61 protein-coding genes and 1 tRNA gene (1 of these 62 only partly in view) are annotated in these 54,638 nt (G+C 34.8%); 36 read left to right on the top strand and 26 right to left on the bottom strand.

Going from position 1 to position 54,638, the window contains the following annotated elements:
* The first annotated feature begins 192 nt into the window (after nt 1–192).
* The gene (locus tag GOQ17_RS06495) at nt 193–519 is read left to right on the top strand and encodes an LPXTG cell wall anchor domain-containing protein (protein ID WP_159636443.1); all 327 of its coding nucleotides are present in this window, start codon (nt 193–195) and stop codon (nt 517–519) included.
* 52 nt (nt 520–571) lie between these two features.
* Here the strand turns inward: GOQ17_RS06495 and GOQ17_RS06490 are convergent, their stop codons facing one another.
* The 6 genes from GOQ17_RS06490 to GOQ17_RS06465 all read right to left on the bottom strand — a co-directional run bounded on the left by GOQ17_RS06490 (nt 572) and on the right by GOQ17_RS06465 (nt 4,606).
* On the bottom strand, nt 572–1,396 hold the full coding sequence (locus GOQ17_RS06490) for a hypothetical protein (RefSeq protein ID WP_159636441.1): 825 nt from the start codon (nt 1,394–1,396) through the stop codon (nt 572–574).
* A 1-nt stretch (nt 1,397) separates the two neighbouring features.
* On the bottom strand, nt 1,398–1,775 hold the full coding sequence (locus GOQ17_RS06485; RefSeq protein ID WP_159636440.1) for a GntR family transcriptional regulator: 378 nt from the start codon (nt 1,773–1,775) through the stop codon (nt 1,398–1,400).
* 1 nt (nt 1,776) lies between these two features.
* Nucleotides 1,777–2,583 carry a hypothetical protein gene (locus GOQ17_RS06480; RefSeq protein WP_159636438.1) on the bottom strand — a complete coding sequence of 269 codons (807 nt, stop codon included), beginning with the start codon at nt 2,581–2,583 and terminating at the stop codon, nt 1,777–1,779.
* A gap of 9 nt (nt 2,584–2,592) precedes the next feature.
* Nucleotides 2,593–3,417, bottom strand: coding sequence for an ABC transporter ATP-binding protein (locus GOQ17_RS06475; RefSeq protein WP_159636436.1), 825 nt, complete (start codon nt 3,415–3,417; stop codon nt 2,593–2,595).
* A 140-nt stretch (nt 3,418–3,557) separates the two neighbouring features.
* Nucleotides 3,558–3,713 (bottom strand): type II toxin-antitoxin system antitoxin, encoded by a 156-nt coding sequence (locus GOQ17_RS06470; protein ID WP_149915459.1) that lies wholly within the window; start codon nt 3,711–3,713, stop codon nt 3,558–3,560.
* A gap of 26 nt (nt 3,714–3,739) precedes the next feature.
* Nucleotides 3,740–4,606, bottom strand: a complete 867-nt coding sequence (locus tag GOQ17_RS06465) for an SPFH domain-containing protein (RefSeq protein ID WP_159636434.1) — start codon at nt 4,604–4,606, stop codon at nt 3,740–3,742.
* Between the two features lie 130 nt (nt 4,607–4,736).
* Here GOQ17_RS06465 and GOQ17_RS06460 point away from each other — a divergent pair, with 130 nt between their 5' ends.
* The gene (locus tag GOQ17_RS06460; protein WP_159636432.1) at nt 4,737–5,888 is read left to right on the top strand and encodes a serine hydrolase domain-containing protein; all 1,152 of its coding nucleotides are present in this window, start codon (nt 4,737–4,739) and stop codon (nt 5,886–5,888) included.
* Nucleotides 5,889–5,893: 5 nt separating this feature from the next.
* Here the strand turns inward: GOQ17_RS06460 and GOQ17_RS06455 are convergent, their stop codons facing one another.
* The gene (locus tag GOQ17_RS06455; RefSeq protein ID WP_159636430.1) at nt 5,894–6,190 is read right to left on the bottom strand and encodes a hypothetical protein; all 297 of its coding nucleotides are present in this window, start codon (nt 6,188–6,190) and stop codon (nt 5,894–5,896) included.
* Between the two features lie 96 nt (nt 6,191–6,286).
* On the opposite strand from GOQ17_RS06455, the gene GOQ17_RS06450 reads away from it, so the two are divergent.
* The 3 genes from GOQ17_RS06450 to GOQ17_RS06440 are packed head-to-tail and all read left to right on the top strand — an operon-like array spanning nt 6,287 to nt 9,110.
* Nucleotides 6,287–6,946 (top strand): HAD family hydrolase, encoded by a 660-nt coding sequence (locus GOQ17_RS06450; RefSeq protein ID WP_159636428.1) that lies wholly within the window; start codon nt 6,287–6,289, stop codon nt 6,944–6,946.
* A gap of 1 nt (nt 6,947) precedes the next feature.
* Nucleotides 6,948–7,712, top strand: a complete 765-nt coding sequence (locus GOQ17_RS06445; RefSeq protein ID WP_159636426.1) for a sulfite exporter TauE/SafE family protein — start codon at nt 6,948–6,950, stop codon at nt 7,710–7,712.
* 27 nt (nt 7,713–7,739) lie between these two features.
* Nucleotides 7,740–9,110, top strand: a complete 1,371-nt coding sequence (locus tag GOQ17_RS06440) for an exonuclease domain-containing protein (protein WP_159636424.1) — start codon at nt 7,740–7,742, stop codon at nt 9,108–9,110.
* Here the strand turns inward: GOQ17_RS06440 and GOQ17_RS06435 are convergent.
* On the bottom strand, nt 9,084–9,692 hold the full coding sequence (locus GOQ17_RS06435) for a TraX family protein (RefSeq protein ID WP_159636422.1): 609 nt from the start codon (nt 9,690–9,692) through the stop codon (nt 9,084–9,086). The two genes, GOQ17_RS06440 and GOQ17_RS06435, sit on opposite strands and share 27 nt — an antisense overlap.
* A gap of 221 nt (nt 9,693–9,913) precedes the next feature.
* Between GOQ17_RS06435 and GOQ17_RS06430 the strand changes: the two genes are divergently transcribed.
* On the top strand, nt 9,914–10,711 hold the full coding sequence (locus GOQ17_RS06430; RefSeq protein WP_201288561.1) for a metallophosphoesterase: 798 nt from the start codon (nt 9,914–9,916) through the stop codon (nt 10,709–10,711).
* Between the two features lie 35 nt (nt 10,712–10,746).
* Here the strand turns inward: GOQ17_RS06430 and GOQ17_RS06425 are convergent, their stop codons facing one another.
* Nucleotides 10,747–12,246: an acyl-CoA dehydrogenase family protein gene (locus GOQ17_RS06425; protein WP_159636420.1), complete on the bottom strand. Its 1,500-nt coding sequence runs from the start codon at nt 12,244–12,246 to the stop codon at nt 10,747–10,749.
* Nucleotides 12,247–12,391: 145 nt separating this feature from the next.
* A complete protein-coding gene (locus tag GOQ17_RS06420) occupies nt 12,392–13,261 on the bottom strand; it encodes a helix-turn-helix domain-containing protein (RefSeq protein WP_159636418.1) in 870 nt (289 codons plus the stop codon).
* A gap of 162 nt (nt 13,262–13,423) precedes the next feature.
* On the opposite strand from GOQ17_RS06420, the gene GOQ17_RS06415 reads away from it, so the two are divergent.
* A complete protein-coding gene (locus GOQ17_RS06415; RefSeq protein WP_159636416.1) occupies nt 13,424–15,055 on the top strand; it encodes an ABC-F family ATP-binding cassette domain-containing protein in 1,632 nt (543 codons plus the stop codon).
* Between the two features lie 226 nt (nt 15,056–15,281).
* Here the strand turns inward: GOQ17_RS06415 and GOQ17_RS06410 are convergent, their stop codons facing one another.
* Entirely contained in the window at nt 15,282–16,001 is a 720-nt protein-coding gene (locus GOQ17_RS06410) for a class I SAM-dependent methyltransferase (protein WP_159636414.1), read from the bottom strand.
* A 146-nt stretch (nt 16,002–16,147) separates the two neighbouring features.
* Here GOQ17_RS06410 and GOQ17_RS06405 point away from each other — a divergent pair, with 146 nt between their 5' ends.
* Both GOQ17_RS06405 and GOQ17_RS06400 read left to right on the top strand, forming a co-directional pair.
* On the top strand, nt 16,148–17,386 hold the full coding sequence (locus GOQ17_RS06405; protein WP_159636412.1) for a PQQ-dependent sugar dehydrogenase: 1,239 nt from the start codon (nt 16,148–16,150) through the stop codon (nt 17,384–17,386).
* A 150-nt stretch (nt 17,387–17,536) separates the two neighbouring features.
* Nucleotides 17,537–18,778, top strand: coding sequence for a PQQ-dependent sugar dehydrogenase (locus GOQ17_RS06400; RefSeq protein WP_159636410.1), 1,242 nt, complete (start codon nt 17,537–17,539; stop codon nt 18,776–18,778).
* A 29-nt stretch (nt 18,779–18,807) separates the two neighbouring features.
* Here GOQ17_RS06400 and ispE read toward each other — a convergent pair whose 3' ends face one another.
* On the bottom strand, nt 18,808–19,614 hold the full coding sequence (gene ispE, locus GOQ17_RS06395) for a 4-(cytidine 5'-diphospho)-2-C-methyl-D-erythritol kinase (protein WP_159636408.1): 807 nt from the start codon (nt 19,612–19,614) through the stop codon (nt 18,808–18,810).
* 160 nt (nt 19,615–19,774) lie between these two features.
* Here ispE and GOQ17_RS06390 point away from each other — a divergent pair.
* Nucleotides 19,775–19,862: transfer RNA gene (locus tag GOQ17_RS06390), tRNA-Ser, on the top strand.
* A gap of 43 nt (nt 19,863–19,905) precedes the next feature.
* Here GOQ17_RS06390 and GOQ17_RS06385 read toward each other — a convergent pair.
* Together GOQ17_RS06385 and GOQ17_RS06380 are read right to left on the bottom strand one after the other, a co-directional pair.
* The gene (locus tag GOQ17_RS06385; protein WP_159636406.1) at nt 19,906–21,087 is read right to left on the bottom strand and encodes an N-acetylmuramoyl-L-alanine amidase; all 1,182 of its coding nucleotides are present in this window, start codon (nt 21,085–21,087) and stop codon (nt 19,906–19,908) included.
* A 221-nt stretch (nt 21,088–21,308) separates the two neighbouring features.
* Complete coding sequence (locus GOQ17_RS06380; protein WP_159636404.1) at nt 21,309–21,995, bottom strand: phosphoribosylaminoimidazolesuccinocarboxamide synthase; 687 nt, start codon at nt 21,993–21,995, stop codon at nt 21,309–21,311.
* 194 nt (nt 21,996–22,189) lie between these two features.
* On the opposite strand from GOQ17_RS06380, the gene GOQ17_RS06375 reads away from it, so the two are divergent.
* The gene (locus tag GOQ17_RS06375) at nt 22,190–22,483 is read left to right on the top strand and encodes a hypothetical protein (RefSeq protein WP_201288559.1); all 294 of its coding nucleotides are present in this window, start codon (nt 22,190–22,192) and stop codon (nt 22,481–22,483) included.
* A 123-nt stretch (nt 22,484–22,606) separates the two neighbouring features.
* A complete protein-coding gene (locus GOQ17_RS06370; protein ID WP_159636402.1) occupies nt 22,607–22,792 on the top strand; it encodes a hypothetical protein in 186 nt (61 codons plus the stop codon).
* A gap of 146 nt (nt 22,793–22,938) precedes the next feature.
* On the opposite strand, the gene GOQ17_RS06365 is transcribed toward GOQ17_RS06370, so the two are convergent.
* Nucleotides 22,939–24,321, bottom strand: a complete 1,383-nt coding sequence (locus GOQ17_RS06365) for a sulfatase (protein WP_236537080.1) — start codon at nt 24,319–24,321, stop codon at nt 22,939–22,941.
* 215 nt (nt 24,322–24,536) lie between these two features.
* Here GOQ17_RS06365 and GOQ17_RS06360 point away from each other — a divergent pair, with 215 nt between their 5' ends.
* On the top strand, nt 24,537–25,709 hold the full coding sequence (locus tag GOQ17_RS06360; protein ID WP_159636398.1) for a BaiN/RdsA family NAD(P)/FAD-dependent oxidoreductase: 1,173 nt from the start codon (nt 24,537–24,539) through the stop codon (nt 25,707–25,709).
* A 5-nt stretch (nt 25,710–25,714) separates the two neighbouring features.
* Complete coding sequence (locus GOQ17_RS06355; protein ID WP_159636396.1) at nt 25,715–25,912, top strand: hypothetical protein; 198 nt, start codon at nt 25,715–25,717, stop codon at nt 25,910–25,912.
* Here the strand turns inward: GOQ17_RS06355 and GOQ17_RS06350 are convergent.
* Nucleotides 25,909–26,289 carry a hypothetical protein gene (locus GOQ17_RS06350; RefSeq protein WP_159636394.1) on the bottom strand — a complete coding sequence of 127 codons (381 nt, stop codon included), beginning with the start codon at nt 26,287–26,289 and terminating at the stop codon, nt 25,909–25,911. The two genes, GOQ17_RS06355 and GOQ17_RS06350, sit on opposite strands and share 4 nt — an antisense overlap.
* A 68-nt stretch (nt 26,290–26,357) precedes the next feature.
* Nucleotides 26,358–26,762, bottom strand: coding sequence for a GlcG/HbpS family heme-binding protein (locus GOQ17_RS06345; RefSeq protein WP_159636392.1), 405 nt, complete (start codon nt 26,760–26,762; stop codon nt 26,358–26,360).
* A gap of 3 nt (nt 26,763–26,765) precedes the next feature.
* On the opposite strand from GOQ17_RS06345, the gene GOQ17_RS06340 reads away from it, so the two are divergent.
* Nucleotides 26,766–27,413, top strand: coding sequence for a helix-turn-helix domain-containing protein (locus GOQ17_RS06340; protein WP_159636390.1), 648 nt, complete (start codon nt 26,766–26,768; stop codon nt 27,411–27,413).
* 30 nt (nt 27,414–27,443) lie between these two features.
* Here the strand turns inward: GOQ17_RS06340 and GOQ17_RS06335 are convergent, their stop codons facing one another.
* Genes GOQ17_RS06335 through GOQ17_RS06325 form a run of 3 tightly spaced genes read right to left on the bottom strand, consistent with a single transcriptional unit; the run spans nt 27,444 to nt 29,265 of the window.
* On the bottom strand, nt 27,444–28,586 hold the full coding sequence (locus tag GOQ17_RS06335; protein WP_159636388.1) for a glutathionylspermidine synthase family protein: 1,143 nt from the start codon (nt 28,584–28,586) through the stop codon (nt 27,444–27,446).
* The gene (locus GOQ17_RS06330) at nt 28,586–28,966 is read right to left on the bottom strand and encodes a hypothetical protein (RefSeq protein WP_159636386.1); all 381 of its coding nucleotides are present in this window, start codon (nt 28,964–28,966) and stop codon (nt 28,586–28,588) included. Before GOQ17_RS06330 ends, GOQ17_RS06335 begins: the two co-directional genes overlap by 1 nt.
* Nucleotides 28,967–28,968: 2 nt before the next feature.
* Nucleotides 28,969–29,265 (bottom strand): hypothetical protein, encoded by a 297-nt coding sequence (locus tag GOQ17_RS06325; RefSeq protein ID WP_159636384.1) that lies wholly within the window; start codon nt 29,263–29,265, stop codon nt 28,969–28,971.
* A gap of 168 nt (nt 29,266–29,433) precedes the next feature.
* On the opposite strand from GOQ17_RS06325, the gene GOQ17_RS06320 reads away from it, so the two are divergent.
* Nucleotides 29,434–29,652 (top strand): hypothetical protein, encoded by a 219-nt coding sequence (locus GOQ17_RS06320; RefSeq protein WP_159636382.1) that lies wholly within the window; start codon nt 29,434–29,436, stop codon nt 29,650–29,652.
* A gap of 486 nt (nt 29,653–30,138) precedes the next feature.
* Here the strand turns inward: GOQ17_RS06320 and GOQ17_RS06315 are convergent, their stop codons facing one another.
* The 4 genes from GOQ17_RS06315 to GOQ17_RS06300 all read right to left on the bottom strand — a co-directional run bounded on the left by GOQ17_RS06315 (nt 30,139) and on the right by GOQ17_RS06300 (nt 32,652).
* On the bottom strand, nt 30,139–30,315 hold the full coding sequence (locus tag GOQ17_RS06315) for a hypothetical protein (protein WP_159636380.1): 177 nt from the start codon (nt 30,313–30,315) through the stop codon (nt 30,139–30,141).
* A 160-nt stretch (nt 30,316–30,475) separates the two neighbouring features.
* Entirely contained in the window at nt 30,476–30,964 is a 489-nt protein-coding gene (locus GOQ17_RS06310) for a hypothetical protein (protein WP_159636378.1), read from the bottom strand.
* 86 nt (nt 30,965–31,050) lie between these two features.
* Nucleotides 31,051–31,998 carry a polysaccharide deacetylase family protein gene (locus GOQ17_RS06305; protein WP_159636376.1) on the bottom strand — a complete coding sequence of 316 codons (948 nt, stop codon included), beginning with the start codon at nt 31,996–31,998 and terminating at the stop codon, nt 31,051–31,053.
* Nucleotides 31,999–32,181: 183 nt separating this feature from the next.
* On the bottom strand, nt 32,182–32,652 hold the full coding sequence (locus GOQ17_RS06300; RefSeq protein ID WP_159636374.1) for a hypothetical protein: 471 nt from the start codon (nt 32,650–32,652) through the stop codon (nt 32,182–32,184).
* Between the two features lie 297 nt (nt 32,653–32,949).
* On the opposite strand from GOQ17_RS06300, the gene ychF reads away from it, so the two are divergent.
* From ychF to GOQ17_RS06265, 7 genes are all read left to right on the top strand, one after another.
* On the top strand, nt 32,950–34,050 hold the full coding sequence (gene ychF, locus GOQ17_RS06295; RefSeq protein ID WP_159636372.1) for a redox-regulated ATPase YchF: 1,101 nt from the start codon (nt 32,950–32,952) through the stop codon (nt 34,048–34,050).
* A 123-nt stretch (nt 34,051–34,173) separates the two neighbouring features.
* On the top strand, nt 34,174–34,749 hold the full coding sequence (locus GOQ17_RS06290; RefSeq protein WP_159636370.1) for an NADPH-dependent FMN reductase: 576 nt from the start codon (nt 34,174–34,176) through the stop codon (nt 34,747–34,749).
* A gap of 41 nt (nt 34,750–34,790) precedes the next feature.
* The gene (locus tag GOQ17_RS06285) at nt 34,791–35,369 is read left to right on the top strand and encodes a DJ-1/PfpI family protein (RefSeq protein ID WP_159636368.1); all 579 of its coding nucleotides are present in this window, start codon (nt 34,791–34,793) and stop codon (nt 35,367–35,369) included.
* 8 nt (nt 35,370–35,377) lie between these two features.
* Nucleotides 35,378–35,752: a hypothetical protein gene (locus GOQ17_RS06280; RefSeq protein ID WP_159636366.1), complete on the top strand. Its 375-nt coding sequence runs from the start codon at nt 35,378–35,380 to the stop codon at nt 35,750–35,752.
* A gap of 65 nt (nt 35,753–35,817) precedes the next feature.
* Nucleotides 35,818–37,881, top strand: a complete 2,064-nt coding sequence (gene ppk1, locus GOQ17_RS06275) for a polyphosphate kinase 1 (RefSeq protein WP_159636364.1) — start codon at nt 35,818–35,820, stop codon at nt 37,879–37,881.
* 36 nt (nt 37,882–37,917) lie between these two features.
* Nucleotides 37,918–38,979, top strand: coding sequence for a PA0069 family radical SAM protein (locus tag GOQ17_RS06270; RefSeq protein WP_159636362.1), 1,062 nt, complete (start codon nt 37,918–37,920; stop codon nt 38,977–38,979).
* A gap of 130 nt (nt 38,980–39,109) precedes the next feature.
* A complete protein-coding gene (locus GOQ17_RS06265) occupies nt 39,110–39,487 on the top strand; it encodes a hypothetical protein (protein ID WP_159636360.1) in 378 nt (125 codons plus the stop codon).
* Between the two features lie 56 nt (nt 39,488–39,543).
* Here the strand turns inward: GOQ17_RS06265 and GOQ17_RS06260 are convergent, their stop codons facing one another.
* Complete coding sequence (locus tag GOQ17_RS06260; protein ID WP_159636358.1) at nt 39,544–40,911, bottom strand: NfeD family protein; 1,368 nt, start codon at nt 40,909–40,911, stop codon at nt 39,544–39,546.
* 4 nt (nt 40,912–40,915) lie between these two features.
* Here GOQ17_RS06260 and GOQ17_RS06255 point away from each other — a divergent pair, with 4 nt between their 5' ends.
* The 4 genes from GOQ17_RS06255 to GOQ17_RS06240 all read left to right on the top strand — a co-directional run bounded on the left by GOQ17_RS06255 (nt 40,916) and on the right by GOQ17_RS06240 (nt 44,040).
* Nucleotides 40,916–41,668, top strand: a complete 753-nt coding sequence (locus GOQ17_RS06255) for a hypothetical protein (RefSeq protein WP_159636356.1) — start codon at nt 40,916–40,918, stop codon at nt 41,666–41,668.
* A gap of 9 nt (nt 41,669–41,677) precedes the next feature.
* Complete coding sequence (locus GOQ17_RS06250) at nt 41,678–42,622, top strand: septal ring lytic transglycosylase RlpA family protein (protein ID WP_159636354.1); 945 nt, start codon at nt 41,678–41,680, stop codon at nt 42,620–42,622.
* 23 nt (nt 42,623–42,645) lie between these two features.
* Nucleotides 42,646–43,281, top strand: a complete 636-nt coding sequence (locus tag GOQ17_RS06245) for a uridine kinase family protein (RefSeq protein ID WP_159636352.1) — start codon at nt 42,646–42,648, stop codon at nt 43,279–43,281.
* A gap of 342 nt (nt 43,282–43,623) precedes the next feature.
* Entirely contained in the window at nt 43,624–44,040 is a 417-nt protein-coding gene (locus tag GOQ17_RS06240; protein WP_159636350.1) for a hypothetical protein, read from the top strand.
* Between the two features lie 228 nt (nt 44,041–44,268).
* On the opposite strand, the gene GOQ17_RS06235 is transcribed toward GOQ17_RS06240, so the two are convergent.
* Nucleotides 44,269–45,492, bottom strand: coding sequence for an MFS transporter (locus tag GOQ17_RS06235; protein WP_159636348.1), 1,224 nt, complete (start codon nt 45,490–45,492; stop codon nt 44,269–44,271).
* 105 nt (nt 45,493–45,597) lie between these two features.
* Between GOQ17_RS06235 and GOQ17_RS06230 the strand changes: the two genes are divergently transcribed.
* From GOQ17_RS06230 to GOQ17_RS06190, 9 genes are all read left to right on the top strand, one after another.
* Complete coding sequence (locus GOQ17_RS06230; protein ID WP_159636346.1) at nt 45,598–46,110, top strand: YiiD C-terminal domain-containing protein; 513 nt, start codon at nt 45,598–45,600, stop codon at nt 46,108–46,110.
* An 11-nt stretch (nt 46,111–46,121) separates the two neighbouring features.
* Nucleotides 46,122–46,550 carry a transposase gene (locus GOQ17_RS06225; RefSeq protein ID WP_159636344.1) on the top strand — a complete coding sequence of 143 codons (429 nt, stop codon included), beginning with the start codon at nt 46,122–46,124 and terminating at the stop codon, nt 46,548–46,550.
* A 6-nt stretch (nt 46,551–46,556) separates the two neighbouring features.
* Nucleotides 46,557–47,192 (top strand): SCO family protein, encoded by a 636-nt coding sequence (locus GOQ17_RS06220; protein WP_159636342.1) that lies wholly within the window; start codon nt 46,557–46,559, stop codon nt 47,190–47,192.
* A gap of 1 nt (nt 47,193) precedes the next feature.
* Nucleotides 47,194–47,634, top strand: a complete 441-nt coding sequence (locus GOQ17_RS06215) for a c-type cytochrome (protein ID WP_159636340.1) — start codon at nt 47,194–47,196, stop codon at nt 47,632–47,634.
* Between the two features lie 36 nt (nt 47,635–47,670).
* On the top strand, nt 47,671–48,618 hold the full coding sequence (locus tag GOQ17_RS06210; RefSeq protein WP_159636338.1) for an SRPBCC family protein: 948 nt from the start codon (nt 47,671–47,673) through the stop codon (nt 48,616–48,618).
* 237 nt (nt 48,619–48,855) lie between these two features.
* Nucleotides 48,856–49,443, top strand: coding sequence for a TetR/AcrR family transcriptional regulator (locus GOQ17_RS06205; RefSeq protein ID WP_159636336.1), 588 nt, complete (start codon nt 48,856–48,858; stop codon nt 49,441–49,443).
* Between the two features lie 2 nt (nt 49,444–49,445).
* A complete protein-coding gene (locus GOQ17_RS06200; RefSeq protein WP_159636334.1) occupies nt 49,446–50,771 on the top strand; it encodes a TolC family protein in 1,326 nt (441 codons plus the stop codon).
* Nucleotides 50,772–50,799: 28 nt separating this feature from the next.
* Nucleotides 50,800–51,927, top strand: a complete 1,128-nt coding sequence (locus GOQ17_RS06195) for an efflux RND transporter periplasmic adaptor subunit (protein ID WP_159636332.1) — start codon at nt 50,800–50,802, stop codon at nt 51,925–51,927.
* Nucleotides 51,928–51,956: 29 nt separating this feature from the next.
* Nucleotides 51,957–54,638 carry the 5' portion of an efflux RND transporter permease subunit gene (locus tag GOQ17_RS06190; protein ID WP_159636330.1) on the top strand. Its footprint extends 489 nt past the window's final position, so only the first 2,682 of its 3,171 coding nucleotides appear in the window; it begins with the start codon at nt 51,957–51,959; its stop codon lies beyond the right edge, outside the window.

Here is a 54,638-nt window from a genome sequence, read left to right as displayed (position 1 = left end):
TCACTTGAACTTTTGTTGGATATCCCATATCTAGTTGTTTAACTAGATGTTAAGTTATAAAAAAAATGCGATAAATCAAAAATCACCGCATTTTTTTAAAATATCTAGTAAACAGCCAAAGTCAAGAAAGGAGATAACCCATGGTTATCTCCTTTTTTATTATGTTTGTGTTTCAATAAATAGAATTTGACTATGAAACCAAAAACTATAATTACCGCTTTACTTTTAGCTTTAGTAGCTATAATCCTTTTTAATAATAAGGAAGAAAGCTCTTTTTGGTTATTTGGTGATATTCGTACTTCCAAATTATTAATATTAGGCATATTTTTTATTCTTGGTGTTATCACAGGAGGTATACTATTTAGACGTAAAAAGAAACATCCAACAGAATACGGCATTAACAATCCGGTTTACCAACCTCCTACCGCTGAGCAAGAAGAAGATAATTATATAGATTCGCCATACAAGCCTAATGATGGCTTGTCAGATGAAGACAGAGAATTCTTGAGAAGGGATTAAAACAATAAAGGCATCAATGAATGATGCCTTTATTGTTTTGAAGATTTTAATTTTACTTGATTAAATTCTTTAGCAGAAATACAGGAAAATTTGTAGATGTACTATCAGAAAGATTTCCTTCTATTTTGTCTACAGAAATTTTAGTTGGCAGACTAATAGTTGATTTACCTTGTGTAACAACGGATAAACTAGAGATTGTCGTAGGACCATTTGGCTCTTCAATAGCGAATTTGGAGTTCTCTGCCTGAACGGCTAAACCTTTAATCGAGGATGGCTGAAGTTTTATCGCTGAATTAGTCAATTTTAGATTTAAGTTTTCCAATTTCCCAATTTTTAGCGTATTATCAATAGACGAATTCGTTAAACTCAGATCCAAAGATTTTAAACTTTCATTATCTATATTATAAGATCCCCATGAGGCATTTAGAATGTCCAATTTTAATGAATCTTCTGATGTAACCAACTCATCTAGATTTAAATTTGACAAAGTCACATTCTCAAAATGAGGGGCATAAAGGTAAACATGCAGATATTGAAATGACTTTGTTTTAAAATTTAATATTAGTCCTTCATTATCGGCTGAAACTTCCACTTCATTTAACTCCGAATTACTTTTGTATGCAAATGTAGCATCTTTAATTAAATGCAAATAAAGACCTCTGCTGTGTTCACTCTTTATTGAAATACTTCTGTAAGTATTTAATTTAGCGCCCTTCAAATATTTGCTTTCTGAATTAAAGTTTTTAGCCTCGTTTTCTATGCTTTTCCAATACTCTGCTTGATCCACACCACCAATATTAGCTACAACGACAATACTCAAAATAAGTGTAAATAAGCTTACGCCAACCCCTATTAATAATTTATTACTTAATTTCATTTTAGTACGATTTATAATTTTCATTAATAAAATCATCATATCTCTCTTTCAATTCCTCTAATGAAATATCCAGAAGATAGATATTTTTGAAAACTTGAGGAAGATCTTCTTTCACGAAGACTTCTTTCTTATACTTTTTTATTTGTGAAAAAGAATCTGATGTCACAAAAAAACCAACGCCACGCTTATTCGAAATAACACCTTGCTGCTGCAAGAAATCATATGTACGCATGACTGTATTTGGATTCACCGCTATATCAATAGCCAACTCACGCACAGACGGTAATTTCGAATCTATTGGCCATGTACCTAGCAGAATATTCTCACATATATGATCTACTATTTGCAAATAGATTGCTTTATTCTGGTTAAAATCCATATTAAGCCTCCTTTTCTTTCAATCGAACATATATGATTGTCCACAAAATAATCGTTATAGTCCAACCCAGCGTAGCAAATAAAAATCTAATCAAATCTTTATGGTCTATATTGTTATTATTATCCAACTGCATATGTCCTAAAAAGAATAACCTATAAATACTATAAATTAGCAAAAAACAAAGTCCACCATATACCGCAACAGATACTATTGTTTTGATAAAGTGCTTGTTCTTAAAATAGATTGAGCCCAACAAAAAAAGCGCATTAATAGTAAACGGTAGAAATACAAAATATTGCACTGGATCTATATATATCACCTTGTGTAAGAAATTTAAGTTATCACGTACTATTTCTTTGCCATTTTCCATGTGAGATGTCGTACTTGTCGTAAATGAACGCACGTAATTCATAAACCCGAAATCTACAATATGAAATAGAAATAAATATGTTATAAATCCTAAGCCTGTTGTGTAGAATATGCCTGCAAGAAATTTTTCTAATTTAGAAGCCGGAAGTAATATCTCCGCTATAGCCGCATTGGATTTGCCGTAATTTTTAAAATAAGAACTAGCGGTTAAAGAAATATAAAGAAGTCCAAGAATAATAAATAGGGGAATTCTGAACCTAAAATCATTGTTATACATAACAATATCACCTTCCTTGAAAACTTTGTAAAGTTCATTCCCATAGAAATAAAGAATTATAGCCAGCAAAACACCAACAATAAGGAAATACTCTTTTTTATAAGATTGCCATTGTCTACCAATGAGCAATTTAAAACGATTAAAATCAAATGTATTATTCATATTCTGCGGTTAAAATTGGTTGGTAATTTTTTCATTTTCTACGGTGACAGCATTGAACAGCAATTCAAGATCAATTTTCGAATCTTCAAAATCAGCATTAGTTGAAATAACACTGTATGCTCCAATTCCTTGTTCAGCATACAGTACATCTTGACTCAATTCCGTAACTTTTTTAAAGTGCAGATGATCTGCAATTGTTTGAATGGATTCATTCAATACAATACGATGTTGATCTAAAATAATAACAGAATCAATCAAATTGTCCAAATCACGTACTTGGTGCGTAGAAATTACAATCACACATTCTTCGTTCATGACGGCTGCAAGAACCTTTCTGAATTGTGCTTTGGACGGAATATCCAATCCATTAGTCGGTTCATCCATGATGACCACTTTGGTGTTCGTCGCAAGACCAAACGAAATCAGGAACTTCTTCTTCTGTCCATAACTCATATTTCCTAAATTTTGATTCTTAGGAATCTGAAATTCAGCAAAGAGTTTTTGAAAATAACCCTCATCAAAATTAGGATAAAAACGAGAATTTGATTTTAAGTAACTTTTTACCGATACATTAGGTAAATACAAATCCTCTGGTATAAAGCAAATCTCTTGCAATAAAGAAGGTTTTCGCTGTTGCACATCCTGTCCAAGAATTAAAATCTCGCCTGAATTGGGATATACTAACCCAATCATATTCTTCAAAAGCGTCGATTTTCCTGCCCCATTCTTACCGAGGAGTCCATAGATATGCCCTGTATCCAAATCTAGATTCAAATCTGAAAAGATTGGTTTGTTTTTGGTATAACTAAAATTTAAGTTTTTAATTTCTATCATACTAGTGTACTATTTAAATAATACACTAATATAAATCGAAAAATTTATATTCCAACTATTTTTGAAAATAAATTTTTGTTTTATGTAATTTGAATCCCTTCCAAAAACGAAAAGAGAGATTCGAAAATCTCTCTTACTAACTATTCCTTATTCTTTTTACGCTTGCTCTTCACCAGAGCCTCGTGTAGTAAAAATTCAATTTGACCATTGACACTACGAAATTCATCCTGCGCCCACTTTTCAAGTAGCTTGAATGTATCCTCATCTATCCGCACCACAAAACTTTTTTTCTTCATATCAAATCACTTTGATGCCCCTATTATTAATACAAGGAACCTGTATTTACAATTGGTTGTGCTGCTTTTTCGCCGCATAGTACCACCATTAGATTACTTACCATGGCTGCTTTGCGCTCATCGTCCAGCTCTACAATATTTTCCGCAGACAATTTCTTCAATGCCATATCCACCATACCTACAGCACCGTCGACGATCTTTGCACGTGCTGCAACGATTGCCGCTGCTTGTTGTCTTTGTAACATTGCACCCGCAATTTCAGCTGCATAAGCCAAATGACTTATTCTAGCCTCTTCAACGATAATACCTGCTTTTGACAGACGCTCTGTCAATTCACTTTCCAATATATGATTCACTTCTTCTCCCCCATTACGCAAGGTAATTTCTGCCGTATCATCCTCCAAATCATCATAAGCAAAACTCACTGCAAGATGACGAACCGCAGCTTCGGATTGTGCGCGCACATAATCAAAGATACGTTCTACATCGTACGCAGCTTTATACGTATCGCCTATTTTCCACACGATTACTGCACCGATTTCAATAGGATTACCCATTTTATCATTAACCTTTAACGTTTGTCCTTGTAAGTTTTCCGAACGCAAAGACATTTTTGTCGCTGTATACAATGGATTCACAAAAAACAATCCATTCTCCTTAATCGTGCCAACATAACTACCAAAGAAATTCAATACACGTGAATGATTCGGATGCACAATCAAAATTCCTTTAAAAATAAAAACTGAGGCTAAAAAAACTAGAATACCGAGGAATATAAATCCTGGTCGATCGTTTAAAACAGATAAATATACAATGTAACCAGACATTAATAACAAGACAATTCCAATTCCGATTGCAGAATATCCTGAGGTAGGCTTAATAACTTTTTCCATAATTTATAAGTGTTAAAAATTTGATATCATTTTGATATCATAAATATATCAAAATAAAATTCAATTTCAAAAAAATTGAATCTCATTATTTTAAAACATTCTGTATCTTTATTTTTTATAAACCGAATATATGATACTCAACATATTCAAATGGCTAATCGGTAGTCTTATTGTGCTGATAACAGTTGTTTCTTTAGGTCTATTATTTACAGGAAATGGCTATATTCTCAAGGCTGTACGTACAGTTTACTTGACAGGACATACTTCTGCATTTTTGGAGGATTATAAATATTTTGAGAACAGAAAGATCGAAAAAGGTACTCCTCAACCTTGGCCACAATCCGTAGATTATAATAAAAGCAGTTCTACACCTGTATTAGATTCTATCCACCTTGCTAATAAAAGCATAGCATATTTGATAATAAAGAATGACAGTATCTGGTTTGAAAAATATTACGATGGTTTTAATGAAAAATCATTGACGAACTCATTTTCTATGGCCAAAAGCATTACTGCTGCCCTATTAGGCAAAGCCTTAGAACTAGGCTATATAATTAGTTTGGATGAAAAAGTAAAAACCTATCTACCCGAATTACAAGGCGAATACGCAGATGAATTAACTATCCGTGATTTAGCCACGATGCGATCTGGACTGGAGTGGGATGAAAAATACTATTCCCCTTTTTCAATTACAACTAAAGCATATTTTTACAAAGATATCAGCAAAGCGATGTTGGAATTGCCAATAAAGGACAAACCAAATCAAAAATTTAAATATCAAAGCGGTGACACGCAATTACTAGGAATGGTATTGGCTAAAGCCCTTCCTGTTTCGCTATCAGAATTTTTGTCCGAACATTTTTGGAAGCCAATGGGCGCTGAAAATGATGCACTTTGGCAATTCTCCCCTCAGGATGGGGTTGAAAAAACATATTGTTGTATAGCAAGTAATGCACGCGATTTCGCACGTTTTGGAAAATTGTATACCCAAAATGGACGTTGGGGTGATAAACAGCTTCTAGATTCTTCTTACGTGCAAAATTCAATAACGCCAGCTACTCCTGATTCACAGAATTATGGTTACAGTTGGTGGCTGAATGAATATAAGGGCAAAAAAGTATTCTATATGGATGGTCATTTAGGGCAATTTGTTATTTCAATTCCAGCTGATAATATTTTAATCGTTCGATTAGGTCATTTGCATGATAAGAAGAACAAACAAGATCCTCAAGGGGCTTTTTACCAATATATTGAGCAAGCTTATAAAATGATGGGTTATTAATTAAACTATTTTTCGACTTCTATTCTGCGTTGCAATACTAGTCTATAGGTTCCTTTGGTTTTATTAATAACAGAATCATAATTCAACTGAACTTTATCACCTACATTGTATTTTCCATTACGGATATCGCTGTATTTGACTTTCTTTTCAAAACCTTCGACATAGAATCCGCGAAGATGTCTTTTACCACCTCGTTTTATTTCGGTAATAGTAAATTCACCTTGCTTGGTGTGTGTTTCATACACATCATTGTCACAGGCTAAAAAAAGTATGACTATAATTATTGGTAGAAAGTTTTTCATCGGCATTGCCAAAAATAATAATTATGTGTGATTTTAATCAAATAACTTAAATACAATTATGATGCTATAGCCTTAATTTATAGCTATATTTGCCCCATGAATCAATATGCCGTATTATTTGATATGGATGGTGTAATCTGCCACACCAATCCGCATCACGCTAAAGCATTCGAAGCTTTTTTTGACAAATACCAAATTCCATACACAGAGCAAGAGTTTGAAGATCATATGTATGGAAAACACAACAGTCACATCATGACTTACTTTTTCAAAAGACCTGTACATGGTGAAGAATTATTAAAATTTGAAAACGAAAAAGAGGAATTGTTTCGTGATTCGTATAAAGATAAAGTGGAAACAATTCCGTATTACAAGAATTTTTTAGCCGATTTAAAGGCGAATAAAATTTATACTGCTGTATGTACTGCTGCACCACGAGCAAATATGGATTTGATTATTGATCGATTAAATATTAGAAAAGATATGCAGTTAACAATGAGTAGTGAAGATGTTAAATTGCATAAGCCTCATCCAGAAGTATATCTGAATGCAGCAGAACGCCTTGGAATCGCACCAAGCAACTGCCTAGTATTTGAAGATTCATTTTCGGGCATTACAGCAGGACTTAATGCAGGAATGAAAGTCGTAGCCGTTTTGAGTTCGCATACAAAGGAGCAATTACCAAAGTGCAATTTTTATATTAGCGATTATTCAGAGATTAGTGCTGCAAAAGTTCTTGAAATATTAAAAGATTAATATGCAAGAGGCAATGCAATTGATTTCAAGTCCTTATGGTTGGGCGTTGTATTTTACGTGCGCCATGTTGATTGGTATTTCCAAAACGGGAATTCAAAACATTGGAACATTAGCTGTGCCTCTTTTTGCTTTACTCTTCGGGGCAAAATATTCCACAGGAATTGTGCTAATTCTGCTTTGTTTTGCAGATTTGGTGGCTGTAATTTATTATCGAAAGGCATTTCTGTGGCATGAAGTCAAAAAATTATTACCGCTAGCTTTCTTTGGGCTTTTCATAGGGTTATTGTTGGGAAATTACATCGACGATAAGACTTTTAAAATCTGTATTGGAATCTGCATAATAATTGGCGTTTTCATCATGCTTTGGATGGAAAAATCATCTTTAGAAAAGCAGAAGCTATTGACTAACAAGAAATGGTATTCGCCGCTATTTGGATTTATATTGGGTTTTTCTACGATGATTGGCAATGCAGCAGGCCCTGCCCTTTCTGTGTATATGCTTTCAAAGCGTTTGGATAAAATTGCTTTTGCCGCCACTTCAGCCTGGTTTATTTTCATATTGAATCTGAGTAAGATTCCACTTCAAGTATTTGTATGGCACAATATAACCTGGGAAGGAATTTTTTTAAATTTTATGGCTCTGCCCTTTATTCTATTGGGTGGATTTATAGGTATTAAAATTATTAAAGTTTTACCCGAAAAGATTTTTCGAAACATCATAATTGCTTTAGTAATCATTGCTTCAATCCTATTGATAGTTCTCTAATCAAAAACTTGTTTGTACTTTTGTCGTATGGAATATGCGATTGTGGATATTGAGACGACTGGTTCGTATGCAGCAGGTAATAAAATTACAGAGATAGCAATCGTCATTCACAATGGAACGCATATTTTAGAGAAATTCCAATCCTTAATAAACCCAAATACTTCAATTCCTTTTCATATACAAGCCTTAACTGGTATCACTAATGAAATGGTAGAAGATGCGCCAACATTTAAAGATATTGCATCTACTGTTCACAATTTATTACACAAGAGAGTCTTTGTTGCGCACAATGTGAATTTTGATTATTCCTTTATCGTCGAAGAACTAAAAAATGCAGGATTTTCATGGCGCGCTCCAAAATTGTGTACAGTTCGATTGTCCAGAAAAATCATTCCAAATCAATCATCTTATAGTTTAGGTAAGCTTTGTCAAAATATTGGTATTCAGATTCATGACAGACACCGCGCTATGGGAGACGCTGAAGCTACCGTCACCTTGTTCGAAAAATTAGTGCAGGAGGATAAAGAAAATATCATCGAAAGTACGTTAAAGAAAACAAAGGAACATCGCTTACCAACACATATTAATGAAGATGATTTTCTTCGATTACCCGAAACCACAGGTGTGTATTTATTCCAAAATGCATCTGGTAAAATTATTTATGTAGGCAAAGCTATCAATTTAAGAAAGAGAGTTTTAAGTCATTTTACCGGAACTAACGGAACCCAGAAAAGACAAGCTTTTATCAATGAAATACATCACATTGATTTTTTGGAAACTGGCACTGAATTGATGTCTTTATTGACTGAGTGCAAATTAATAAAACAACATTGGCCAACGCACAATCGTGCTTTAAAGAAATATGAACCCAAATTTTCACTAATTCAATACACTGACCAAAATGACTATATTCGGTTAGTTGTATCACCATACGACAAACATGCTAATGCTGTACAACATTTTGAGCGTCCGTACGAAGCTAACCAGTTATTGTTGCATTTGATGGAGGAATTTGATTTGAATAATAAGCTCTGTTATTTCTACAGTGTAAATAATGAGCCTAAACCAAAATTAGATTACAGTATACTTCCTTCCCCGACTGACCACAATCAAAAAGTCGAAATAGCTTTAGAAAAAGTTAAAATGGAATCGCAATCTTTTTTGGTGATTGACCAAGGTAGACATTTAGATGAAAAATCATACATTCTCTTTAAAAACAATAATTTGTATGCTTTTGGATATTTTGATACAGACCAACAGGTTATGGATTACGATGATGTTATCAAAGAAGATGATAAATGCATTAGCAATTATTACATGAACTCATTAGTATTACAATACATTGAACGATTTCCAAGCATAGTCAAAAGATTAGTTCAAAAAGTATTTCTTGACTAACCAAAACAAAAATAGATGTGCAGGATAAAAAACGTAATAGAGTAAACCAGTATTCTTTCCCTTTTTACCATTGTACAAATAGATAGGAATTAGTCCCATAATTGCAGCAGATTGCGTGGAAATTCTAGCCATAAAAAACATGTTCAAAATTCCTACTGTCAAATATTGCTTAAAACGATGAGACCTATATACATAAAAGCATACAACTTGTAATACACCTAAGTAATAATAATCAAAATGAAACAAATTAGCGGCTGTAACCAATGCTACTACCAGTAATACTTTTACATCAGAAGCAACCTTTTTTGATTCTATAATAAGCAAGGATGTTAACCCTGCGGATAAAGTAAAAAATATATTTTGTCTATTTGGCTCAAACCAAGCATCCCCAAATGCTAAATCATAAGGAATTTCAGAAAGGAATGCAAACAACAATAATCTACTAAAATACTTTCTAGAATCTTTGGTATGAATAAATCCTTCAACTAACAAAAAAGCGTAAAGAATAAATGCCATACGCCCAACAACCTTCAATAAATAGAGATCAGGATAAAGTACACGAGCAAAATGATCTAAAATCATAGTGATCAATGCAATTAATTTAAGTTGATATGCATTGAGGGAAAAGATTTTAGATGGTTTGAGCATTTTAGTTTTTATAAATTTAGGTTCGCAATTTTCAACTCATTATTATAAATTTAACAAAATTTACAATTTTACCTACTCAATATAAATTTAAATTGAAGCTAATCCGAATTATTCCAAGAGTATTATTTATTATACTTTTTTTATCATTTATTTTCGTGATTTACATCTGGCGCATCGAACCACGATGGGTGGAATGGAATTACATTGATATGCCAACTAAAAACCTTCCTATTTCTCTACAAAATAAAACTTTAGTTCAAGTTTCTGATATTCATATTGGAGAGACTGTCAGTGAAGATTATATTATAAAACAGTTTACCAAAATAGATAAAATAAATCCAGACATCATTGCGTATACAGGTGATTTCATCAGTCCTATAAATGATAATCAAGCACCATTTGATCAACTTGAAGAAGCCATTAAACATGTTGCTAAAGGGAAATTAGCTACTTTAGCTATATTAGGAAATCACGATTATGGCAGCGTATTCCAAAATCCAGGTAGAGCAGATTCCCTTGTGCATATTTTAGAAAAGTATGGTATTACCGTTTTACGAAATGAAAACTTAAATGTACATGGTTTGAATATTATAGGGATAGATGATTATTGGAGAGGAAATTTTAGGCCCAAAAAAGCAATGAGCCATTATGATAAAACTTTGGCAAACTTAGTCTTGGTACATAATCCCGATGTGTGTGATTTAGATGTATGGAGAGATTATGATGGTTGGATATTGTCAGGTCATACACACGGCGGTCAGGTACGATTTCCCTTCCGTAAAGCCAGTATAATTCCCGTAGAAAATAAGAATTACGACAAAGGGCTAAAACGCCTTTCCGATGGGCGGACTTTATATATAAATAAAGGCCTTGGTCATTCCATCAGAATAAGATTTAATGTAAGACCCGAAATAACTGTCTTCACCTTAAAAAAAGAAAGGGTAGAAAATTAAATTTTCTACCCTTTTTATAATATAATGGAATATTATTAAGCGAAGTTTGACCAATCTGAATTATCCTGATATTCAAAGATCGGATTAGATGTATTAGCAGACATATATTGTCCCACAAACATAGCAATGTCTGATGCCATATGTTGGCGAGTCAATTCTACTAATTGCGAGTTATAACCATTCATATTCAGCACAAATTGAAAACTAATCACACGAGCAATCATGCGACCCAATGTCACAGCATCACGTTGACTAACGGCAGAATCAATTGTAAAGTTAAGTTGATTTGCAAAGTAATGAATACTTTCGCTAGCATTTGGATGATTTGCCAAGAAATTAACTAAACTAGTTTCTTTTGACTTACGCATTTGTTTCAAAATTGCATCTGCAATCTGACCATATAACATTTCGTTCGAACCTTCGAAAATTTGGAAAGGTCTACTATCTATCACTGCTCTACCCGCAAAATGGTCTAAACGATAACCATTCGCACCAGCCAATTGCAATGCAATTTGCGCCGACTCTTGCATCAAATCCGTAATCAGGGCTTTTAATGTGTTTGCTTCAACTGCAGATGAAGCTAGATCCTTGTCAATCCCACTATTTGATGAACTATAGTGACACATTCCAGAACAAATAGTATATGCAGCTTGAATACGAGATAATTGATATTTTACAGCGTCCAAATTAGCTAAAGGAGCACCTCCGACTATTCTATTTTGACAATGTTCTAGCGATTCATCCATCAGTCTCTTTATGAAGCCTAATCCCATTCCTGGAAATTGCAAACGACTGCGATGCAACATATCAAGCATCAACTTTAATCCTGTACTTTCAGGTTGCAATTTTTGATCTTCAGGTACGGTAATATCAATTTGATTGATTCCATAAGGAATAGCAAACAAACCAAAATTATTGTAACGCTCGACCATTGGAATATGTTGATCTGAAATATTATCATCTGTCACGAAGAAATCAATATCACGAACTAAATCACCATTTGCATTCGCTTTACGAGCTGTCACCAACCAAAAGTCGGCCGCTCCACTCAACCCTTGCCAATGCTTTTCTCCATTGATTTTATAACCACCTTCTGTCTCTTGGTAAGATGTTTTCATGTTCAATGCGTCACTACCATACAACTTTTCGGTAATCATCAATCCCCCCATAGCTTTATCTTCTAAGAATTTTTTGAAGATTCGCTCTTGAACAGAATATTGTCCATATTTAGCCAATGGTTCTAGAAACAACGCAATGTTAATCCCAAACATTAAGGACAAGGATAATGATTCATAGGAAGCAGCAGAAAGTACACCAAGACATTCTTTGACATTCACTCCACGACCACCATGCAGCTCTGGAATAGCCACTGCTAGTGGATTTTTTGCCATTATTTTTGCTTTAAAATCCGCTGGCAAATCACGGTTTAAACTGATTTTGTTGAAATCGTACTCGTTTCTAAATAATTCACGTAAATGTTTTGCGAAGTCATCGATGTATGTCTTGAAATCTACATGTCCAATAGTTTGACTCATATCCTTATGGTATTAATTTATTATATTTTAATAAGTAACAACTAATATATCACTAGCTGAAGTTACTTTCGTAAAGTTAGTGGGAAAACGTTCTGAAAAATATGGAAAACAGGACCAATAATAGGACAAATCGTGCATAAGCAATTTAGCTTGCGCTATTGCGGTATTCAGTTGGTGTGATACCGACAAGTTTTTTGAAAAGACGAGTGAAATAAGAGGGATCTTCGAAATCTAACTCATAAGCTATAGTCGCAATTGGTTTATTGGTCTCTAATAACAATAATTGACTATGCATAATAGCTACTTCTAGAATCACTTGTTTTGCAGATTTTTTAAAGACCGCTGATACACAGCGATTAAGATAATTCGTGGAAACAGCTAATTTATCAGCATAATAACTCACGGATTTCTCTTTGAAAAAATCAAGAAATACAAGTTGTTTAAAGGAAATTGCAACTTCTTGGTTGCGTAGTAAAGTTTTGTTCGAATCGGAAAGCTTTATAATTTTTAAGACTATCGTCTTGAAGATACTTTCATAATAGGATTTATAAGGATTTTCGTCATAAATCTCTTTGTACAACAAATGAAAAAGCTGTTTCAAATCATCGTTATCCTGGTCTTGGAGATTTAATAAGGGTGCAATATTAAAGATATTTAAGGTTTCTTGATCACGGAGAATCGAAGTCATCGCTTGTTCTTTAATAAGCACACAATATCCTTCAGCATTTTTATCCACTTCATCTATTGCAGAAGTATGTCCATAATTCGCAATCATAACTGCAGGAGCTTTAACCATAAACTTAGTTGACTCAATTTGGTGTTGAAACTGCCCCTTGGTAAGATGAATGATTACATTGTAACCAAATAAAATGGGTGGAATTGGCGTACGTAAATAAGGCGCAATATCTTTTAGTGCAAATATTTTGATTGGAGTCTGAATATACTTCAAATGCTGTAAACTACCTTCCATAAACTTGGAAACAAACTCATCAGCATATATTTTATTCGTATTCATTCAACCAAAATCTTTAATTATTCTAAAATATCTCAAATAATAGTCATCTCAAAATAAAGTGTGCTAAAATTGATTAAAAATGACCAATATCACCTGTGACAAATAATATTTGACACACTTTAACTGTATAGATATTAAGGAATAAAACCTTATCTTTGCGCCATGATTAATGTATCCAATCTATCCCTTCGTTTTGGCAAACGTGTGCTATTCGAAGATGTTAATTTAAAATTCACTTCTGGAAATTGTTACGGTATTATCGGTGCAAATGGTGCTGGTAAATCTACCTTTCTAAAAATTATATCGGGTGAAATTGACCCAAGTACAGGTTCGGTAGTTTTCACACCTGGCGAACGTATGTCAGTATTGAAACAAAACCACTACGAATTCGATGAATATACGGTTATCGAAACGGTAATGATGGGTAATCAAGAACTGTACAAAATCATGAAAGAAAAAGATGAAATCTACATGAAAGAAGATTTCTCGGATGCTGATGGTGAACGTGCAGGAGAATTAGAAAGCTTATTTGCTGAAATGGACGGCTGGAATGCGGAAAGCAATGCCGCTACCCTTTTGAGCAACTTAGGTATCAAGGAAGAACAACATTACAAACAACTGAAAGAATTAGACGGTAACGAAAAAGTACGTGTGTTATTAGCGCAAGCGCTTTTTGGCAAACCGGACATTTTGATTCTCGATGAGCCTACCAACGATTTGGACATCAATACTATCGCTTGGTTAGAGGATTTCTTAGCATCTTACGAAGCTATCGTCTTGGTTGTTTCCCATGACCGTCACTTTTTAGATCATGTGTGTACACATATTGTGGACATTGATTTTGGTAAGATGACAATTTATACTGGTAATTATTCATTCTGGTATGAGTCATCTCAATTGGCATTGAAACAACGTGCTGACCAAAACAAGAAAATGGAAGATAAGGTGAAAGAGTTGCAAGAATTTATTCGTCGTTTCTCAGCAAATGCTTCCAAATCAAAACAAGCAACTTCTCGTAAGAAAGCTTTGGATAAAATCAATATTGATGAAATCAAGCCTTCGAACCGTAAATATCCTGCTATCATGTTCAATACTTATGATAGAGAACCAGGTGACCAAATCCTACATGTAGAAGGATTGAGCAAAACAGTGAATGGTGAAACTTATTTCAAAGACATCACATTCATGATGAACAAAGGTGATAAAATAGCTGTACTAAGTCAAAACAACTTGGTAACAACAGCATTTTATGAAATCCTTACTGGTCGTGATAAAGATTTCACAGGTGATTTCAAATGGGGTATTACCATTACTCCTACTGATATGCCTATGGACAATGCAGAATACTTTGAAGGTAACAACGAGAACTTGGTAGATTGGTTGCGTAATTATACCACGAAACCTGATGCTGATGAACAATTTATACGTGGATTTTTAGGTAAAATGTTATTCTCTGGTGAAGAGGTAATGAAAAAAGTATCGGTATTATCAGGAGGTGAGAAAATGCGTTGTATGTTCTCCAAAATGATGTTACAAGGTGCTAACTTCTTAATCTTCGACGAACCAACCAACCACTTAGACTTAGAATCTATTACAGCGTTGAATAATGGCATGAAGGATTTCAAAGGCTCGATGCTATTCACTTCTCGTGACCACGAATTGACAGAAACTGTAGCCAACCGTATTATCGAATTGACTCCAAACGGTATCATCGACAAGTTGATGACTTACGACGAATACATCAATTCTGACGTTGTAAAAGCACAACGCGAAGAAATGTACAAAGTGAAATAAGGCTTTATTTTTAGTATATGCAAGAATCCCCAATTGGCTTAGCTAGTTGGGGATTTTTTATATTATCATCAATATTAACTTTTATAGATTGCTTCGTTCCTCGCAATGACGAGAATAATTATGGGTTTGCTATATCGACCGTGCGATACAATAATAATCAATTATCCATTTTCAATTGCTAAAAGATTCTTCCTGTCGTCAGAATGACAAAAAAGGAAAATCAATCCTACTCCTTAAACCCTACAAAACTTGCAAAGCACAAATTCTTATGTAGAATATCGACTTTCGTAAAACCAACTTTACGTAATAAGTCTAGTTGAAACATCAGACTGCGCGGAGAATCTTCTTTATCGATATAATCCAATACATGGTCACGATATGCCGTATCATTCAATGAAATCAAATAGTCTCCATAACGAACAGAATAAATAAATTCTTGCAGTGCACCCGAATCTTGCGTTATCAAATCGAAAATCCAGATACTCCCACCCTTTTTAAGTTTACTGTACAACATTGTGAAAGTTGATTCCCAATCCGAATCATCACGCAGATGATGCAATACTGCCGTAGCAATTATCACATCAAAAGATTCATCCGCTACTGGTAAAGTTCTAAAATCACCTTTAATCATTTGACATGAACCTCCTTTATTAATAGCCTCTACTCTTTCTTTAGCTTTATCTAGCATCGGTTGACTCAAGTCAGACAAAGTTATATGCAAAGGCGATTTGCGTTGTAATAAACTGACATCATAATTGCCAGCACCACAGCCGATATCTAATACATACTTAACATTCGGATGCAACCGTACAATAGCTTCCGTGACCAATTCCATATTGTATTTGGCATCCAAAGTCGTCAATTGCCCTGTATCCAAGTTAGCAAAACGTTCTACATCATTATCAAAGCGCTGTTCTATTTCTCTCAAAGATGATTTTTGGCTCATGTGTGATATTTTTACACTACAATGTACTCAATATATCTTTACGATTTATTCAAAAATTTAGCAGAACTTTTCAAGATTTCAACTGTTTATGATAAAGAGTATTACTATAAATTTAATATCTTAGCCTACAAAACGCAACATACATTATGAACAAACTTTTTTATACCGCAATATTTGCATCTACTATTATTGCCTCATCATGTACCAATGACAATAATACCAAAGGCGATGGTACGGCGCAACAAACGGACACACTTCCTCCAGTAGAGACTGGTAAGGCTAACACAAACTATAAACCAGCATTCGAAGGTCAAACACGTATAAATGGTGTTAAGACTACTACTCCTTACGAAAGCAGAGTCATTACCAATAAACTCAAATCACCATGGGGTATTGCAGTTCTTCCTGATGGAAGGTTTTTGATTACCGAAAAAGAAGGTGTATTTCGCCTAGTGACAAATGATGGAACAGTAAGTGAAGCTATCACAGGTTTACCGAAAGTAGATCCTAATGGCCAAGGTGGTTTATTAGGTATAACATTGGATCCAGATTACGCAAGTAACAAGACAATATATTGGACATATTCGGAACCTGTATCAGGTGGCAATCATACTGCCGTGGCTAAAGGTCGCTTGGCTGATGACGAAAAATCAGTTGTAGATGTGCGCGTGATCTATCGTACCACACCTACATACGATGGTAAATTACACTACGGTGGTCGTCTGATCTTTGACAAAACTGGACATTTGATTGTTACTAGTGGTGAGCGTTCGGATCTGGCGACTCGTCCATTGGCACAAGATTTAAAATCGACATTAGGTAAATTGATACGCATCACCAAAGAGGGACAGCCTGCTGCTGACAATCCTTTTGCTGGTAAAGCCGATGCTTTACCAGAAATTTACTCCTACGGACACCGTAATCCACAAGGGATCGCATTTCATCCAGAGACAGGTGATCTATGGGAGTCTGAATTTGGACCACGTGGAGGTGATGAGTTAAATCGTGTGGAAGCAGGTAAGAACTACGGATGGCCAACAATCACCTACGGAATCGAATATGGTGGTGCAGAGATTGGAAATCCACCAATCCAAGCTCAAGATGGTTTAGAACAGCCTGTTTATTATTGGGATCCTGTTTTATCACCTGCTGGAATGACTTTTTATACCGCTGATGCTATTCCAGAATGGAAGAACAATCTTTTCATAGGTGGATTGAGCAGTACGCACATTGCCCGCCTTGTCATTAAGGACAATAAAGTAGTGGGCGAAGAGCGTTTGTTAGCAAAAGAAGGTGAGCGCTTCCGCGATGTAGTACAAGGTAAAAATGGTGAATTACTTGCTGTCACAGACGGTGGTAAATTATACAGCATTGGAAAGAAATAAGCGTACAGCGTAAAATATTCTTTACAATAAACAGAAAAGTCTTCTAAACTGCAGTATTAGAAGACTTTTCTAGTTTTAAAACCAGAGTTCATTCAGAAACAACTTTTTATATGTTCTCTTTTTAATAAATTTGAATAAACAACTTAATTTATGAAAAACCTAATACTAACAGCCGGTGTAGCGACTACACTTTTATTGTCTTCATCAATACTACCACAACATACATCTTATATTCATATTCCACTTTTTCAAAAGGACACGGTAGCTCCTGTCGAAAAGAATAAAGCAAACACAAACTATAAGCCTGCCTTTGCTGGTCAAACGAGAATTGGAGGTCTTAAAACAAAAGCTGGTTATGACTTTAAGGTTGTAACTAATAAATTAAAATCTCCTTGGGGAATTGCGGTATTACCTGACGGTAAATTACTAATAACCGAAAAAGAAGGCACTATGCGTATCGTAAATGCAGCGGGCAATATCAGCGAAGCTATCGCGGGATTGCCAAAAGTTGAGGCTCGTGCGCAGGGTGGTCTATTAGGCTTGGTTCTCGATCCTCAATTTGGATCAAATAGAACAGTCTATTGGGCTTTTACTGAGCCTACTACGAATGGCAACCATACCGCTATCGCAAAAGGCTCACTATCAAAGGATGAAAAAACAATGCAAAATGCTAAGGTGATCTATCGTTCCACCAATACACATCGAGGTGCATTGCATTATGGCGGAAGAATGGTTTTCGACAAGTCTGGCAATTTATTAGTAACTATTGGCGAGCGTTCAGATCAAGTTACAAGGGTCTTGGCACAGGATCTCAAGAGTTCATTAGGAAAGATTATCCGTATTACTAAAGAAGGAAAACCAGCCTCCAATAATCCTTTTGTAAGCAACAAAAATGCTTTGCCAGAAATCTATTCGTACGGACACCGTAATCCACAAGGCATTGCCTTCCATCCTACTAACGGGACATTGTGGGCGGCTGAATTTGGTCCTAGAGGCGGCGATGAATTAAACCTTATTCAAGCTGGTAAAAATTACGGATGGCCTATTATTACTTACGGTATCGAATACTCAGGAAAACAGATTGGAGAACCCACTATACAAGCTAAAAAAGGTATGGAGCAACCCATTTACTATTGGGATCCAGTATTGTCTCCATCTGGTATGACATTTTATTCCGGTAAAGGTATTAGTGAATGGAAAAATAATTTGTTTATCGCAGGACTAAGTAGTACACATATAGCGCGTTTAGTAATTAGTAACAATAAAGTTGTGGGCGAAGAAAGACTTTTGTCGCGTGAAGCTGAGCGTTTCCGCGATGTAATTGAGGGCAAAAATGGTGAGCTATACACCATTACAGATGCCGGAAAATTATATAAAATTACAAAGAAGTAGCCTTTGCTACTTCTTTGTATTTATTACTATTATAGATCTACAGGGTAATAAACCTTTCCTAAGTGCGCTAGATCATCAAGATAGATTTCTTCTTCGAATATACCATATACGGATGATCCCGATCCAGACATAGAAGCGTAAAGAGCACCCTTCTCATACAATTTATTTTTTAGTTCTTGTATCAACGGATATTTTTCGAATATCCCCAATTCAAAATCATTTGTGATATAGTATTTCCACTCTTGTATCGGAAGTTGAATGGCTCTGCGCATGTCTACTTTTGGAATTCGGGGTGTTATGTTACTATAGGCTTCTGCTGTTGAAATATGTATTTCTGGTTTAATAACAACTATATAATATGTTGACAAATCTAAATCCACTGAGCTAAATTCTGTTCCTATTCCTTCCGCAAATACAGGTTTGTTTGAAATAAAAAAAGAACAATCAGCTCCCAATTTGCTAGCATATTGTTGTAGTTGTTCTTCTGTCAAACCTAGATTGTTAAGTTCATTAAGTGCTTTTAATACAAAAGCAGCATCCGATGAACCCCCACCTAGTCCGGCACCTATTGGGATATTCTTTAATAATTTAATGGAAATAGGTCTGATAGTATAATCGTTTTGTAAGATTTGGTAAGCTTTTGTACATAAGTTTACACCATCTTGCGGAATATCTATTCCTAATGCTTCAAAAGAGTACGAATCGGAATCACCAAATTCTAATACATCGTACATTTTTACAGGATAAAAAATGGTTTCAATATTATGGTAACCGTCTGAACGTTTTTCAGTGATGGATAATCCAATATTTATTTTAGCATTTGCGAACGAAATCATAGTACAAAATAACTAAATAAAGATAAAGTTAGAAAAGATTTTAGTCATGTTTTCCCTGCTCAAATTGCTAAATAAAATTAATTGACCTCATTTTCAATACTTAAAGCTACAAGGGTCAAATAAGTTTTGTAGATCTAGTTAGAATTTCTACTTTTGTGGCGGAGAGCTGGCAGAGTGGTCGAATGCGGCGGTCTTGAAAACCGTTAACTGTAACAGGTTCGGGGGTTCGAATCCCTCGCTCTCCGCCAAAAAGCTTCATCAATTGGTGAAGCTTTTTTCGTTTCTAGTTTTTCACTGAACTTCCTTTAGCCATTTAACAATTCCTCTATAAATTTTATCTGCTGTTTGCTTATGAAATTTATGATCCAATATTCTCTTCTCATCTTCAGGATTACTTAAAAAAGCAATTTCCACTAAACTATTGGGATACTCAGTAGGTGAGTTTAGCAAGAAATTAAAGTTTCCGATCAATCCAAATTCATTTAAACCCAAATCCAACATCTCATCCAAAATATACTTCGAGACCTGTCTGCTACCCAAATGATGGTAATATGTACTTACTCCTTTTACCTCTTGTCGAGATGAAGCATTGAAATGCAAACTAATGAGTATATCAGGTTTTATTTCTCTAAGTTTAAGAACTCGATCTGTCGTAGCAATATCAATATCTTCTGTGCGTGTCAAATACACATTTTTAACACCTTTCTTTAGTAATAGCTTTTGCAATTCTTTTGCAAATAACAAGTTATAGGTTTTCTCTTCGGTGCCATTTGGGCTGACCGCACCTTTTGAAGTACCTCCATGCCCCGCATCTATAGCAATAAATAGATTTTTAATTCCAGACTTTGTTGGAGCATGTTTCACAGAAATCCGTAAAGAATTATTGCTGTAATTAACACTATATCCCCAATTTTGATCACCTTCCAAATCAATATGAATACGGAATACATCCTTCTCCAATTGTTCGCGATATACATTTTTAACTATTTTAGCATTTTTTAATTGTGTAATCCATGTCGTGTTAGAAGTAGCGCCAAACACATCGACTAAAATTTTATTTGGCTCTGCCAATTGAAAACTTCGATAAGGAAGGCGTTCAGGAAGACTTACAGATAATATATCGTACCCATCTTTACCAGAAAGATGCCATGATCCACTTAAATAATTTGCAGTATATATACTATCCTCAATTTTCTTACTACGACTTACAAAACGTTTTGGAATATAGGCCTCCCAATTTTGTGACAACTTAATCTTATATCTATTTTCAACAGAATCCAAAACTAATATTCGTATAGCTGTATCGACGAAAGTCATTTTATCAGCACCTAATCGAACCATACCATCGCTATACTCTAAATAGGGCAAATCTCCTGTAGTTCTTCCAACCCACGGTGTTTGTGCATTTAAATTAGTATTAAAAACACAAGTAAATAGCAGTAAGTTAAAAATAGATAAAATAGAGGTTTTCATAGGTTTTTATAGTTTGTATATAGAGAATTGATTTTCTTGAAAAAACAAAGGATAAAACCATGGTTTTACAAGAAATACTACGCAATATCACTTACAATAAGTAGGCTGTAAATATATAATAATTATTCTGAAGAATAAATCCTTGTTAGATATCAATGACACATAAAAATAGTCCTAAGATTAGAATCATAGGACTATTGATCAAAAATTATATTAACATATTACGCGCCCAAAAAGTCTTTTTCCAAAGCCAAGGGTTCGATGTATGTTCCGTTTTTATAAACACGCATATTGCCGCCAGAAATCTCATCAATTAAGATAATTTCATTCGATACGGCATCACGACCAAATTCTAATTTAATATCGTATAATTCCAATCCTTTAGTAGCTAATTCTGCTTTAATTATATCGCAGATTTGTTGTGTCAATCCTTTCAATGTCGCATACTCATCTTGAGTCAATATACCTAGCATTTCCAAAGCATCAGCCGAAATCGTTGGATCACCACGCTCATCATCTTTAATAGTCACTTCTACAAAGCGATCAAGCGCTTGACCAGATTCGCAGTACGAACCATATCTTCTTAAAAAACTACCCACAGCTTTATAGCGACAAATAACTTCCAATCCTTTCCCGAACACATTCGCACGTTTAACGACCATCTCTACCGCATCAATATCAGCCGATACAAAATGAGTTGGTATGCCTAAAGAATTTAATTTCTCATAAAAGTATTTTGTCATTTTCAAACCCGACTTACCAGCTCCCTCAATAGTCAATCCAACAGTATTAGCACCTGGGTCGAAAACCCCATTCTCACCTGTAACATCATCCTTAAACTTTAATAACACTTGGTGATTATCCAAGCTGTAGACATCCTTTGTTTTTCCTTTGTAGATTAATTGCATTATCTGAGTGTTTAAAAGCGATAAATCGCCAATTCCTTAATTACCTAAAACACAAATATAATTCTCCCCTTTCTCAAATCCTAAATTGAATATGTGTAAATGTTAAATTTTATTTAAAATGAAAAGATTTAAAAATTAATCATTTACTTTGTACATCAAAGTACTTTTATAAAACATAATTAAACACAAAAGTTATGACAATGATTATAAACAAACGAAGGGCTATAACCCTTTCAGTAATTGGATTAATTCTATTACTACCTGTAGTTGGCATGCAGTTTTCAAACGAAGTTAATTGGACCAGTTCAGATTTTGTTGTCGCAGGAATTTTACTAGCTATAATGGGATTTAGTATTGAACTTGTATATTATTTCATTAAAAATAGATCACAAAGACTAATTTTCTTGGCTGTTATACTAATTTTCGGATTTTTGATTTGGGCGGAAATGGCTGTGGGAATCTTTGGCTCACCAATCGCAGGGAATTGAAATTCTCAAAGCTTAAAAATACTCCTCCTCTAACTTGAAGTATGGAGGAGTATATTTTATGTAAAGAATATCAGAACTTTTCCTTTCATTTCTTGTTCACATCATACATAAAATTGATCTATCATGAAGACTAAAAATGAACACCTTAAAAGTAATAAAGACGCAAAAGATCCATACAAAAACGAAGAGTTCGACAAAAATAAAGAAGATAATACAAAAGTTGAAAATGATACGGGCAAACGTCCTGAAAATGACCAAAGTCCCTTACCACCTAATCCTAATAAAGTAGATAATCATGAGGATAACTAACACACTACTTTATATTTTTAAAAGTCTATTAGTTATCGCTTAAGTTATAAACAAATAGTCTATTTGATCCTATTCTTTAATCAATATTCTGTTTTTAATTGATTAAAGAATAGAAGTAGTCCCATGCATGTCTTTTGTCTGCTATATCAATTCTTATTTTTTATAGGATTGACATTAGGTGTCTCGGCATTCACATCTATAAGCCATTTATCTAGCATAGTTTTCATCTTTGAAGCTCTCTCTTTATCAATATTTGCGAGATCATTTTTTTCAGATGGATCGTTTTTCAAATCGTATAACTCAATTCTTTTAGCTTTATAAAAGTATAGTAATTTGTAATCTTCAAAGCGTATAGCACTACACATCCTATTTACCCATTTACCCGTTTCTGATGGATAATGCCAATAAAATGCATCGCGTTTAGGTTGATTTTTACCTAATAGTGTTGGTAAAAAACTAACTCCATCTACGATATCTCCACCATACTGCGTAGCATTAGCCATTTCTAAAAATGTAGGATAGAAATCTGTGCCATAAACTGGGGTATGGATCACAGTATGAGGTTTTATCTTCGCAGGCCAATTAACTATTAGGCTTTCGCGTATTCCTCCTTCATACAACCATGATTTCCCAGCTCTAAGGATACCATTATTTCCCAAATGCCAAACTCCTCCATTGTCAGAGAAAAAAACAATCATGGTATTGTTGGCGATACCTAATTCTTGCAACTTATTCATAATACTCCCCACACCGGTATCAATAGTTTCAATCATTGCTGCTAAATAGGGATTGTCTAAATGTCTTCCTTCATGCCTATCATCTTTCTCAAATAGTTCATCTGCTTTGCCCGTCCCATACTTCTTGTCAAATTTCTGCTTATACTTATCTACCAAATGCTTGGGTGCATCGAGACGCGTATGAACACTATAGAATGTCAGGTAAAGGAAAAATGGAGACTTTTGGTTACGATCTATGAAGGAAACAGCCTCCTTACACTGACGATCAGTCAAGTATTCACCATCATACCCATCAGCATTTAAATTTTCATTCATCACATATGGATAAAAATAATCACCATCACCTATATACTTTGTTTCAGTACCTATTACCTCATGAAATCCATGTTGTGCAGCATTACCTTTTGGATTATCAAATTTTGTATCCAAATGCCATTTACCTATTATTCCTGTGTGATAGCCTACTTTATCAAGCGCTCTATTAATAGTTACATACTTGTTTGGATCGAGATAACGATCAGCATTATCATCCAAAAAGTCTGTGATTCCGATTCGAGCTGGATACTGCCCAGTTACAATGGCAGCACGAGAAGGAGAACAAATGGCAGCGGCAGTATACCCCAGCGTAAATTTTGCTCCATTTGATGCTAACTTATCCAAGTTAGGTGTTTCATTAAATGTATTGCCATAACTTCCAAGTTCTGCGGAACCTAGATCATCAACCATAATAAATATAATATTAGGCTTGGAGCTTTGCTGTGCACTAGCGTGCAGGCAAAATAAAAATAACATGCCAAAGGCAAGTTTTTTAAAAATGTTGGTCATTGATAGATTTGTTTATAATGTTTAATGGTTTAATTAGTATAAAATTAATACATATTGATATGTAAGCGAAATGATTTTTTCATTAATATGATGAAAACAAACATTATTGGATCTTAATTCATCTATAAACTATAGGTTCTAATTGAAAGTTTTAAATCCCGTTTAGCTATCTTTGCATCCAAATGCAAACAGCTCCTATCGTAATTATTGGCGCAGGTCCTGCGGGATTGATGGCTGCACAGCGACTTGCTGAAGCAGGCAAACAAGTACATATTTACGAGCAAAATAAAGCCGCAGCACGCAAATTTTTAGTTGCAGGTCATGGTGGTTTTAATCTCACGCACAGTGAGCATATTGCTGACTTTATAACTAGATACGACAAAACTGAAGTACAACAGATTGTTCAGTCATTCGACAATACCAAAACTGTTGATTGGTTAAATAGTATTGGTATTGAAACCTATGTAGGAAGTTCGGGAAAGATATTCCCTATCAAATCAATCAAACCTATACAGGTATTGCAAGCATGGTTAGATAGATTGCAAGAGTTAGGTGTTCAAATACATTATGAACATAAATTCGTAGATTTTGACAACTATAAAGCTACTCTTGAGCATAAGGGAATTGTTATAGAAAAAGATTTTGCACAGCTCATTCTTGCTTTAGGCGGAGGTTCATGGCAAAAAACGGGTTCAGATGCCAAATGGATTTCTTTATTTGCGAAAAAGAACATTGCTATTTCGCCATTGGAATCTGCCAATTCAGGATATAATACTTCTGTTGATTATGCAGAATTAGAAGGACAAGTACTTAAAAACATAGCAGTGCATTTTGGCGAAACCTCGAAAAAAGGAGAAGTGGTATTTACAAAATATGGTATCGAGGGAAGTCCTATTTACTACCTAAACAGATTTACACGTCCACACAACTTTCCACTAACGCTGCATATTGATTTAAAACCGAATTATAACGAAGCCGTTATTGTAGAAATATTAAAGACATCGAATAAAACTAGTGAAGTATTAAAAAATAAACTTAAGTTCAACAAAACAGCTTTAGCTTTGCTAAAAAAGTTGGATAAAGAAACATTTACGAATGCAAAAATTTTGGCAAAAACTCTTAAAGCGTACCCAATTCCTGTAGAAAGTTTAAGACCTATTGACGAAGTAATATCTACTGCTGGTGGCCTGCGTTTTATAGAACTAAATCAAGGTTTAGCTCTACATAAATTTCCAAATGTCTATTGTATAGGAGAAATGTTGGACTGGGAAGCACCAACTGGAGGTTATCTTTTGCAAGCTTGTTTTAGCATGGGGCATTATTGCACTGAACAAATTCTAAAATCGAAATCTTAAAACCTATGTATCCATACCACAACAAAATAAAACAACGTATACAGCAAGGGGAATTGGTTAAATATGAATATGTAGACAAATACAAACAGATTCAGCCAGCGTTGCTTTTATATTTCAGAACTGAGCCATACATACGTCCAATTCGTGAACATCGATTCGAGGTGTATGAAAAATTATTTGAAGAATTAGGCTTGAAGGATTAATTTAGGTTACTTATACGGTGCTTTGGAAATTCAAATTGTTGCTTATTCAATTCAATAAAAATCGTGAACTGTACAGTTGAAGAACTTTTGTTATAAAATTTAACATCTTGGATCAAAAAAGGACCTATTAGAAGCGTATCAGCAGATGAAATTTTAAAATTATTCCCTTTTACTGATACTTCAAAATCGTCCCCAGTATAGTTCTTGCTTACAATCTCATAATAATAAGATTCATGCGCAGCTGGTTCAAACACTAAGCTACTATTACTTGCTAAATCAAAAGTTTTGATTAGACGACCAGTAACCTGTCCTTTGTGTAAAATACATCCTTCACAAAAGAGAATAAACGCAATAAAATATAATCTAAGAAATTTCATATGTTGGTGTTTGTATATAAGACGCAAACACCAAGCATATGGTTGCATAGTAGTGTAAAAATATCTGTTTATAAAATTGCTTGAGCTCCAGCTACTGCTACAGCGTGGTCATCTTCTACCGTACTACCGCTTACCCCTATTGCACCAATGATTTCTCCAGAAGCATTTTTAATGACTACACCACCTGGAAAAGTAATCAATCCATCATTGGAATGCTCAATATTATATAATGAACTGCCTGGCTGTGACAAAGAGCCAATTATACCTGTATCCATATTGAAATAACGTGCTGTTCTCGCCTTTTTTTGCGAAATATCTATCGAACCCAACCAAGCATCATCCATTTTGTTGAATGCCACCAAGTTCGTGCCGCTGTCTACGATAGCGATATTCATTTTTGAGCCCAAAGATTTTGATTTTGCGATAGCTGCATCAATGATTTGACGCGCCTCTGCTAATGTAATATTACTCATACAATGGGACAAACTATTTTCGCAGATTTTCCTGATGCAGACATCCACAACCCCGTCCAATGTGCTACCATATTAATACCGAGCGACAAATTAAACCAGCAACTCGAATCACTTCAATTATTGTATCCAGATAAAAACTGGAATCTCAACTATACAAACTTTCACTTCAATAACAATTCTGACTTAGCAAGAGCCTTCAACGAATTGTTACAGCTCACTAAAGTCTCCGAACAGAACCCTACGCTGAATGATTTGCTGTTGAAATCCTTTTTATTGCGAATCATCAATGCAAAGCATGAGCATATTGCTGAAATGAATTTTCTACAAGTCAATAATCAACTTTTCAAAGTCAAACAATATATCAAGGAAAATCTAGCCGAAGCAATTACTATGGATGAGTTGACAGAAATAGGTAATTGTAGTAAACGAACATTATTCCGATTTTTTGAGACCTACTGCGGACGTACACCTGGGGAGTTTATCTTGCACGAACGAATGGCGTTAGCTAGAAATCTTTTGCTGCATCCCGATTACAATATATCATCCGTAGCATTTGCGTCAGGATTTACATCACTTAGTTATTTTACCAAGCAGTTTAGATTACATAATAACTGTACACCAAGGGAATTTATAAAGAAATTCAGAGTTTAAGCACAACCCTGAATTTCTTTTTGTAGTATATTAATGTCTAATAATATGGGGAATAAAACGGCTTTTGTCTGTAGTAATAGGCATATCCGATTCGCGGAAAGAGATACCACAAGATTCTTGACCAATAACCCAACTTCCAATAATTGAAAATCCTGTTTCTTCACGGTGCAGGGTTGCTAATTCTTGATAAATAAACCCTTCTTCACCATATTCTCCTTCTGTATCATAGATCATCTGATTATCGTAATACATCTCCACGTTCGCACCTTCACGTGACAGAATAGGCTTACGCACATAATGTTTCAAATAAGACGGCTTCTCAAAATACGAAGCCAACAAATAAGGATGATTAGGAAACAGTTTCCACAATATTGGTAATATCGCTTTGTTCGAAAGCAACATTTTCCACGAAGGCTCAATCCATTGCGCTTCGTTAATATCATTCGTGATATGGTGACCAAATTCCTCACGCACCATCCATTCCCAAGGGTAAAGTTTAAAAATTGACTTTATCTCCTCTCCCTCCAAATCAACAAAAGCACGTCCATCCCATCCAATATCGTCGATGTAGATAAGTTTGGTTTGAATACCCGCTTGTATAGCGGTATCACGCAAATATTCGACATTGGTCAAATCTTCCAATGTTTCTTTCGCACAGGAGAAATGCAATGTTTCCCCTTTCAGGTAAGGTTGAATTCCTTTCCAACTCTCAATAAGCTGTTCGTGTATACTGTTAAACTGATCAGTCAATTCGGTGAAATAATGTTTTTTCCAATACCACTGCACTATTCCAGTTTCGAATAAAGAAGTCGGCGTATCAGCATTGAACTCCAACATTTTGAGCTCATTGTGCTCAGTATCAAAAGCAAAATCAAATCGCCCATAAATCGATGGTTCATCATTCTCCCAACTGCGCTCAATATGGTGAATCATATATGCAGGAATATGAAATTTGCTGTACAGTTTGTTTTGAATAACATATTCAACCGCTTGCAAGCACATATCCCAAAGTTCGGTCGTAGCCTTATAAATAAGGTCAGCATCTCGCGCACGAATCTCGTAATAGTAATCATCTACCCAATACGGTACACCGCCCAACGTGTGGTAGCCATACCCTATTGATTCCAATCGGGATTCCCAATTGGGGTCAATACGTAATTTCTTAATTTGCATTATGAACCAGTAGACGCTCTAGGTGATGATGAAACTGCACTCTTACCAAATCCACCACGCTGTGCATTGACTGCAGCAGCTTTTGCCGCATTAGTACCTGCCACAGATTGCGGATGCAAACTGTTATTCGCATAGCCAAGCATACCGCCCATATGACGGAACGCCATAAACCATAACAGCGATGAGCCCATGCCCATGCCGCCGCCATTTCCCTGCTGATAGTTGTTCGTTACTTCTGTGTATGGCGCAGTTTCGTCTGCACGCATGAAGACACGTTGTTTATCTGTGGTGTTAGCTTCATTTGCATGAGGTTGCGCACAGGATGCTAATACTGACGTAATTAATACTAATTGAATATTTCTAGCTGTATTTTTTCTCATTATTATTGTACTGTTACATAAATTGGAACCTTACTCAAGGTATTTGCTGAATCCACCTCACCCCATGTTTTTGGTGCTATTTCGGTTTTGATGGTATCCGATTTGGATGCTACCTGTTCGCCGTTGTACCAAATATGTTGTGTCGTAATATGCAGCACCGAGTCCCCTTGAGTCACTGTTTTTAATGTGACTTCGCGAGCTGATTTTTTATCCAATTGTTCTAATGGTTTTTCTTCTGCCGACTGATTAGCACATGAAGCAAAACCAACTAGCGTGATTAGTAAAAACAAATATTTCATAAAATGTATAGTCTATCACAAATATAACATCTTAAGCTGTATTAGTATAGCTTATCCTTTATAATTAGAAAATAAAGACATTGTGATTATTATTCTATAGATATACTTTCAAAAGTGCCTGCCAAATCATATATTACATCATTATACAAACACATTGATTATTAATTTATGAAAACTATTGGAAGAATATTTGGGATACTATCGCTGATTGGATTATTTCTTGGATTTATCCCGTTATTAGGCTGGTTGAATTGGCTAAACATTCCATTTGCCGTTATTGGATTGGTATTTTCACTTTTAGGAAAAAGTAGAGGCGCTACAATCATCTGTCTAGTAGCTATATTTTTAGGTGTATTTCGATTGGTTATTGGAGGAGGGATTTTATAATAGTTATTTTTAGGTGATTTAATTTTTTTGTCATTCTGACGATAGGAAGAATATCTAAATAATTGAAAATTGATAATGGTGAATTGATTCAGATATTTCACTACTTTTAATATGACAACAACTTAGTAAATTGAGTGCGAAGGAATTAATCTAACAAGTTGTAAGGTTTTGTTGTTATTTTCTTGTCTTTTGACGATAGGAAGAATCTAAAAATAATTGATTAATATTATTATGCAGAGATAAAAAACATATCTATATACAATTCTTAATGTCCTCTATGCCGGACGGGCATAATACTTTTTTCTTGACAAAAAAGTATTCAAAAAGTCAAGACTAGATTGCTAGGCTAAATTGTATTCGTATTTTCTAAAATCAAACAAACTCGCTACGCTCAAGCAAGTTTGATTTCTTAACGAAAATCCTCTACAATTCTTAACGCCTACACAGTCTTAGGTCGTCCTTTGGTGGATAGTAGTAAATCGAATCTTATCTATCCCTATCTGCTAAATATGCTTTTACATATGTGAAAGATAACAAACACTGAGAAGCTACTGCTGGAACATTGACCATCTCAAAAAATGACGGATCTAAAATATCAGGAACATATGAAGCTACAGCAGGTACTGGGGTGACAGGTGTAAATATTGTAAAAGGTAATTTCACAGATATTCCATTAAAATAAATATCGGTAAATTGATTTGAACATGAACTAAATTCCCAATAGATAGGTAAATGAATGGGGTTGAAAATCTGTATAAAATCAGATATCAGCCCCTATTTATTTTCATAATTTCTAAATGAATAATAAATGGTAAAAACAGAATTAAAATTCTTTATCATAGGTACGTTTCCAATGATTGTTTCTATCCATTGGCGTCTCTTTCACCTTATATTCTAGACGAATTCCATTTAGACGGCGGCGTTTGATACGTTTATTGACTTCATCACGAAATGCTATCCCCGTAATTTGATAAATACCGAAAGCAGTACCCACAAATTTACTATTGACAGCATCGTCATCCACCAACTCTAAATCAAAAAAGCAGTTGAGATAATCTTTCCAAAAAAGAATAGGATTTTCCTCTTTGTCATGCAAACTATCAGGACCATAGCAGTCCTCATCATAAATTTCAAAATGCTCAGCTAGAACTTGATTTGTTTTAGCTAAAAAATCAGCAGCTCTAGCAGCATCTTCAATAGGTAAAACGGATATAACATCACGCTCCTCTAGTACATCATACATAGCATGCTCGGTAAAGCATCGTACCATATCTTCCAACAAATCCTCGATATTATTAAACATTTTAGCCATAGTACAAAGGTAATAACTATTTGCGGAATGCAGTATTAGAAAGAGAAATGTAATAAAAAATGAGGCCTTATGCCCCATTTCTACTTTTAATATTTTATTGGATAATCCTCCATAAACTCAAATTTGTACCCTTTAGCGATCAATTTATCGATCAAATCAGAAAGGAGCTTTTTACCTTGCCTTGTCTGAAACATATCATCGTGCATCAAGAATACAACATTATTAGGTTCTTTAGACGATTTATTATTCATAAAATTCACGATACGTTGGTATACGGTCTCAAGAGGTACTGTAGCTACTCCTGTCAGACTATTCAATCGCCATTCTACATCCCACCCAAATATTTTGTATCCATCCTGAAATAATAGATCAGCTGTAGGTTCAGCACTAGCAATATCTATCTTTTTTTCCTCATCATAAATCCAGATATTACGCCCTGGAAGCCTTGCGACTTTACTGTTAAAAGCAATATTATCTTCATTCTTTTTGAAGTCATCAAATGCTTTTTGACTATCCCTATAGAATGTCTGTAGACGATTAAATCCATGTGTATAACTGTGATTATAAACTGCTACTAATGGATTTTCTATATACAAATTCAGATCACGCAATCTGTACTTACCCATAGTTGAATGGCGTCCCACTACAAAAGCATTTACTTTTATATTTTTGGCACGGGCGATAGAATCAATAGCTCGGCTTCCAACTAATGGTCCATCGTCAAAAGTTAAATAGATATGCTTCGGATGCTTATCAAATTCACGACGTAAGGAATCTTTAAGTTTTTGTTTCTGCGTCTTAATAGGAATAGGATTTAAACTATCTATATGAAATACAAGTTTATTATCGCGTAGCGAATCCCATTTTGCATGAAGAGTTGGTTTTTCAACTATCAATTCTTCAATTTTACTTACTAATGAATCCACTTTCTGTGAACCCATTACAGTATTAGATAAGTTGTTGCAAGAATAGAAGCCCAAAGTTGCGAGAGTTACAGCACAAAACCCACATAACCCTCCCTTTAATTTCAACATTTTAGAATGTATTAATTTTTTCAAAATTAAAAGAAAAAAACGACACAAAATCAATATTTAAAAATATTATTTAGACTGAAGTAAAGATAGGTCTACAAATAGAAAAGCCTACTTTCTAAAAAGAAAATAGGCTAAAATCTATGTATAGTAAACAAAATATGTATCTAGCTCATATGGAGAATTTTACCTTCTATGGTCATGCTTGTGCCCCCGATGTTTGTTAGACTTTTTATCGTAATTATGTTTTGTACGTCCCCTATTATCGTGATGATGGCGAGGAGCATCACGTAATACAACTTGATGATAATTACGTGCATGTCTGCCATACTCGCCTCTATGCCTTTTGTGATAATTCCAAGGATTTGCATCATTGATTACGACTTTATAAGTTCTGAATAAATCAAAATTGCGGTATTTCCCCGGTAATTTTGATTTTGTAACCCAACGGTTACCTTGATAATATGTATATTTTCGTGAAGCTACATTATAATAAACATCAATTTCAGGCATATAATAATAGCGTACATAGTCATATCCTACAGGTCCCCATAGTGGTTGTGAACCAATATTTATATTTACGCGAACTTGCGCATCAGCAGATTGGGATATAAACAACCCTCCTATTAAAAGTGTGAAGTAAAGTAATTTTTTCATAGTGCCCTCCTTATTAAATATGGTGTTATTTCGGAGTATGACCACTATTTGCCTCCGAAGGATTAACTCAAAAAGTGTTAAAATTTGTAAATGCACAAGAAAGCATTCATAGTGAAGGCTTTAAAATTGATTTATTTCTAATTGTATCGAAAATATTTGGTTTAAGATCCTTTTCCATTCTTAACAATGAAAATAATACAAAAGTAAAATCCCTGCACGCAATAAAATACCAATTATCTTATCATTCTATTTTACTATCTTTGCACAAATTTTAAAATCTTACAGCATAAAGAATTTATGGCTTTACAATGTGGTATCGTAGGCCTACCAAACGTAGGTAAATCGACATTATTCAACTGTTTGTCCAATGCAAAAGCACAAGCGGCAAACTTTCCATTCTGTACAATAGAACCAAACGTAGGTGTCATCACTGTACCTGACGAACGTCTTAATAAATTAGCTGAATTAGTAAATCCACAACGCATCGTACCTAATACGATAGAAATTGTAGATATCGCTGGTTTGGTAAAGGGAGCTTCTAAAGGTGAAGGTCTTGGAAACCAATTTTTAGGAAATATCCGTACTACAAATGCAATTATTCACGTGTTGCGCTGTTTTGATGATGGAAATGTAATCCACGTTGATGGTTCGGTAGACCCTATTCGTGATAAAGAAATCATCGATACTGAGCTTCAGCTTAAAGATTTGGATACTGTCGTAAAGCGTATTCAAAAGGTGGAAAAAATGGCTAAGACTGGTGGCGATAAAGATGCTAAAAAGACTTTTGAAATTCTTTCTGTAGTAAAAGAACATTTGGAAGCTGGTAAATCAGCGCGTACTGCCCCTATCTCAGAAGAAGATTTTGAATATATTGCTGACCTTACATTATTGACTGTAAAGCCAGTATTGTATGTATGTAATGTGGATGAAGCATCTGTAAATACAGGAAACGCTTACGTAGAAAAAGTAAAAGAAGCTGTTAAAGATGAAAATGCACAGGTATTAATTATATCAGCTCAAATCGAATCAGAAATTGCGCAATTGGAGAGTTACGATGAGCGCAAAATGTTCTTAGAAGATTTAGGATTAGATGAATCTGGAGTACATAAATTGATTCGTGCAGCTTATTCGTTATTAGACTTAGCTACATACTTCACTGCAGGTGTTCAAGAAGTTCGTGCATGGACAATTGAAAAAGGTTTTACAGCACCTCAAGCTGCTGGCGTAATTCATACAGACTTTGAAAAAGGTTTTATCCGTGCTGAAGTTATTAAATACACTGACTTTATTCAATACGGTTCAGAAAGTGCTGTTAAAGAAGCTGGTAAACTTTCTGTCGAAGGAAAAACTTATATCGTTGAAGACGGAGATATTATGCACTTCAGATTTAACGTATAATAATAGATTATTATAAAATTTTTGAGGGTTGATAAATTTTATCAACCCTTTTTTCATAAATTCAATTAAAGAATCTGACTTCGATATTACAAGATTTTAGATCGCATTAGTTATATTAGACATATGAAAATATTAGCTTTCGGAGCGAGCAACAGCTCCAAATCCATTAACAAAAAATTTGTAACAAGTGTCTCTAAATATTATAAAGAAATTGATGATAGCAAAGAAATCATTGATCTCAATGATTATGCTATGCCGGTATTCTCTGTGGATCTGGAGGCAGAGCAAGGTATTCCACAACAAGCATTAGATTTTGCAGCGAAGATCGACTGGGCGGATTTCATTTTAATTTCGTTTGCTGAGAATAACGGAAATTATAATGCCTGCTACAAAAATATTATTGACTGGGTATCACGGATCAAGGGGCGTAAAATATTCAATGGGAAGCCAGTCTTTTTATTAGCGACTAGTCCAGGTGCGCGTGGTGGTCAATCGGTATTGAGCATTGCTGAGGCACGATTACCTTTCGATGGCGCCAAGGTATTGGATACATTTTCATTACCAGAATTTAATAAAAATTTTGAAGAAGGTAAAGGTGTCACCAATATGCTTTTGCGCAGTCAATTGGAAGCTAAGGTACGTAAGACTAAACGTACACTTAAAGAAATATTCGAACGAAATATCGAAAACAATAGTTAATAGAATGATGTTTTACTACTAAAACCTTAAAACAATAAACAATGGCAAAGAAAGTATTATTACTAGTTGGTGATTATGTAGAAGATTATGAAGCTATGGTGCCTTTTCAAGCAATGGGCGCAGTTGGAATCGAAGTTGATGCTATTGCTCCAGACCGCAAAAAAGGAGATGTAGTACCTACTGCTGTTCATGATTTCACAGGAGATCAGACATATAAAGAATTACGTGGACACAACTTCGCTATTAATAAGGATTTTGATACTGTAAATCCTTCAGATTACGACGGTTTGTACATCGCAGGAGGTCGTTCAGCTGAATATATCCGTTTGAACAAACGTGTTATTGAGATTGTGCAGCATTTCTTCGAAGCGAACAAACCCGTAGCAGCTATTTGTCATGGCATACAAGTGTTGACAACAGCAAAAGTATTACAAGGTAGAACTCTTACTGCTTATGTTGCAGTAGGTCCAGATATCGAATTAGCAGGTGGAACTTGGAAAAATATTCCTGCGGATCAAGCTGTAGTAGATGGTAATTTAGTGACATCACCTGCTTGGCCTGGACATCAAGAAATATTAAAGGGATTCTACAAATTATTAAACATTAAAATTAGCTTATAATACTTATAATGAAGAATACTAGAAAGGTATGGCTAATAGCTATACCTCTAATTATATTTTTAGGGTACATGATATGGGATTCCTATAGTCAGCCAAGTATAGCGGATATACCTGGTGATTTTGAAGAAGTAGCATTTGTGCGAAACGAACAAAATAAAGGTGGAATAGAACGTATTTATGCCGTTACAGTTGGAGATATAGCAAATGCAAAGTATGAGGCATGTGCAGAAATTTTTCCAGTGAATGATTTTAACAGCGTTACAAGGGTTTTCTTTTTTGACAAAAATAAACCCTATCCTACTACACTAACCTTAGAACCTCCGCATTACGACACATCGAAATATGAGGCGTTAAACATTATAAAAAGAAGAGGTTCGAAATAATTTGTTCACAACAAATTAACATAAAATTAATATACAAAAAGTACATTTGAGTTAACAATTATTTCATGACACGAAAGTATATTCCTAGAGACATTAGTTGGCTTAGTTTTAATGGACGCGTATTGCAAGAAGCAGCAGACAAATCTGTTCCATTATTATCTAGAATCAAATTTCTAGGTATATTTTCGAATAACCTAGATGAATTTTTTCGTGTCCGGGTAGCCGGACTCAAACGTGCTTTGCTTGTCGATGAGAAAGAAGCAAAAAACATTTTTTTTGAAAAGCCACAGCTAATTTTGGATGAATTAAACACCAAAGTAATTAAACAGCAGAAAAAATTTGAAAAAGTTTGGTTGGAAGTGCAGAAAGAAATGGCAAAAAAGGGAGTTGTTATTAAAGATACTTACGATCTGAACGAACAACAACAAGAATTTGTACGCAATTTCTATATCAACGAAGTTGAATCTAATGTAATTCCGCTACTACTCGACGAAAATCGTCCTATGCCCTACATTCGCGACAAATCTTTGTATCTCGGTGTAGCAATGAAAATGCAAGATTGGAAATATGAAACCAAATTTGCGGTCATAGAAATTCCAACCTCTCTTATCGATCGTTTTACGATTCTACCCTCACCTAAAAAAGAAGTTCATGTAATATTATTAGAAGATATCATCAAATTTAATCTTCCCTATATTTTCTCCTTTTTTGGATTTGATGATTTTAAAGCACATGCTTTCAAAATCACTCGTGATGCCGAGTTTGATTTAGACAATGACATCAATACAAATTTGGCTGATAAAATTGCCAAAGCTGTCAAAAATAGACGTAAAGGTAAACCTACACGCTTTGTATTTGACCAAAATATGAATCAAAACTTAGTAGAGTTTTTAATTAAAAAACTAGATATATCCAAAAAAGACAGTATTATTCCTGGGCAGAAGATTCATAATTTTAAAGACTTCATGAACTTTCCAAGTGTTTTTAGAAAATATAAACCACCAATTGAAAGAACCTCAATACTACACCCTGATTTAGCTGAACAACATCGTATTGCTGATGTCATAGTCAAGAAAGATCTCTTATTAGCTTTTCCGTATCACAATTTTGATCACATCATCGATTTACTTCGAGAGGCAGCAATAGATCCAGATGTAATCTCTATTCAGATTACTGCCTATCGTCTTGCTACAAATTCTAAGATCGGCAATGCACTTGTTAATGCGCACAGAAATGGTAAGAATGTAACTGTAATGCTTGAACTTCGTGCGCGATTTGATGAACAACATAACCTTCACTGGAAAGAAAGATTCGAAACCGAAGGTATTACAGTATTGGTAGGCGTTCCAAATAAAAAAGTACATGCAAAATTGTGTATCATCAAAAAACGTGTTGCGAATAAGACGATTCAATATGGGTTCGTCAGCACAGGAAATATTAATGAAAAAACGGCTAAAGTCTATGGAGATTATTGTCTTTTAACGAGCAATCGTACAATTATGGCTGACATCAATAAGGTATTTCACGTATTGCGGAAACCCAAAACCATCCTTGAAGACTATTTGGTTTCGGGGAAAGGACTTTTGTTCTCTCCTACAGACATGCGAAATCGATTATTGGAACATATCGACGAAGAAATAACCGAAGCACTAGCTGGTCGAAAAGCACATATTATTATTAAGATAAATTCATTAAGTGATAAACCTCTAATAAAGAAACTATATGATGCTGCAGAAGCTGGCGTAAAAATCCAAATGATCGTCCGGGGAATATATTGTGCTGTAAACCAAGAATCTTTTAAAGAACCTATCGATGCGATCAGTATTGTCGATCAATACCTTGAACATGCTCGAGTATTATATTTTTATCATGGAGGTAAAAAATTGGTCTATTTATCTTCAGCAGATTGGATGACAAGAAATTTAGATTACCGCATAGAAGCTGCTGTAAAAATCAGTGACCCAAAATTAAAAAAGCAACTTATTGATATATTACATATACAATTATCTGACAACGTTAAAGCTAGAAAACTAGATGATTTATTAAGTAATGATTATGTAGAAAATAATAAAGAAGCTTTTCAATCCCAAATTGAAATTTATCGTTACCTAAAAAATCAAGTGAAGTAATTGTTTTGCTAAAATTTTTAGTATTTTTACTTTCATATGGAAGGTAAGGAGTATATAAAAGGTAGAGGAGCACAATACAATCCACAAAATAAGTTTGTACACGATGTGTATGGGAAATTTCATACAGAAGCAATAGATTCATTTGAGTCTGAATCAAATAACACGATTTTCATTCATTCTGAAGCAAAGACTTTAGTTCACAAAGTAGAAAGTCCAGATGTAGGAATGGGGTATTCGGCAAATCCTTATCAAGGCTGTGAACATGGCTGTGTATATTGTTACGCAAGAAATTCCCATCAGTATTGGGATATGGGATCAGGGTTGGATTTTGAACGAAAGATTATCATCAAAACTAACGCCGTTAAACTTTTCGAAGATTTTATAACTAGGAAAAACTGGAATTTCAGTCCTATACATTTGTCAGGCAATACGGATTGCTATCAACCTATCGAGCGAGAGATGGAGCTCACTCGAAATATCCTACAGTTAGCACTTCATTACAAACAGCCAATCAGCATCATTACTAAGAACGCATTGATACTTCGAGACAAAGATATTTTATTTGAATTAGCAAAATTAGGTCTAATCAAAGTTTATGTATCCATTACCTCACTAAAGGAGTCTACACGACAAAAGTTAGAGCCAAGAACTGTTACTGCAAAACAACGACTGCGTGTGGTCGAAGAATTAGCAAATGCTAATATCCCAATAGGAGTCAATGTCGCTCCTATCATTCCTGGACTGACAGATTCAGAAATTCCTCAAATGTTAAAAGCAGCTAGCGAAGCTGGAGCCAAATGGGCAAATTATATTATAGTCCGTCTTAATGGTCAGATTGGCGAAATATTTCATGATTGGTTACAAGTGGCTTATCCGGATGCAGCAACAAAAATATGGAATGCTATAATGAGTTGCCACAATGGGCAGGTGAATAATTCAAATTTTGGAGAACGCATGAGAGGTTCAGGGAATGTTGCTCAAATTATAAGAGATGTTTTTAAGTTGCATTGTTTAAAAAACAAACTAAATTTAATTCAATTTGAGTATGCACAAATTAATAGATCAACCCCCTCCACAAATCAACTTTCCTTATTTTAGTTTAATATTATGTTTCAATAAGTAAATGTTAAAATAACGTTAAAAGATAGTGATACAACTTTCCATGGCACAGTGGTTGCATTTTATTGATTGATTTAATAAAATTTTTGTTACACACTAATTAAACGTTATGAAAAACACTATCAAAATTTTAAGCTTATTATTTATTGCATTATTTACTTTCTCCTCATGTAGTAAAGACGATGATCCAGTAGACAACGATCTTTTTGTAGGCACTTATAATGGTACTGTACGCTATAATGAAGGCCTTGGAGACAGCAAAAGCTCCACAAGTGGTTCTGTACGAGTGGCTAAAGTTGGTGACACTTACAATTTCAACTTTTCAGATGGAATTCCTTCTTTGAACGGTATAAAAATGGAAAAAGGTGAAGGTAATGTGATTATTTTTGAAGATGGAGCCTTAGGGAGAGTTTCAATTTCGGCATCAAATTTGGATATATCATATACGAAAGATGGGAAAACCTGGTTTGCGGATTGCAGCAGGTAAACTTACTTAAAATTACACTACTATTTATTAGGGCTTGAATTAAATCAAGCCCTTTTTTATGATAATGATTCTGGTTTGTCCGCTAATTTGCGAACAAATAGATTATAATTTTCATGTTTTTCGACATATATTGATTCGCCCATATCTACAAATCCGTCCAGCGCTACAGCATCATACCATACACCTTCAATTTCTATCTTTCCAGATGGGCGCAATACTGTACGTGCTATACCATTTTTATTAAGCAAACTAACTTTAGGCACGGAGGACGTGTATCCTGTATCCGCACGTTGTTCGTCTTCTAACACTAAGCGCTTAAATGCGGAAGATTGTAATAGATTTTTGCCAAATATTACCATTAATACGACGGATAATACCATCGATCCTATTACAATTAAAAATGAATTCATTAATAAACCTGGTTTAGATATTTTAAAATCAAAAAAATCATTCGATAACATCGAAAAAGAAAGCCCACAAAGTACAAAGATAATACCGAAAATACCTGCGACACCAAATCCTGGTATCACAAATACTTCAAGGGCAAGTAATACAACGCCAATTAAGAAAATAGCAATTTCCCAATGATCCGCTAATCCTTGTAAATATAATGGCGCAAAGAACAAGGCTGCACACACAATTGCCAAGACCATAGCAAAGCCAATTCCCGGTGTCTGTAACTCAAAATATATCCCTGCAATTATCCCCATTATCAACAATCCACTTATCAATGGATTAACCAAAAAACCAATAATATGATCTACAACCGTTTTCTGATACGCAGTAATTTTTGGCACATTAATTTGCAATTGATGATATATATCGCTTTCCTTCTTTATTTCTGCATTGACCACATTTGCCTTTACTGCCTCTGCTGCTGTGAAAGTAAGAATTTGTCCATCTGCTTTCCATTCTGGAAGCGAAATCGCAGGATCGACAAAAGCTTCTGCAATTTTAGGATCCCTACCTTTAGCTTCAGCTGTTGCACGCATCAATCCTCTCATATAAGATTGATATTTTTCTGGCATTATTTCGCCTTGTGGATTTACCACGCTGGCTGCACCCATAGATGCCCCGGATTGCATAAAGATATAATCCGAAGCCAAGGATATTAAAGTGCCTGCTGATGCCGCATTATTGTTGATATAAACAACGGTTTTAATCTTAGAATTCAACAACAAAGTACGGATTGAATCAGCAAAATTAACCGCTCCACCAAAGGTATTCATCTCTATCAGAAAATAATCTGACTTCTCGCTAAGCGCTTGATCATAAGATTTTTTGATGATACGCCATGAGTTTGGTCCGACGTCTTCTTTCAGCTCTGTTTTAAATATCGACTGTCCTTGTGAGCCAAAAGACGATATTAAAAACACAAATAAAAGAATAGTTTTAGTAAATTTGTATAGCATATTTCTGCGCATTGGTATGAATAAATATACAATAAATAAAGCATTTGAAAGAAATTTTCCTTTCCCAATATGGAAGATAGAAGTCGACTGTGCACATACTCAGATTGCGGTAGAAATTCGAAATCCTGAATCTACACTTCCTAGCTTCTCTGTTTTTTCATTCTCTGGTGATGCCAAACTAGACTTGTATGAAGTAGACTCACGAGAATGGACATTGGAAGAAATACAGGGTGATTACCTCATTTTGAAAAGATTTGGTGACTATTCGCCGATTCAGGCGGGTATTCAAGTGATACATATTCCGACAAAAGCCACCATTTTTACATACATGGAATATGTGATTAAAGATGTTTATAAAAACACCATTTTAGCGACACATCGCTCTATTCTGACAGGAATAAATTTTTACATAGATATTGCTACTGGCGAAATTACTAACAAATTTGATTGCGTCCCCCAATTCCCCATAAGGGATATACATTATCCGATTCATTTCCAAGGAAAATTGCCTTCCTTTCTAAGCGATATCTCTTACATTGACCAAATTTGGTTGCAACCCTATCGCGATTTATTTTTATGGTCTTACCATACAACTAATTCAAATAAATATAACCTTAACCTTTCATTATCCTCTAAGAATGAATTGTTTGACAGCAAAATGATAATAGAAGACATGGACAAATTAATCCCTCAACCTTATTTTACTGTCAAAGAGCATATTTTCTTTTTATCAAGTAATAAAATGAAAATTTCCTCGTATTTAGTATAATTGTAAGATATGAAGCAGCATAAGACTTTTAACACGTATCATAATTTAGCTTTTTTATTTGTTTTTGGCTTAGCTATTCCAACATTTGGTAGCGCTAAATCAATAGATATAACAGTAGCACCGAACATAGAAAATAGATTAGATTCTATAGGAACTGAGAATGTAAATGGTAAAAGATTCGTCATTCACAAACTTAAATCCAAAGAAACATATTATCAGCTTAGTCGTATATATGGAGTTCCTGTAAATGATATCATGGCGGCCAATAACAAAAAGAATCTTCGTGTAGGAGATTCTGTACGTATACCTCGTGGTGCAGCTGTAGAAACACGTCCAACTTTATCGGTTCCAACAGCTCAAAATACGAATTCGCAAAACAAACCTAATAATGCTCCTGTATTAATTAACCCTAACGAAATCACGGAATACAAAGTTGGCAAAAGCGAAACACTATTTGCGATTTCACGACGATTCGGCATTTCTGTTCCAGATATTAAACGCATCAATAATTTGACCTCAGATAGTTTGAAAGAGGGACAAATTCTAAAAATTCCTAATCACGCTTTACCTGCTGAAGAACCACCAGTTGTGGCAGTTGAGCCAATTCAAGAGGTAATCGAAGAAAATAACCCTATTGATGATTCTGCATTCAAACCAAATAAATACGGAATCCGTGAAAATAAAGAGAAAGGTGTAGGTGTATGGCTTAGTGATTTGGAGAATGATGGAAATACGAGTTTGGCTTTGCACAAGACAGCGCCAATAGGAACTATTCTAAAAATTACGAATCCTATGAATAGAAGTGTTACCTTTGCAAAAGTTGTGGGAAAATTTAACGACAATCACGACACACAAGGGGCAATAGTTATTCTATCCAAATCTGTAGCTTCATCGATTGGTGTTTTGGATAAAAGATTCCAAGTCGAAATCACCTATGGTGTGCCCTTAAATTAAAACATAGGAATTAAATTCAATAAATGGACAAACCATACGTAATTGGTATCGCTGGAAGTAGTGGATCTGGCAAAACATTTTTTCTTAAAAGCTTTTTAAATCATTTTGCAGATTCAGATATTACGCTAATCTCGCAAGATGATTATTATATCCCTGCTAATACAAAGACGCAGGAAGAGAATAGATTGTATAATTTTGATTTGCCAACGGCTATAAATCGTCAAGCTTTTTACAATGACATCAAAGATTTGTTTGATGGAAAAACAGTCTACAAAGAAGAGTATACGTTTAATAATCCCAACATCAAACCTAAAATGTTGGAAATAAAACCTGCTCCGATTTTGATTGTAGAAGGTTTATTTATCTTTCACTATACTGAGGTGAATGACTTGCTAGATTATCGTATTTTCTTGGATGCCAATGAGGATGTAGCGTTAGAAAGAAGATTGAAAAGAGATTTGATAGAGCGCGGCTACGATCATGATGACGTGATGTACAAATGGATCAATCATGTCGTACCTTCGTACAATACGTATCTACTCCCCTATAGAGAAATAACGGACAAAGTCATCATTAACAATACAGATGATCCCGAAATCATCAATTCTGCCACAGCAATGATATCTCAAGACTTGAGAGAAAAACTAAACTTTGTTTAATTTAAAATCATTCTAAATAACTATCTTTGTAGGATGAGTATGCAAAGTGAGTTGAATCAAGACAATAGTATTCTTATTCTAGATATAAAAGAATCAGCAAAAGGATTTAATCCCTTTGCTGATTTTTCATGTTGTGCCCTCAAAAAATGTTGCAAAAAATATAAAAGAGGAAAACGCTGTAAAAAGTGTCCTGATAAGTAAAAATTTATTTTTTATTTTTTATTTTTTATTTTTTATTTTTTATTTTTTATTTTTTATTTTTTATTTTTTATTTTTTATTTTTTATTGTTTATTTTTAAAAATTATCTGTAACTTAACTACAGCAACTTAAATTATAATTCAATGAAAAATTATCTTTTATTATTATTTCTATCAGTCACTGGTATTACATTAGCAATTGCTCAAACTCCATCGAAGGCCTTATTTCATAAATACGAAAATAAAAATGGAGTTAATTTATCTGTATCTTCAGGTGTGACGACTATGTCAATAGATAAAGACGATGACGACCGAGATGTAAGAAAAATCTTTAAGAAAATCTCTAAAGACTGTATTAAGTTATTGAATAATAAAAACTACAAAACCCTAGTTTTCGAGAAAGAAGAAAATGATATAACAAAAATTAGTAGTTATGAAAAGAATGGATATGTTGAAATGTGCATTTTAGAAATTAGTGATGATTCATTAACATTAACATCAACTCTTATGGACGCATCAACAGCACAAAGTTCACAAGGCATTCAACTTAACAAAAATTAATTACATCGGGATAGGTTATTTAATTAAAGAATTATACCATTGTTGCTTTACAAAGTGATTTTCCTCGTCATTTCGACGTAAGGAGAAATCTAAAAAAATATTTAAAACAACTCTTTCAAGCCTCCATTATCTTTCTCAAAATAAAAAAATGGATTTCTCCCTTATGGTCGAAATGACGACTTTGTATGTATAGCTTGTGCTGTGACAATCATTTATGTAATTTATTCACTAACCTTGCTCCTCATTATAATTTAAATCCTTATCAAAACTTTCTTTAAGTTGAGATAAAGCAAATATGGCAATACCACTTAGCAAGACTAAAGTAATCCCTGCTGCCCAGATTATTCCCCATTGGTTAACTAAAAATCCATACAAAATCGTAGATGGAATTAGTGCGCCACGAACAAAATTAGGCGCTGTAGTCGCGACAGTAGCACGTAAATTCGTTCCAAATTGTTCTGCAGCAATAGTCACAAAAGTTGCCCAATATCCAACGCCTAATCCCATTAAAAATGCTATCCACATAAATTTCTGTTCGGTAATTCCCTCGCTATTCAAATACCAAATGGATGTAATCAAAATCATTATCTGACAAATTAATACAACAAGACGTCTAGATTTCAACCATTGTGCTAATAGTCCCGCCAAAAAATCGCCTACCGATATCCCCAAATAGGTAAACATCACTCCTTTTCCTGCACTCAATATGACGGGAGCTCCTAGAGCTTTCCCGATTTCGGGTGACTGCGTCACTAACACCCCTACGACAAACCAAATCGGCAATCCGATACACAAACAATAAATATAGCGTACGATACGCTCCTTACTTGCAAATAATAATTTGAGACTTCCCTTTTGAATATGTTCTTGCGTAGCCGTCTTAGTAAACATTCCTGATTCGAATGTCCCAACGCGCATCAATAGAAGGAGTAAGCCCATCCCGCCACCAACAAAATATGCTGTTCGCCAATCAAACCATTCGGACACGAAATACGCTAAGATAGCGCCTAAAACCCCAACACCAGCTACTATCATCGTACCATAACCGCGTTTATTTTTAGGCATACTTTCACTCACTAATGTAATTCCCGCTCCCAACTCACCAGCCAAACCAATTCCTGCGATAAATCGAATAATCGCATACGTATTAACATCTTGCACAAAACCGTTATAAATATTAGCCAGTGAATACATCAATATCGAACCGAAAAGCACTTTAATTCGACCATACTTGTCCGCTATCACGCCCCAAATCAATCCCCCCAAAAGCAGTCCCCCCATTTGCATATTGAGTACAAACTCGCCTTTGCTTCGCATCAATTCTTCGGGCACACCGATATCTTGAAAAGACTTGATTCGGACAATTGAAAAAATTATGAGGTCATATATATCGACAAAATAACCAAGAGCGGCTACCGTGACTAACAAAACGACGTTGCTTTTCTCTTTCATGATTTAGGTTTGAAATACTTAGGAAAGATAACACACAAAATTATTTTAAGCAACATATTGCGGATATTTGACGATTGTCCATGCAATTAATCGTAATTTTGCGGCATGAAATTAACGCCATCAAGTCTTAAGTGGGTTTTGCGTACCTATCCTCCTTTTGTGTTTCAACGCATTTGGGTGAGGAAGATATACGACAATTTTAGAGGTGCAGAGGTTAAGATTTACAAAAGCTTTTTGAACATAAATTCGAATAAAACAGTTTTTGGAGGTACAATTTTCTCTGCATTAGACCCGATGCATTCTATTCTATTGGACCAACTTTTCAAACAAAAGGGTTTAAAAAAAACTGTAGCATGGTTGAAATCTGCTAAAATAGATTACCTTAAACCCGGAACTACTGATTTAACTTATCGTATTCAACTTAATGAAGATGAGATAGATGAAGCCTTCAAAACAATTAAAGAAAACGGCAAAGTAATCAAAACTTTTACGACTGAAGTCTTTGATAAAAAAGGTACGAAATGCGCAGTTTGTCAAAATGAAATTTATATCCGAGATTTGACATTTGACTTTAGCAAATTAAAACGAATACAACAAGACAAAGTAAAAACAGCTTAAACTGTAATCATATGAAAAAAACATTATTAGCAATTTGTGTATCTATTGCAACATTGAGTAGTTGTCAACAAAATTCAACAAAAGAGTCTACGCAGCATCAAAAATTATCTGAGGAAGCAATCAGAATTCATGATGAAATCATGCCGCAGATTAGTCATTTTGACCGTACTACCATCAAAATTGATTCGATATTAGAAAATTTATCAGTTATCGCGCAGAAAGATAAATCATTAGATACTGCTGTTGTGAAATCCGAATTGGAAACTTTGAAAACAAATTTAGAAGACGCAACAGATAATATGATGACTTGGATGCGCGACTACGCACCGGACAGTACTGATGTTGCTTATCAAAAAGCTGAAATCGACAGAATCACTAAGATGAAAAAGCAATTTGAAGATGTTTCGTTAGAGAGCAACACCAAATTAGGTAAATTCTAAAAAATTATGATAAAAAATTTAGTAGCCGTAGCAATCGTATCTCTTGCATTTTTGGCCTGCAAAAATGAACCAAAGAAATTGCCAATTATTGGCGATAGAGAGGTGGTAGAAAAAGTTGTAGATGGTCAGACAATCACAGATACCATTTATCCTGCTATTCCTAATTTTCAGTTTTTGAATCAAGATAGTGTATTGATTTCGGAAAAAAACTTTGAGAACAAAGTATATGTTGCCAATTTTTTCTTTACCCACTGCCCTACTATTTGCCCTACAATGCAGCGTAACTTGTTAAAAGCTTACGAAAAATTCAAAGGTAATAATGGCGTATCATTTTTATCACATAGTATTGATTTCAAATATGATAGCCCAAGTATACTAAAGGCTTACGCAAATAAGTTAGGTGTTGACAATGACCAATGGCAATTCGTTACAGGTACTAAAGCTGATATTTATGGTATCTCAGACAAATATTTAGTTTTTACCAAAGAGGATGATACAGTCGAAGGTGGCTACGACCACTCTGGTTATTTAGTACTCATTGACCACAATAAATACATCAGAGGAGTATATGATGGCACAAGTGAAGAGGAAACTCAAAAATTAATTACTGATATTGATATTTTATTAGCGGAATATAAGTAGTATGAAGTTAATTTATACAGTACTATTTTTTGGTATGATGATAATTGGTTTTAGCCAATTATCATCTTGCCATAATAATAATCTCAATATTCAAACCGCACAATACGCTGTGAATGGACAAAAGCTTTATCGCACACATTGTCAAAATTGTCATGGCGCAAAAGGAGAAGGTCTTGGTAAGTTGTACCCGCCTCTTACGGACCAAAAGTATCTTTCCGAAAATAGAGACAAACTAGCCTGCATTATAAAAAATGGATTATCTGGTGAAATAGTTATCAATGGTGAAACATATAATCAAGCGATGCCTGCACTATCCAAACTTTCTGATATGGATATAGCTTATATCCTCACCTATGTGACCACGCATTTCGGCGATTCTGATTCCACCTTTACCCAAGATGAAGTAATTAAAGGATTGAAAGATTGTAAACTATTTTTTTAAAATCATTTGGTATATTCAATTATTAAATAATATCAAATGATAACCTTATTACCAGAAAACGACCAAAAAAGAAAAGTTTTTTCTATACTAGTTTCAACAATATTAGCTGGATTAATTACAATTTGGGGGATTTACGGAATTGGAGAATATGGAATTGCTCTTTTTATATTAACACCCTTATATATTGGAATTTCAACAACCGTAATTTATGGCCTAAAAAAAGGAATTACAAAGAAGCAGTCGGCTCAATACAGCTTTACAAGTCTAGCAATTCTAATTATTTGCTTGTTTATATTTGCTATCGAAGGACTTATTTGCATCTTGATGGTATTACCCTTAGCTATACTTTTAACTTGGCTAGGTAGCTACATCGGCTATTTATTCATAGATAATGGGAAAGTTAATAACATAACGGTACTACTGTTTAGTTTCTGTTTAATTCCTTTAACTGCATTCATAGAACACAAAAAATCTCCCTCATTATCGTCTGTCGTTACATTTGTCGATATCGATGCATCCCCAGAAAAGGTTTGGCAAAATGTTGTGGAGTTTCCTGAACTTGACGAACCCCATGAATTATTATTTCGGTCGGGTATATCATACCCAATAAATGCAAACATAACAGGAAAAGGTGTTGGTGAAATACGTTATTGCAATTTCACTACTGGAAGTTTTGTCGAGCCAATAACAGCATGGAAAGAAAATGAACTTCTTAAATTTGAAGTTTTAGAACAACCTGCTCCTATGAAAGAATTAAGTTTTTGGGATATAGATGCTCCACATTTACATGACTATTTTGTTTCTAAAGAAGGTCAATTCAAACTTACTCAACTTGATAATGGCAAAACAAGATTGGAAGGAACAACCTGGTATTACCACAATATCAAACCTGCTATATATTGGAAAATATGGAGTAACTATATTATTCATAAAATTCATGTAAGAGTTTTAACACATATAGAAAAGAATTCCGAAAGAGAATGATATCTTAATTTTGTTAGCTCATAAAACAAAAAAAGGTTTTCAAACGGGGAGAATGAAAACCTTCGATAACCAATTATAAACCTAAATTATGATGATACAAATATAAGTGTAATTAATACACTATGCAAGATCTATTAGTTGATTTAACAATTATTTAACATTGGAGATTTTTATTCATTGTTTTATAACAGGATTTTGACATTTTCGAGTTACAACAATTCTTACATTTGTAACCGAATGAACGTTCAATTTACAGACAAAAGAAAAAGTATCTTTAAGAGCACCTTGCATCTTATCAAAGATAATGGCTTCCACGGCACTCCAATGAGCCAGATAGCCAAACATGCTGATGTAGCCATCGGCACCATTTACCACTACTTCCCTTCTAAGGATGAATTAATATTAGCTTTATTTGAGTACTGTCGCAAAGAATTGTATAGTTACATCTTCAAGCAGGTCAATCAGGACATGACCTATAAAGAGCAGTTTTACTCAGTCTTTAAGAGCTTTTGTACCTTTCATATTGATAATAGGGAATGTTCTTGCTTTTTCGAGCAATTTTATAATTCGCCCTATAATGAAATCATACGTACTAAAGATTCAGAAGAAGGTCCTTATGCCCAAAATACTTTTATGAAATTCGTCATTCGTGGTATTCAAGAAGAATATATAAAACCTATTGATGAAAAAATAATTTGCTCGGCATATATCGGTGCCGCCGTTACCTATGCAAAGACCGTAGTATATGGCAAAATAGAATTTAGTGAGAAAGAATTAACAGAATTGATTGACATCATCTGGACTGGTATAAAAAATAACGATTAATTATGAAATATAGATTTAAGTATCTCCTTCCCTTTTTATTATGTGCGCTATCCGGAACAGCCTTAGCACAATCGACATCCGATATTGGTGCAAACGCTACGTTGGATGATTTGATTGATTATGCTCTGCGCAATAAGATTGAATTAAAACAAGCTCAATTGGATAAGGAAATTGGCGAAAAGGAAATCGCCTCTGCCCTTTCGGGTTGGTTGCCGCAAATCAATGCAACAGGAAATTTTGCCCATACAATTCAAATTCCTACTGTTAATATCGCAGGTAATGATGTAAAAATGGGACAAAAGAATAATAGTGCGTTAACCTTTCAAGCAGAACAATCGATTATTAGTCCGCAGTTATTTCAAGCATCACGCGCATCGCAATTTGTACGCCAGAAAAACGAATTGAATTTAGAAAACACAAAAATCAATACGATTGTCGATGTAAGTAAAGCATACTATGATATCTTAACAAGTGAAGAGCAAATCAAAATAATCAGCGAAAACATTAGCCGTCTAGAACGTCAATTGAAAGAAGCTACTTCGCGCTATGAAGTTGGATTAGTAGATAAAACAGACCATAAAAGAGCTCAGATTTCATTAAACAATGCTAAAGCTAGTCTGAAGTCGGCAATTGAAAATCGTCAGTTTAAATACGACTATTTGAAGTCTCTGCTAAATATTTCATCGCAAGATAATTTGACTTTATCATTTGCTAACCAAAGCATGGAAAGTAATATTTTATTGGATACAGCAGAATTATTACAAGTTGCCAATCGTGTAGAATATAAACAGATTCAGAATCTCAAGGAAATCCAAAAATTGAATACGCAATATCAAAAATGGAATTTCTTACCTAAATTGAATGCATACGCCAATTACGGTTTAAACTACCGTAATAATGAATTCTCCAATTTGTATAATGATAATATCCCATCTTCCAATGTAGGTTTAAGTTTATCAGTTCCTATATTTCAAGGAGGAAAACGTCTTCATGAAATTCGTAAATCAGAATTGCAAGAAGCACGATTAGAATTGGATTTGCAAAATTTAGAAAACCAAATCAGTGCCCAATATTCAGCTGCAATGGCATCCTACCGTGCTAATATGAATGAATGGCGCAATGCGAAAGGTAATATGGAACTTTCGGAAGAAGTATATAATACCATCAAATTGCAATATGATGCTGGAGTTAAAACTTACTTAGAACTAATGACAGCAGAAACTGATTTAAAAACCTCACAATTAAACTATTTGAATGCCTTATATGCAGTATTAGTTAGCAAACTTGATATTCAGAAAGCATTAGGTACAGTAGCAACCAACAACTAAAACAACCTCCTTAAGACAACAATATACAATGAATAAAACGCAATTATTTTCGGCATTATTAATCAGTTCGGGATTGTTAGTACAATCTTGCAATTCAAAAGACAATAAGCAAGCTAATCAAGCGCAGCAAGCTGATATGGCTACTCCTGTGAGTATGGCAGTAGTTAGCAAGGAAATCGTAACAGGAGTAAAAAGTTATCCTGCGAATGTTGTGGCTTTGCAAGAGACAGAAATTCGCGCAGAGGTATCAGGATACATTACCAATATATACGTCACAGATGGCGGTGTAGTAAGCAAAGGACAACGTCTTTATGAAATTGACCGTACGCGCTACCAAGCAGCTGTTGACCAAGCAAAAGCTAATTTGGCGATAGCTAAAGCTAATTTAGAACGTGTGCAAAAAGATTTGCAACGTTATCAAACGCTTGCCGAACAAGACGCAATTGCTAAACAAACATTGGATTATGCGACTACGGATGTCAATAATCAGAAAGCACAAGTTCAAGCTGCTGAAGCTGCTTTAACAACAGCACAAACAAATCTACAACGTTCTGTTATTGTAGCACCTTTTTCAGGAACTGTAGGAATTTCACAAGTTCGAAATGGCGCATTAGTAAGTGCTGGAACAACATTGCTGAATACCATTTCTTCAACCAACCCTATTGCTGTAGAATTTCAAATCAATGAGCGCGATATCGCTGAGTTTACGAAACTTCAAACTAATGCTTCAGGCTCGGAAATTTACGTTTCCTTACCTGACGGAACTCGTTATACGGAAGCAGGTCGTATTTCAACAATCGACCGTGCTGTAGATAGTCAAACTGGTACTATAAAAGTTCGTGCGACTTTTGGTAATAATGCAAACACATTACGTTCGGGAATGAATACGACACTGAATGTTGCGAGTACATCAACACAAGAAGAAGTTGTAATTCCTTACAAAGCAGTTTTCGAACAGTTGGGTGTATTTAACGTGTATACAGTTAACGATAGCAGTAAAGTAGAATTGAAACAAGTGAGTTTAGGTAATAAAATTGAGGATAAAGTAGTAATTACCTCTGGTCTTGAAGCTGGACAAAAAATCGTATTAGATGGTGCTGCTTCCTTACGTCCTGGTACGAAAGTAGTAGAAACCCCAAGTTCCAATAATCAATAAAATTTTGCCAAAACTTTAAATAATTAAGAATGATTTCAGAAGTATTTATAAAAAGGCCCGTAACCGCAATGGTGATTTCCATATTGATTACTATCATTGGAGCTATCTGTATTACGACCTTACCTATCAGTCAGTATCCGTCTATCGCACCACCAACTGTTACGGTGACAGCGAATTATACAGGTGCAGATGCACAAACAGTTGAACAAACAGTTACCACACCAATAGAAAGTCAAATCAACGGTACACCGGGAATGATTTACATGTCTTCGAATAGTATGTCGAATGGACAATCACAGATTACCGTGACTTTCGAAGTAGGTACGGATATTGATATTGCAACATTAGATGTACAAAATCGTGTTGGAATAGCCGAACCTTCTCTCCCAGAAGCTGTACGTCGTCTAGGTGTTACCACTCGTAAAGCCAATTCAGACATTTTGATGTTAGTTTCATTAGTTTCTCCTAATGGAACACGTGATGACAAGTTTTTAGCGAATTACGCAAGTTTATATGTAAAGGATGCCTTGATGCGTGTAAAAGGCGTGGGTGATGTTACAGCATTTGGACAACCATTCTCTATGCGTGTCTGGTTGGATGCTAATAAATTGGCGAATCTAAATATGACACCTGCAGATGTATCTGCTGCGATTGCCGAACAAAACATTCGTATACCAGGTGGTTCGGTAGGTGGACGTCCACAAGAATCTTCGACAGTATTTGAATATCCAGTAATTACTGATTCTGATTTATCTGAAGTTGAAGACTTCGAAAATATTGTCGTGAAGACCAATAAGGATGGTTCATTAGTTTTACTTCAAGATGTTGCTCGTGTAGAATTAGGGCAATTTAACTACGGTACGACGACCAAAGTGAATGGAATGCGCTCAACAGGTATGATGATTAACCAAACACCTGGAGGTAACGCTGTAGAAACTGCTGAAGGAATTTACCAGACACTAGACAAATTAAAACAATCATTCCCAGAAGATGTTGACTATGTCATCGGTTACGAAACGGTTTCTGTCGTTAACGCATCAATTGAATCTGTAATTCACACATTAATCGAAGCTTTAATCTTAGTGACATTAGTTGTCTTCTTCTTCCTACAAAGCTGGAGAGCAACATTGATTCCTGTTTTGGCTATTCCTGTATCCATCGTAGGTACATTTATCTTCTTTACACTATTTGGATTCTCCATCAATAACTTGACGATGCTTGCGTTTGTGTTGGCGATTGGTATTGTGGTGGATGATGCGATTGTCGTCGTGGAAGCGGCTCAACATTATATTGACCATTACAAATTATCAGCCAAAGAAGCTACTCGTCGTGCCATGCAAGATATTACTGCTCCCGTTATAGCAATTGCATTAATCTTGGCGGCGGTATTCGTTCCGGTAGGTTTTATACCAGGAATGGTGGGGCAATTGTATCAGCAGTTTGCAATTACTATTGCTGTTTCCGTAATGCTATCTGCATTTATTGCACTGACTTTGACACCAGCATTGTGTTCGATAATGTTAAAGCCATCCGCAGTAAACCAAGAATCAAAAGGATTAAACAAATTCTTCTACAAGTTCAATGTTTGGTTTGATAAAGTAACATATAGATATTCTAAAGGTGTTAAAAAAGCTATTAAAGCCGCACCTTTGATGTTAATATTGTTACTTTGTATCTTCATTGGTACAGGCTGGATGTTCCAAACGAAACCTACAGGATTTATTCCTACGGAAGATGGTGGTATGTTCTTCGCCGGTGTTACCTTGCCAGAAGGTTCTTCTTCTGCGCGTACGGAAGCATTACTAGAAGAATTGCAAGTAGAATTACGTAAAGATTTCCCTGAGATTAAATACATCACTTCTATTTCGGGTATCAATATTTTGAATAGGTCATTCAAATCAAATGGTGGTTCCCTATTCGTGTCTTTACAACCTTGGAGTGAGCGAAAAAGAACTGCTAGTGAAATCACTGGAGCTATTATGAGCAAATACGCAGCTTTTTCACAAGCTCGAATTCTAGCTGTGACACCTCCTGCTATTCCAGGATTGGGTTCTACGGGTGGTTTCTCTATGCAAATTCAAGATTTACAAACCGTAGATATCAAACAGTTTGAAGCACAAGTTGCCAAATTCCTAGCGGCAGCCAATCAACGTCCTGAAATCGGGATGGCGTATACCCTATTCAATTCGAATTCGCCTAACTATAAATTGGAAGTTAATCGTGAACAAGCAAAAAGAATGGGCGTACCTATTGCAAACATTTATTCTACTATTTCTTCATATCTAGGTAGCAGTTATGTAAATGATTTTACAAAATACGGTCGTAATTTCCGTGTCGTGACGCAAGCCGATGTCGAGTACCGTATGAATATTGAAGATATCAATAAATTGTATGTGAAAAATGTTCAAGGTAATCCTGTACCAATAGGCGCATTGGTTAGTTACGAATTAACAACAATGCCATCTATTATCAATCACTACAATATCTTCAGAAGTATTGATTTATCAGGTAGTGCGGCTCCAGGTTACAGTTCTGGTGATGTGATAAAAGCGCTTGAAGAAGTTGCTGCTGAAACATTATCGGATGGATTTGATTATCAATTCTCGGGATTATCATTACAAGAAAAGCAATCAGGTTCTAAAACAATTCAAATCTTTGCATTGTGTATTTTATTCGTTTTCTTACTTTTAGCGGCATTATATGAAAGTTGG

The organism is Sphingobacterium composti (assembly GCF_009829075.1).
In the GTDB taxonomy this organism is placed as follows: Bacteria; Bacteroidota; Bacteroidia; order Sphingobacteriales; family Sphingobacteriaceae; genus Sphingobacterium; species Sphingobacterium composti.
This window is presented reverse-complemented; position numbering and strand designations above follow the sequence as displayed.

Bases quoted from the DNA above. Each gene is read 5' to 3' on its own strand.
- GOQ17_RS06340 (WP_159636390.1), top strand. From the start codon at position 26,766: ATGGGACAAACTATTTTCGCAGATTTTCCTGATGCAGACATCCACAAC.
- GOQ17_RS06440 (WP_159636424.1), top strand. From the start codon at position 7,740: ATGGAATATGCGATTGTGGATATTGAGACGACTGGTTCGTATGCAGCA.
- GOQ17_RS06245 (WP_159636352.1), top strand. From the start codon at position 42,646: ATGGACAAACCATACGTAATTGGTATCGCTGGAAGTAGTGGATCTGGC.
- GOQ17_RS06375 (WP_201288559.1), top strand. From the start codon at position 22,190: ATGACAATGATTATAAACAAACGAAGGGCTATAACCCTTTCAGTAATT.
- GOQ17_RS06220 (WP_159636342.1), top strand. From the start codon at position 46,557: ATGATAAAAAATTTAGTAGCCGTAGCAATCGTATCTCTTGCATTTTTG.
- GOQ17_RS06320 (WP_159636382.1), top strand. From the start codon at position 29,434: ATGAAAACTATTGGAAGAATATTTGGGATACTATCGCTGATTGGATTA.
- GOQ17_RS06400 (WP_159636410.1), top strand. From the start codon at position 17,537: ATGAAAAACCTAATACTAACAGCCGGTGTAGCGACTACACTTTTATTG.
- GOQ17_RS06210 (WP_159636338.1), top strand. From the start codon at position 47,671: ATGATAACCTTATTACCAGAAAACGACCAAAAAAGAAAAGTTTTTTCT.
- GOQ17_RS06250 (WP_159636354.1), top strand. From the start codon at position 41,678: ATGAAGCAGCATAAGACTTTTAACACGTATCATAATTTAGCTTTTTTA.
- GOQ17_RS06405 (WP_159636412.1), top strand. From the start codon at position 16,148: ATGAACAAACTTTTTTATACCGCAATATTTGCATCTACTATTATTGCC.
- GOQ17_RS06485 (WP_159636440.1), bottom strand. From the start codon at position 1,775: ATGGATTTTAACCAGAATAAAGCAATCTATTTGCAAATAGTAGATCAT.
- GOQ17_RS06355 (WP_159636396.1), top strand. From the start codon at position 25,715: ATGTATCCATACCACAACAAAATAAAACAACGTATACAGCAAGGGGAA.
- GOQ17_RS06410 (WP_159636414.1), bottom strand. From the start codon at position 16,001: ATGAGCCAAAAATCATCTTTGAGAGAAATAGAACAGCGCTTTGATAAT.
- GOQ17_RS06285 (WP_159636368.1), top strand. From the start codon at position 34,791: ATGGCAAAGAAAGTATTATTACTAGTTGGTGATTATGTAGAAGATTAT.
- GOQ17_RS06325 (WP_159636384.1), bottom strand. From the start codon at position 29,265: ATGAAATATTTGTTTTTACTAATCACGCTAGTTGGTTTTGCTTCATGT.
- GOQ17_RS06240 (WP_159636350.1), top strand. From the start codon at position 43,624: ATGAAAAATTATCTTTTATTATTATTTCTATCAGTCACTGGTATTACA.
- GOQ17_RS06260 (WP_159636358.1), bottom strand. From the start codon at position 40,911: ATGCGCAGAAATATGCTATACAAATTTACTAAAACTATTCTTTTATTT.
- GOQ17_RS06345 (WP_159636392.1), bottom strand. From the start codon at position 26,762: ATGAGTAATATTACATTAGCAGAGGCGCGTCAAATCATTGATGCAGCT.
- GOQ17_RS06305 (WP_159636376.1), bottom strand. From the start codon at position 31,998: ATGTTGAAATTAAAGGGAGGGTTATGTGGGTTTTGTGCTGTAACTCTC.
- GOQ17_RS06465 (WP_159636434.1), bottom strand. From the start codon at position 4,606: ATGGAAAAAGTTATTAAGCCTACCTCAGGATATTCTGCAATCGGAATT.
- GOQ17_RS06235 (WP_159636348.1), bottom strand. From the start codon at position 45,492: ATGAAAGAGAAAAGCAACGTCGTTTTGTTAGTCACGGTAGCCGCTCTT.
- ppk1 (WP_159636364.1), top strand. From the start codon at position 35,818: ATGACACGAAAGTATATTCCTAGAGACATTAGTTGGCTTAGTTTTAAT.
- GOQ17_RS06420 (WP_159636418.1), bottom strand. From the start codon at position 13,261: ATGAATACGAATAAAATATATGCTGATGAGTTTGTTTCCAAGTTTATG.
- GOQ17_RS06365 (WP_236537080.1), bottom strand. From the start codon at position 24,321: ATGTTATTTTTATTTTGCCTGCACGCTAGTGCACAGCAAAGCTCCAAG.
- GOQ17_RS06480 (WP_159636438.1), bottom strand. From the start codon at position 2,583: ATGAATAATACATTTGATTTTAATCGTTTTAAATTGCTCATTGGTAGA.
- GOQ17_RS06255 (WP_159636356.1), top strand. From the start codon at position 40,916: ATGAATAAATATACAATAAATAAAGCATTTGAAAGAAATTTTCCTTTC.
- GOQ17_RS06200 (WP_159636334.1), top strand. From the start codon at position 49,446: ATGAAATATAGATTTAAGTATCTCCTTCCCTTTTTATTATGTGCGCTA.
- GOQ17_RS06350 (WP_159636394.1), bottom strand. From the start codon at position 26,289: ATGAAATTTCTTAGATTATATTTTATTGCGTTTATTCTCTTTTGTGAA.
- GOQ17_RS06435 (WP_159636422.1), bottom strand. From the start codon at position 9,692: ATGATTTTAGATCATTTTGCTCGTGTACTTTATCCTGATCTCTATTTA.
- GOQ17_RS06195 (WP_159636332.1), top strand. From the start codon at position 50,800: ATGAATAAAACGCAATTATTTTCGGCATTATTAATCAGTTCGGGATTG.
- GOQ17_RS06310 (WP_159636378.1), bottom strand. From the start codon at position 30,964: ATGGCTAAAATGTTTAATAATATCGAGGATTTGTTGGAAGATATGGTA.
- GOQ17_RS06205 (WP_159636336.1), top strand. From the start codon at position 48,856: ATGAACGTTCAATTTACAGACAAAAGAAAAAGTATCTTTAAGAGCACC.
- GOQ17_RS06360 (WP_159636398.1), top strand. From the start codon at position 24,537: ATGCAAACAGCTCCTATCGTAATTATTGGCGCAGGTCCTGCGGGATTG.
- GOQ17_RS06290 (WP_159636370.1), top strand. From the start codon at position 34,174: ATGAAAATATTAGCTTTCGGAGCGAGCAACAGCTCCAAATCCATTAAC.
- GOQ17_RS06425 (WP_159636420.1), bottom strand. From the start codon at position 12,246: ATGAGTCAAACTATTGGACATGTAGATTTCAAGACATACATCGATGAC.
- GOQ17_RS06335 (WP_159636388.1), bottom strand. From the start codon at position 28,586: ATGCAAATTAAGAAATTACGTATTGACCCCAATTGGGAATCCCGATTG.
- GOQ17_RS06270 (WP_159636362.1), top strand. From the start codon at position 37,918: ATGGAAGGTAAGGAGTATATAAAAGGTAGAGGAGCACAATACAATCCA.
- GOQ17_RS06450 (WP_159636428.1), top strand. From the start codon at position 6,287: ATGAATCAATATGCCGTATTATTTGATATGGATGGTGTAATCTGCCAC.
- ispE (WP_159636408.1), bottom strand. From the start codon at position 19,614: ATGATTTCGTTCGCAAATGCTAAAATAAATATTGGATTATCCATCACT.
- GOQ17_RS06470 (WP_149915459.1), bottom strand. From the start codon at position 3,713: ATGAAGAAAAAAAGTTTTGTGGTGCGGATAGATGAGGATACATTCAAG.
- GOQ17_RS06330 (WP_159636386.1), bottom strand. From the start codon at position 28,966: ATGAGAAAAAATACAGCTAGAAATATTCAATTAGTATTAATTACGTCA.
- GOQ17_RS06370 (WP_159636402.1), top strand. From the start codon at position 22,607: ATGAAGACTAAAAATGAACACCTTAAAAGTAATAAAGACGCAAAAGAT.
- GOQ17_RS06225 (WP_159636344.1), top strand. From the start codon at position 46,122: ATGAAAAAAACATTATTAGCAATTTGTGTATCTATTGCAACATTGAGT.
- GOQ17_RS06215 (WP_159636340.1), top strand. From the start codon at position 47,194: ATGAAGTTAATTTATACAGTACTATTTTTTGGTATGATGATAATTGGT.
- GOQ17_RS06445 (WP_159636426.1), top strand. From the start codon at position 6,948: ATGCAAGAGGCAATGCAATTGATTTCAAGTCCTTATGGTTGGGCGTTG.
- GOQ17_RS06415 (WP_159636416.1), top strand. From the start codon at position 13,424: ATGATTAATGTATCCAATCTATCCCTTCGTTTTGGCAAACGTGTGCTA.
- GOQ17_RS06475 (WP_159636436.1), bottom strand. From the start codon at position 3,417: ATGATAGAAATTAAAAACTTAAATTTTAGTTATACCAAAAACAAACCA.
- GOQ17_RS06265 (WP_159636360.1), top strand. From the start codon at position 39,110: ATGAAAAACACTATCAAAATTTTAAGCTTATTATTTATTGCATTATTT.
- GOQ17_RS06495 (WP_159636443.1), top strand. From the start codon at position 193: ATGAAACCAAAAACTATAATTACCGCTTTACTTTTAGCTTTAGTAGCT.
- GOQ17_RS06455 (WP_159636430.1), bottom strand. From the start codon at position 6,190: ATGAAAAACTTTCTACCAATAATTATAGTCATACTTTTTTTAGCCTGT.
- GOQ17_RS06385 (WP_159636406.1), bottom strand. From the start codon at position 21,087: ATGAAAACCTCTATTTTATCTATTTTTAACTTACTGCTATTTACTTGT.
- GOQ17_RS06280 (WP_159636366.1), top strand. From the start codon at position 35,378: ATGAAGAATACTAGAAAGGTATGGCTAATAGCTATACCTCTAATTATA.
- GOQ17_RS06490 (WP_159636441.1), bottom strand. From the start codon at position 1,396: ATGAAATTAAGTAATAAATTATTAATAGGGGTTGGCGTAAGCTTATTT.
- GOQ17_RS06460 (WP_159636432.1), top strand. From the start codon at position 4,737: ATGATACTCAACATATTCAAATGGCTAATCGGTAGTCTTATTGTGCTG.
- ychF (WP_159636372.1), top strand. From the start codon at position 32,950: ATGGCTTTACAATGTGGTATCGTAGGCCTACCAAACGTAGGTAAATCG.
- GOQ17_RS06380 (WP_159636404.1), bottom strand. From the start codon at position 21,995: ATGCAATTAATCTACAAAGGAAAAACAAAGGATGTCTACAGCTTGGAT.
- GOQ17_RS06230 (WP_159636346.1), top strand. From the start codon at position 45,598: ATGAAATTAACGCCATCAAGTCTTAAGTGGGTTTTGCGTACCTATCCT.
- GOQ17_RS06300 (WP_159636374.1), bottom strand. From the start codon at position 32,652: ATGAAAAAATTACTTTACTTCACACTTTTAATAGGAGGGTTGTTTATA.